Below are 57671 nucleotides of genomic sequence, written 5' to 3'. Positions count from 1 at the left end.
AATGACAATCCGTTCCAGCTGTGGAGACAGTTCATCATTGTTCAGATAGGCCAGCCAGAGCAAATATTCCAGCCAGACCTGTGCCCGACGTTTTTCTGAGGCCGAAGATGACTGCATGCTGAGCCAGTAACTGCTGTGTGGCACTTGTGGCAAGGTAATATGAATCAGCAGTTCAGGGTTATATTGCCAGGTTTGCTGCGTTACAGGTGTCAGCTCTTTATTCAGCTGCAATAAACGTTCTTTTAGCGATTGCTGTTCCTGCTGACTGCTGAGCCAGGTCGCTTCCTGAGTTTTTCCGACCGGTAAGCGGTCCAACATCAGCTGTGGCTCAATCTCTTGATCCTGTTGTAATAGGAAATCACGGACCTGATACTGTTCCAGTTTATTCAGCAATAAGGGTTCTCGTGAACTTGGCAGATCGGCATATCTCACACTGGAAACACCGATACTTTTCAGGAATAGACGTGCTGGGAAAATCATGTCACGAATCCACTCATCCCCTTTCAGCACCCGGATTTCTTTCTGCATCAAGGCCGGATAATGGGCATTGATCCAGCTGCTGCGCTTGCCCTCTGCACTGCGAATATATTCTGCTACAGCAAACCACTGGGTCTGATAACGTGGAGTATGAGATTCGACGTAACCGATCGGATCGAACGGCTGTAGTGGATGCACATGATAGAGCTGACGGATATGCTTGGCCACGCTCAAACCATTCATCTCAACCGTTTCATCGACTTCAGCATCGGGCTGGTCTGACTGGCAAATCAAGGCAATATGCTGGATCAGTTCCTGCAATGAAGTGGATGGATCACGCGCTTCACCATCATCAACATCAAAGCCATTATAGAACAGCCATAAATTGTCCTGCGCCAATAGCAATGCATCCAGAAAAGCACCTTGGTCATCATCCAGACGGGAACGATCCCCTAGTTGCGGCTTCAGACTGTTCATCAGGTCAAATGGCACCTGCTGATTCCGGCTCGGAAATTTACCGGTATCTAGATTCAGCATCACCACCAGTTTATATGGCAACGGACGGATCTGGCCGATTTGACTAAAGGTAATCTGTCCGGTCGGCTCGGCCTGATCCAGCTGCATCTCCAGTGTATTCTGAATTTCTTCCAGTACATAAGGCAAAGGAAGGCTTAAGGCGACCAGCTCCTGGCTGGCCTGCGGATCATCCTGATCATGGTAATCGGCCAACGTCAGCATCCGCATCTGCTTGTCAATGATTTCTGCGACCGTCTTTAAGGACTCAACCCCGGCTTCACGGAACTCATTCAAGTCTTCACGCAGATATTCCAGCCAAGTTTTTACCGGGGTACGTTGTCCCTGTTCATGCAAAATCAGCCAGTCACGGCGCTGTACCAGATCCTGATAAATCTGGATCAGAGTCGAAATGAGAGGAAAATCACTACTCAAGACCCGAGCATAGCTTAAGGTATCCTGAAACAGGGCATGTTCCGGAACTGCAAGCCCGAGTGCCAGCCGATCCAGCGCAAACTTAAAACTGAAGCGGTAGTCTTCATCACCGGCAGTCAGGCTTTGCTGTAAATGCTGCTGATCCAGACCGCGTTTAAAGCCCGCTTCGCCCAGTAACTGCAACATGCGCTCAACTTGCGCGTAGTCCAGCGCATATAGTTGCTGGGTCGCATTCAGACTGAGCCAGTCGGCAAAATCTTCGATACTGAAACGTCGATGCACCAGCTGAATCCGGCCCAGTACCGCGCGCCAGGCATTACTGACATCGAGTCGTGACACCCCGGCAATCTGAATCGGTAAATACAGATTATCTTTTTGCAGACGCTGGCTATGGCCTTCCCGTTCTCGCGGTGGTGGTGCAAAGACACTCCGGATCGCTGGTTCCAGCTCTTTCAGGTTCGGGGCCAGCACCAGAATATCACTCGGCTGACGTGGGGCATCTTCCGTGCCTTGGGCCAGCCAGTGAATCATCTGTTCTTTTAAGACTTCCAGCTGGCGCAGTGAGGAATGACAGACATGAATCTGTACCGAATCATCGTCGGGTTTGAGCGGATACTGGTGTTTTTCCGGTTCCAGCAGGTACAAAATATCCGACTGGATTTTGGCCAGTAACTTATCCTGATATTCATCCACGAAAGCATCGGCCCAGAGACCTTCTTCACCTGAAGACAGTTTGGACAATAACGAGAAATGATCACGTGCCTGCTTGCCAAAGCGGGTCAGCAAGGGATGACGCGATTCCCGGTCTTCGGCATTAAAGTTCAACTGAAAGGCTGCAAAGAAATGCTGGATTTCGGTATCAGTCGGCAAACGTCCCTGAGATTTTTCAAATTTCTTGATGAAACGTTCCTGCACGCCAAGGTCATAACGTGCTTTCCAGTCTGGATCGACACTATCGGCCCAGTATTCCTGTGACGGGTTAAAGTGGAAAATATAAATATCGATGTATTGACCGAGACGGCGCAAGAAATCCAGCTGACTCGGTGGCAATTCTAGCAAGGTAAAGACCACGACCTGTTCTGGCAAACGTTTTAAAGCCTGTACCTGAGTATCTTCATTTTCCAGACGTTCCCAGTACATCTGTTCGATGTCCAGAATCTTGGCATAATCATCCTGAAAGACATGCTGCCACAACCAGCGCTGCCAGGCTTCCAGTTCGCGTGCCTGAATCTTGACGAAGTCTGCCACCGGAATTTCATGGCCATTTTCATCTTTAGGAATATAGATCATCTGCTCAACATCGAGCGCAATATCCTGCCCCCAGGACGCCAGCCAGTTAGTGGGACAACGACATTCCTGTGGTGGGCAATTCCGCGCGCAATAACCACGGTAATCCATATAATGGCTAAACAGGCGCGAGACCTGTTCGGATACCCAGTACAGCATGCTTTGTTTTTTCAGCTGCTTCTCTATGCCTTGTTCCAGACGATCTGCGCTGTCATAAATCCGTTTGATAATCGAATACAGTGGATGATCGATCTCTAATGGAATCTGCTCAGGCAAAATGCATTTACGTAATGCCTGAAATACCCGCCATTTAATAATAATTCGGGGAATATTGGCTTCACGAACCTGTTCGACTTCTTTGGGATTATTCAGCACCCACTGATAGGAAGTCCACTGAAAGGCACGGATCCGGTGATGAAACTGGGTATTGGCACTGATGCCCTTTTTCTCGGCAATTTTCTGGGTGAGCCAGGCCTCGACTGCAGGAGACGGTACAATAAAATGCCGTGGCTGTAACACGGCCAAGGGATTTTTTGCGCTCTGGTTGACGATACGCAGCATACTATCCAAAAGCACATCAATGCGTTGACTCTGAATAACATGAATTGCCATCGTTTCCCCTGAAAAATGAGATGGAGCAGTACTACAAAATGATAAAGATTATTTACTATACTTACCGAACTGTCTATGTCACTTTTTAAAACTCATACTTCAGTCAAAAAAGTTCTTTGAAAAAAAGCATCTTATTGATGTTTGAACAGAAAAAAACAACATCTAGCTTTAGGTAATGCCCATGAAATTAGACAAAATTCCGGATCGTATCGATCCAAGTTTAGATTTAGACAGAATTCGCAACGAGTGCTTAGAGCTAACCAAAAAACGTGCCTATTATTCTGCCGGAGCAGCTGTGATTCCGGTGCCATTTCTGGACGTGGTCATTGATGTCGGCATTCTGTCGCAACTGATTCCGGAGATCAATGCCCGCTTTGGTCTAGCCCCTGAACAGATCAGTGTGTTTGATCCTGCAACCAAACAGGTGCACTGGAATGAACTGCGTAAACGCGGAATCGAGTTTTCCGGTCTGGTGGTAGCACGTACAGCAGTCAAAAAATCTTTGAACAATGTTGCAGCGAAAGTGATCACAAAGCAAGTCACAAAATTCATTCCACTCGGTGGTCAACTGGTAGCCGCGAGCCTCGGTTATTTTGTCATGAAAAAAATTGCTGAAGCGCATGTGGAAGATTGCTATCGCACAGCAAAAAATATTCAGCAAAAACAGATTGCTCAAGGCAAATAAATTTCCCGCCCCATTTTTTATCCCCAAACTTTTCAAAACTCAGGCAGATTAATCTGCCTGAAGCTGCTTTAAAATTGTTTTTAAAATTTCGACCCGAGCGGTGTTTTTATCATCAGTGGCGATAATGTGCCATGGTGCCTGTTCTGTCGACGTACGTTCAAACATGTCGGCGGCCGCTTTTAAATAATCATCCCAACGTTCCCGGTTACGCCAGTCCTCATCGGTGATTTTAAAGCGCTTATGTGGGGTATCTTCACGCGCCTTGAAACGGGCCGCCTGCTCTTCCTGGGAAATCGCCAGCCAGAATTTAATAATTACGGTTTGATGGTTAATCAGACTCTGCTCAAAACGGTTAATTTCATCATAGGCCCGTTGCCATTCTGCCGGACTGGCAAAGCCCTCTACCCGTTCTACCAGCACCCGACCATACCAGGAACGGTCAAAAATACAGATATCATCATCAGTTTGCAGCTTGTTCCAGAAACGCCATAAATAAGGTCGATTCAGTTCATATTTTTCCGGCGCCCCGATGGTCTGGATTTCATATTCACGTGGATCCAGCTTTTTCACAATCCGCTTGATTGCTCCGCCCTTGCCTGCTGCATCCATCCCTTCAAACAGCAAAATCACATTACGTGGGTCTGAGCGCAGCGCCTTGGCCACCTGAGGAGACAGTTTTTTCAGTTCCGCTTTATAGTCCTCTGTCTTGGCAAGTTCTTGCGAAGGATGCTGCAATAATTCTGGAATTTTGGCCTGTTTCCATCGTCCTTTGGCCCGAACCGGATGATTGGGACAATGTTTTAGCGCCTGCAAAATATACTGTGCAAACTGCTGGTCACGCTGTTTTTCATCTTCCCCGTCAATGATCAGCCAGTCGTCGTCTTTAGTAAACCGCTCTCGCAAACGTTGCATGGTGTCGTACTTTTTTTTGTCGCGCCAGTCCAGCCCATGCAGTTTGTGCCATTGCATTTCACTCGGATCCATCTGATCCAGGCGTTTTTGTAGCGTTTTCCAAGGTAAGTCGAACCAGACCTTGACCACATCAACATAGTTATTTTTTAGATCCTGCTCAAAGACACGCATATCTTCCAGATAGGCATCAAACTGGGCATCATCAATGGCACCAGTCTGCATGGTGGTTCTGAGCAGATCGCTGTACCAGTTACCAAACAAGACCATGATCTGGCCTTGGGCAGGAATAAACCGTGTATAGGGTTGCCAGAAGGTCTGTTTTTCTCCTAATACTTGCGGCTGATCGGCCTTCACCTGCAAATAACGAGGATCTACCCATTCACGTAACTGTTTGACTGCTTCGCCCTTACCTGCCAGCTCGATTCCATTGACCAGAACAATCAGGCTTTTGCCATTTTTCTGTCCCTGGGTTTTTCTCAGATCATACTGGGCATTGATCAGCGCAAGGGATAACTGGTCTTCATCCATTAACTGGAAACTTTGTTCTTCTGTACGCATGGAGATCCCTCATCTTTTATTCTTGTGGGCAGTATAGCGAGGAGTCTGAACGCAAAAATAGCGTTAGCAACGTTTTTCACACGATTAGATTGTCTGTTTAAACAGCAAATTGACATTCAAATAAGGAATCATTGATCAATTTGTCATAGCGAGATTGCGCCACACCCTCTAAGATTCTGAGATCGAAAAATCATATTTGAAAATACATGTCCAAACTTGCCCGATTAGATGAACTCTTAGAACAGTATTATCAGCTGAAGTATCACACTCAGCCTGAAATTTTAAGCCGTTTACAGGATGTGCAGGCATGGCAAAAGGCACGGATGCAGCGTAGCCATCATCAGCATTTTTCTGAAAAAAACAACCAGCTGATGGCCGAATATTTCCTGAATCGGCTCTATGGCGGCCCAGACTTTGACGCACTGGCCGAACAGATTGCCCGACTGATGAAATATGCGCACAAGGCAGAAAAAATGATTCCGGAAAATGCCCTGAAAACCGGAACCTCAGGTGTCGAACTGGCGATTCTGGCGGTACAGCTGGATGAACAGGTCGCAATCCAGCTTTTAGAGGATTATCCTGCCAACGCACCATTGACCGATGAAATGATGCGTGTGACCTATCTGAAACTGGATCAGGGTGAGGCGCGCTTGAAACAGCTGGCATTGCTGGATCAGCTGGGTGTCAGCCTGGATAAATATATGCGTTCCTTTGTGGTTTATACCGCCTTCAAGATGTGTAAAGGCGCAGCCAATAAATATCATTTTCAGGTGATGTATGAGTTTATGCAGGACGGTTTCCAGGCCATGAAACCGTTAAAGTCGGCAGAAAAATTCGTGCATGACTTTACTGCGATTGAACGTGGCATTATTGATAAGGTGCATTCAGGCGATCCAACACCATTCCAATAATAGATTCCTTTCCCATCCATGATGAGGAAGGCTTGCAGTCCTGCCTGATCCTGATATTTTCAGGTTTTTAGGGCAGGCCATCGCCAGTGATAAATCATATGAATTATTCGATCACTGGCAGTGAAGATTTCCGCCCATATTCCTATTTTTCTGTATATTATTCATAACAATTGCATCATGATTGCTGAATAACATCCAAGAATCTGTCATTATGCAGGCAATGCAAGATTAACCCGATTGATATGTTAGGAGTGACTCCAATGTCGAATGAAAATCAAACGCCTACCCCTACACCCGAGTCGGCACAACAGACAGACAAAGTGAGCCCATTCTTAACCACTCCGCTTCCGCAAGGCGCTCCACAAGGTCAGCAACAATCTCTAGAACAACGCCTGACCGATACGCCTGTGACTGGAACTGTCCCTAAATATAACCTGCCACGCGGTGCCAATACCGGTAACGTCGGTCCAACCACGCACTTCGGCTACAAGACTGTGAGCAGTGACGAAAAAGCCCAGAAAGTGGCTGAAGTATTCCATTCGGTGGCCAGCAAATACGATATCATGAATGACCTGATGTCATTCGGCATTCACCGTCTGTGGAAACGTTTTGCGATTAATATGTCAGGCGTGCGCCGTGGCCAGCATGTGCTGGATATTGCTGGCGGTACAGGCGACCTGGCCAAAGTATTTAGCCGTGAAGTGGGCCCTACCGGTCATGTAGTACTGTCTGATATTAACGAATCCATGCTGAATGTTGGCCGTGATCGTCTGATTGATGCCGGCTGTACCAATGTTGATTTCGTTCTGGCGAATGCAGAAACTCTAGAGCCATTTGCCGACAACAGCTTTGACCTGGTAACGATTTCTTTTGGTCTGCGTAACGTCACCGATAAAGATGCTGCACTGGCTGCGATGTATCGTGTGCTTAAGCCAGGTGGTCGTTTACTGATTCTGGAATTCTCTAAACCAGTTTTTGAGCCATTCTCAAAACTGTATGACCTGTATTCATTCACCGCTTTACCAATCATGGGCAAAATCGTGGCAAATGATTCAGAAAGCTATAAATACCTGGCTGAATCAATCCGTATGCATCCGGACCAGCGTACTTTAAAAGGCATGATGGAAAATGCTGGCTTCCAGAACTGTGATTATCACAATCTGACCGGCGGTATCGTTGCCGTTCACCGTGGCTTCAAGCTTTAAGGGTCGTACCCGATATGTGGTCACTTCTCGCACTCGGTGCTGTTGAACGCCTGATTCATCATATGATTGATCTGGATGCGATTACCCGCATTCAGCTCAATGCTTTGGCTGGAAAAATGCTGCGGGTGGTCATTACTTCACCGCAGCTGTCCGTCGATGTCTTCTTTGATGAAGGCAAGGTTCGTCTGGAGCCAACGCCAACCGGCCATACTGAAGAATCTTCGATTTTTGAACAGCGCCCTTATGAAGCCAATAGTACTCAAATTCCTGAAGCAACGGCGACGCTACAGGTGAATAATGTCGTAGAGCTGCTTAAACTGCTGCTTGCTGATGAAGTCGGTAATATTCCATTGCAAGGTGACTATAAACTTCTGCAAGAAATCCAGCGCATCATGCAGCAGGCAGAACCTGATCTGGCGGCGCATTTGAGTCCTTGGATTGGCCCTGCTCTGGCACATGAAATTGGCAAGTTGCAGCTGGCTCCGAAGCATTTAAAACGCACTTTGCAAAGCCAATTATTTTTCGCTAAAGATGCCCTGAAAGAAGATAGTGGCCTTTTTGCCCCGCGCTGGCAAATGGATGACCTGAATCAGGATACTCGTATCCTGAACCAGAATTTAGATCGCGTCGAAGCCAAAATCCGTCAGCTTCAGGCTCAGATTGAATCTGACGATTCCACTGATCAGCCTTTTACTCCTGCTACACCTCATATTCCTTCTCAATACTAGGTACACCGCTTTATGATTCCGCATGTTTCACGTTTACTCGAACTTTGGCGCATCGCCGCGCACTATAGACTCGACACGTTGTTTCCTGCGGAAGAACTTCCTGAGAAAGCCCGGCATATTTTATCTTTAATTCGTATGCATCCGGCAGCCTGGTCTAGCCGTGAGCGTAAGAATCCACTCAAGCTGAAATTGGCCCTGGAAGAGATGGGACCGCTGGCGATCAAGTTGGGGCAGTTACTTTCGACCCGTCGTGACCTGATTCCACCTGAAGTGCTGCAACAACTGGTTCTGTTACAGGATCAGGTCAAACCCTTTGATAATGATGTCGCCAAGATGCGTATTCAGGAATCCTTAAAAGCGGATGTAAATACCCTGTTCGCCCGATTTGATGTTCAGCCACTGGCAGCCGCCTCGATTGCACAGGTGCATACCGCAGCCCTGCATGATGGCCGTGAAGTGGTCGTCAAAGTGACCCGTCCGAATATTCGACAGCAGATCTTGCAGGATTTTGAAATTCTAAGCTGGCTGGGTGATTTTCTGGAGAAGCGTCTGGAGGCAGCGCGTGCCCTGCATTTGTCTGAAATTATTCAGGACTATCGCCAGATCATTCTGAATGAACTGGACCTGACGCTGGAAGCGGACAATACCCGCCGTATGCGTCATTACTTCACTGGCTCCAGCATGATGTATGTGCCTGAAGTTTATATGGACAGTAAGGACGTGCTGGTGGCAGAACGGATTACCGGTGTTCCGATTTCGGATATTGCCACCTTTGATGAACTGGGTATGGACCGTGCGGATCTGGCACGTAAAGGTCTGACGATTTTCTTTACCCAGGTCTTCCGCGACAACTTCTTCCATGCGGACATGCATCCAGGCAATGTCTTTGTCGAAACCATCAATCCGGCCAATCCGCGCTTTATTGCGCTGGACTGCGCAATTATGGGAGAGCTGTCCAAGCATGACCAGATGACGGTAGCACGTATGCTGCTGGCGGTCATGAACAGTGACTTCATGCAGCTGATTCAGATTGTGCATCAGGCGGGCTGGATTCCACCAGGTACTGATCAAGACGCACTAGCACGCGAAATGCGTCGTACCGTGGGTCCAATGGTCTCCAAGCCAATGCATGAACTGGACTTTGCCGGGATTCTGATTCAGGTCATGGACATCGCCCGTCGTTTCCATCTGGAAATCCCGCCACAGCTAATGTTGCTATTGAAAACACTCGTGCATGTGGAAGGTCTGGGAACAGACTTATATCCTGAGCTGGATATCTGGAGTCTGGCTAAACCGATCCTCACCGATTGGGTCAAAGCCCAGATGAATCCGCAAAAGAATATCAAGGAACTCGGACAAAAAATCCCGGATCTGCTTTTGGGTGCGCAGGATTTACCGACCTTGATGATCGACAGCCTGAACGGTCTGAAAAACCAGTCCGCCTGGCATGCCAAGCAGCTCAATGAATTGCAAAGCATGCGCCTGCAAATGGAACATCAGCAAAAGCGTAGCTGGATTTTTGGCAGCATCATGGCCATTCTGCTTTCAATTGCGATCATTTCACCATGGTTTGTGTCAGTGATTTTGATCGTACTGGCAAGCGTACTCGCAGTCTGGCGGATTGCAAAATAACTGAAATAACCTTCTTAAAAGACCTGACATTGTTCAGGTTTTTTTATTTTTCTCCTTCCCTATGACTGCAAAGTCACCTTAGGGTATATCTTGCCATTGGGCTTTGTGACCAGATGCTTAAAATATGTCCTCATTGGTCAAATATGGGTTGAACCTTTATGCAGATTTTACAAAAACATGCGCCTGCTCTGAAAATCCGCGCTGGGCATCAGGCTCGTGAGCTGATTCTGAAAGAAGGTTTGCAACCCGAACAGGTCGATATTGTGCCGGGTGCTGCAGGTGGCCCCAAGGGTATTGGCATTCAGGGACTGGACCAGGCCATTTTTGGCGAGTTTTTCCCACGTGCTCCTCAGCGTAGAACCTTAGTCGGTTCATCCATTGGTAGCTGGCGTTTTGCCAGTGTCGCGGCGTGGGGAGCCAAAGCAGGCACTGAACGTCTTGCCGACTTGTATACCCATCTGTACTTTCACAAGAAAATGACCCGTAAGGACGTCAGTGACGTTTGTCGTGGCATGCTGCTGGATCTGGTACAAGGCAAAGAAACCGATCTGGTGAATCATCCAGATTATCATCTAACGGTATTGTCGATTAAAGCCCAGCACATTTTCCAAAGTGACAAGGCGCTCCCCCTACTCGCCTCTGTAGCTGGCATTGTGGGAACTACCGCTGTAGCGCGCAAACATAGTCGCCATTTTATGCAACGTGTGATCAGCCAACCGAATGCAGGTGAACAGTTTAAAATTGCCGATGATGGATTTACTACACATTATCACGCCTTGACTGAGCAAAGTGTTTTGTCATGGCTGATGGCCTCTGCTTCTATTCCGGGCGTGATGGCAGCGGTCAATAATATTCCGGATGCACCGCAAGGTTATTATCGCGATGGTGGCTTGATTGACTATCATATTGACCTGCCGTTTCAGAGCAAAGGCATCGTGCTGTATCCGCATTTTACTGATAGCATTACTCCTGGCTGGTTCGATAAACTGTTTAAACGCACGGCAAGCCCGGAAAATCAGGCACGAACTTTGCTAATTTCACCTTCTCAGGAATATTTGCAAAGTTTGCCTTTGGGTCGTTTACCGGATCGTAAGGACTTTACTTTAAAAGGTTTGGATCAAGCCCAGCGGATTCAGCTCTGGAAGCAATGTATTGCTGAAAGTCAGCGCCTGGGAGATGAATTTCTGGAACTGGTCGAGAAGCAGAATTTTGCCGATGTGATGCAAAGCCTGTAATGGGCACAGCCTGTCCGAATTGTTTGTATAATTGCCTTAATTTTTTGAACTGTTGAGATTTATGCAGAAATTTTTAGTGATCCTGCAATATGCATGTATAGCCTTTGGACTTTATCTGATTTATAGCGTTAGCATGTCGCTGTATACCCAGCAATTTGAGCTGATGGAACTGGTGGCAGATATTGGCACCATTCTGATCTGTCTGGATTTGGGTGTATTTTTATATACCAGTAAAGGCAAACAAGGCATCACCATGGAAGAGTATGCTAAACAGCTAGAACAACCACCGTCTAAACTGGTTTATGTGACACGTAAACTGGGACATCTGGGTATTTTATTGATTATTACCAGCTGGATTGTTCCAATCGTGAACTCATAAAGATTCAATAAAAAAACCTCCCAAAAGGGAGGTTTTTCGTTTAGAGCCTAAAGATTATTTCGAACCTTTAATCCCTGCTTGCAATAACAATGCCCCTAAACCACCAATTTTATTTTCTTGTGGTTTAGCCGCTTGAGGTTTCTTGCCATGCGGGCGATCACCTTGCGGACGCGCATGCTGTGGACGTTTGCCTTGTGGCTTGCGCTCACCACGTTGCTCATTGTCACGGCGTGGTTGACGTGGTGCTTTCGCTGGCGCTTCCGAACCTTCAGGACGCATCGACAGATTGACACGGTTACGTTCAACATCGACGTTCAGTACACGAACTTGTACGATTTGACCTGGTTTCACCACTTTATGCGGATCAGCCACAAATTCATTCGCCAATTCAGAAATATGTACCAAACCATCCTGATGTACACCAACATCCACGAAAGCACCGAAGTTAGTCACATTGGTGACTACACCTTCCAGTTGCATGCCTTCAGTCAATTGAGCCACTTCAGTAATATCATCACGGAATTTTGCGGTACGGAATTCTGGACGCGGGTCACGGCCAGGTTTTTCCAGTTCAGCCAAAACGTCCTGAACGGTTGGCAGCCCGAATTTATCATCGACAAACTCTTCTGCATTCACTTGACGAATGATTTCAGTATTACCAATAATATCTTTTACAGTGGTTGCTTTCGCTTCAACAATTTTAGATACCAGTGGATAAGACTCAGGGTGAACTGCAGACGCATCTAGTGGTTCTGAACCTTGCTGGATACGCAAGAAACCCGCTGCCTGTTCAAAAGTACGTTCACCTAGACGTGGCACTTTTTTCAGGTCCTGACGGTTGTCAAAACGGCCATTTTCCTTACGGAAGTCCACGATTTGCTGCGCGATTGATTTGTTCAGACCTGCGATATAACCCAAAATCGCAGCAGATGCAGTATTCACATCCACACCGACCGAGTTCACACAGTCTTCAACGACTGCTTCAAGAGTTTTTGCCAGACCGGTCTGGTTTACATCATGCTGGTACTGACCTACACCAATGGACTTAGGATCGATTTTCACCAGTTCTGCTAATGGATCTTGCAGACGGCGTGCAATTGATACTGCACCACGGATCGATACATCCAGTTCAGGCAATTCCTGAGAAGCCAGTTCAGATGCTGAATAAACAGAAGCACCCGCTTCTGAAACAGAAACACGAGTCAATTTCAGGTCGCTATTTGCAGCCATCATTTCAGCAACCAACGCTTCAGTTTCACGGCTTGCCGTACCATTACCGATTGCAATCAGGTCAACATTGAATTCGCGGCAAAGACGTGCCAATTCAGCCAGTGAACCTTCTTTATCATCTTTCGGTGCAAATGGGTAAATGGTGCTATGTGCCAATACATCACCTGATTCATTCACCACTGCCAGTTTTACGCCAGTACGGATACCAGGATCTACGCCCAGTGTCGTACGTGCGCCTGCAGGCGCAGAAAGCAGTAGATGACGCAGGTTTTCAGCAAAGACCTGCATTGCTTCAGCTTCAGCAGCCAGACGTTTTTCAGTCAATAATGAATGTTCGATCGTTGGACGAACTTTACCAAGCCAGAACAGTTTCGCAGTTTGCTTTAAGAAATCCTGACGAGATTGCGGCTGAATGGTATCCAGGTTGTATTCAGTTTCAATACGTGCCAATGGTGCATCATCTTCACCATCCACTTTTAGGCCCAGTACATTTTCCTGACGGCCACGTAGCATTGCCAATAAGCGATGTGAAGGTACCTTGTTCAGATTTTCAGAGAAATCGAAGTAATCACGGAATTTTTTACCAACTTCTTTTTTCTCTTCGCTAGCGACCAGACTTTTCAGCACAGCAGTTTTAGCAAACATTGCTTTAAGTTCAGTGGTCAACGCAATATTCTGTGCCCAGTCATCAATCAGGATGTGCTGGATCGCATCGAGCTGACTTTCCTGATCTGGATAATCTTCATGGCTAAAGCCCGCCAAAGCTTCTGCTGGATCCACGGCTTCAGTAAAGATTTTCTCTGCAATCGGACCTAAACCGGCTTCTTTGGCTTTAAACGATTTGCTGGTACGTTTTGGACGGTATGGTGCGTAAATTTCTTCTAGGGCATTTTTAGTTTCTGCCGCATTCACCCGTGCCAATAAATCATCAGATAATTTATTTTGTTCTTTTAGTGATTCGATCACCTTTTCACGGCGTTCATACAAATCACGCAAATACGATAAACGTGTATCGAGCTGGCGTAGTTGCGTATCGTCTAAGCCCTGCGTTACTTCTTTACGGTAACGTGCAATGAAAGGAACGCTGGCACCCTCATCAATCAGTTTGATGGCAGCTTCTACTTGATTTGGACGTACGGCAAGTTCTTTTGCCAACTGCTGAACTAAGTCAGTCATCGTGTTTGATCCCACAAGGATAAGTACTAAATGGCATGATTATAAAGACCAGGTCTATAAAATCCACCATTGTTTTTATTAATTTATATAAGCTTCAGATAACCGTATACGATCGTTTTCCAGTTTTTCCACTAAAGTTTGCATGAACTTTGCATTTTATTCTTGTTCCGGGGCGATTTTTTTCGCATATAGATGTATATATTTGGTATCTATGTCTTGATTTTAACTGCAATATTTGATGCTTTAGAGCATAGTCAATTAATAGTAATGAATCGTATACTCAAAGCATATTTCATTTTTTGTTTATGACGACAATAAAGAATAAAGGAGCACCTCATGAGTTTAGTGGTACCTGCTGAAAAACCCGATGCTGTACATACCGAAACCGACCGGGTCGAGCGCATCCTGGTTGTCGATGATGATGTGCGTCTGCGTACCCTGTTACAACGTTTCCTTGAAGATAAAGGCTTCGTCGTTAAAACTGCGCACGATGCTACCCAGATGGATCGACTATTACAGCGGGAACTGTTTTCTCTGATTGTGCTCGATTTTATGTTGCCTGTAGAAGACGGCCTCAGCATCTGTCGTCGCCTACGCCAGTCGAATATTGATATTCCAATCATTATGCTCACCGCACGTGGCAGCGATTCAGATCGTATTGCAGGTCTGGAAGCCGGTGCAGATGATTACCTGCCTAAACCATTTAATCCAAATGAATTGCTGGCACGTATCCGTGCAGTTTTGCGTCGTCAAGTCCGTGAAGTTCCAGGCGCTCCTAGCCAGCAAATGGAAGTGGTATCCTTTGGCCCATGGTCACTGGATCTGTCTACTCGTACCCTGACTCGTGAGGGCCAGGTAGTGACCCTGACCACTGGTGAATTTGCAGTATTAAAAGCGTTGGTACAACATCCACGTGAACCTTTAACTCGTGACAAGCTGATGAATCTGGCGCGTGGTCGTGAATGGGGTGCGATGGAACGTTCAATTGACGTTCAGGTATCACGCTTACGTCGTTTGATTGAAGAAAACCCTGCCCGTGCGCGTTATATTCAAACCGTTTGGGGTGTCGGTTATGTGTTTGTTCCAGATGGTGCTGAATAATTTTCTTATTAGAAGAAAGTAAAATATTCGTCCGTCTATCAATTTAGTTTTTAATTACGTGACAAATTCATTCGCAACTGTTTGAGGCAGGAGGTATTCATCTCTAATGTTTCTGCGATAAATTGATTACTTGCCGCAATTTGACGAGTTTTGCGAATGAAAATGGTTTTGCCTACTTTTGCCGAAACAAAAGTAGGTCGAACCGAAGGTTTTAACCTATATCTAAATTACAGATGGTTTGACTCCGGTGTGATAAGGCCTTTTAATCAACTCATAATAATTTGCTGAAGTCATAGCACAGGATTGCTCAGTGAAACTCGACCCCATCGACCCACAAAAATTTACCGATTTTGTCAGTTATTCAGAAAAAAAACGCACCCCTTGGGAACGATTTCTGGACAAGATCAAGCCGCGCTCCGCAGCAATGCGAACCACTGTACTGGTGGTCTTTGTGGTCTGTTTCAGCCTGTTCATGTCAATCTGGTTTTTCTGGCGTACCCTCTATTTACCTGAAATTCAGCAACACGCGCGTTATCTGGCCATGGAGCTGGAAATTCTCAACAATTCGGACCTGCGTCTTTATCATAAAGAACAGGAAGTCGATATTGATACCTGGCTCAAAAACCGGATCGGAATCGAATATGTCACCAATCCGGCTGAATACCCCAATGTAAAAGACAAGGTTATTGCTGAATTCTTTACTAACCAGATTGAAACCAAACTGGCCAAAGAATTAAGAATCGAACAGGCAACCGTTTATTTCCAGTTCAAGCCAAGTCCACGCATCTGGATTCAAACCCCTGAAATGAATGGCAACTGGGTACGTGAACCTCTTAAAACCTATGCCAACTATAGTCCTGAACTGATTCTAGGCTGGCTGTTGGGTACGCCACTCATTGCTGGCATTATTATCCTGACCCTGGTGCGTCAGCTAAACCGTCCTTTACGCCGCTTGCAGAATGCAGCAAACAGCTATAGTAAAAATGGTTCCGCTCCTTATCTGGATACCAATCATGGTCCGCTGGAAATCCGTCAGGTGAATCATGCCTTTAACCAGATGATTTATACCTTGGATCAAACCGAGCGTGATCGTCGAATCATGCTCGCGGGGATTTCACATGACCTGCGTACACCGTTGACCCGTATCCGTCTTAGCGCAGAAATGATGCCGGATGAAGACTTTCTCAAGGAAGGCCTGATTTATGACGTCGAGGATATGGATGCCATTCTGAACCAGTTCATTTCCTATATGCGGGATGGTTCCGATGAAGAGCTGCAAGAAACCAATGTCAATGTGCTGTTGCAGGAACTGGTCAAGCAGTTTAAGCCACTTGATATTCGCTTTACACCTCAAGAGATACCGCTGGTTGAGGTACGCAGCATGTCGCTGAAACGCCTGATTGGTAACCTGATCAACAACTCAAAACGCTATGGTGCGGAACCGATCGAGCTGGCTGCCTATGTGCAGGACCATAAACTGATGATCAGTGTGGCCGATCATGGTGAAGGGATTCCAGAAGACCAGATTGAAGCACTGATGCAACCCTTTGTTCGTGGAAATTCTGCGCGTACCGTACAAGGCAGTGGTCTGGGTCTGGCAATTGTCAAGCGTATTGTTGATATTCACTCAGGTGAGCTGCATATCCAGAATCGGCCTGAAGGCGGTCTGGAAGCCATTATCGCCTTACCCCTGAAAACAGCAGATTCCGAGGCACCCGCTGCCCCAACCACCTTAGATAAAATTCGTCAAACGCTCACTGATCACTTCTAGTAAGTGATCATAAAAGCAACAAACGACTTTTTAGTATTTCTATACAATTCATTTTAATTTTCAATAATTCAATCATTTAAAAAACATCATTTTTCATTATACCTACATTTAGCTAAAAAATTAGACCTTAGCCTAACACCTATGCAAAATACATTTTTTGATCGGTACAATCCGTATCATTATTTAAGAATTTATGAGAGTTGAAATGTCTTTAGATCGTATCCGTTTAGCCTCCCTACACAACAAAGTCATCAGCCCTGAACAAGCTGCTGAATTCATCGAAGATGGTATGACTGTGGGTATGAGTGGCTTTACTCGCGCTGGTGAAGCGAAGGCGGTTCCTTTAGCTTTGGTACAACGCGCAAAAGCAAATCCACTGAAAATCACGTTGATCACAGGTGCATCACTCGGTAACGATTTGGACAAGCAACTCACTGAAGCAGGCGTATTGGCACGTCGTTTACCATTCCAGGTAGATAGCACTTTACGTAAAGCGATCAACAAAGGTGAAGTGATGTTCATCGATCAGCATTTGTCTGAAACCGTTGAACAGATGCGTAACCAGCAGTTGAAAAAACCTGATGTGGCGGTAATTGAAGCGGTTGCGATCACTGAAGATGGCGGCATCATTCCAACAACTTCTGTAGGTAACTCTGCAAGTTTTGCAATTTTTGCTGAGAAAGTGATTGTTGAAATCAACACGAATTTAAGTCCTGCATTTGAAGGCTTGCACGACATCTACATCCCGACTTACCGTCCAACACGTCAAGCAATTCCATTGACTCAAGTGGATGAGCGTATCGGTACACATGCAATCAATATTGATCCTTCAAAAATCGTGGGTATCGTATTCAACAATGAATTGCATGACTCTCCATCAACTGTAACTGCACCAGATGATGAGACTCAATCAATTGCTAACCACTTGATCGCTTTCTTTGAAAAAGAAGTAGCTGAAGAGCGTTTACCGAAAAACCTTGGCCCTCTTCAAGCAGGGATCGGTTCCATTGCAAACGCCGTATTGACGGGTCTGAAAGATTCAAACTTTGAAGACCTGATCATGTACTCAGAAGTACTACAAGACTGTACGTTTGAATTGATCGATGCCGGTAAAATGAAGTTTGCTTCAGGTTCTTCTATTACACTTTCTGCTAAATATGGCGAAAAAGTATTTAACAACCTTGAGCACTACAAAGACAAACTTGTATTACGCCCTCAAGAAATCTCTAACCACCCTGAACTGGTACGTCGTTTAGGTATTATCGGGATCAACACTGCACTTGAGTTTGATATTTACGGTAACGTGAACTCAACTCACGTATGTGGTACCAAAATGATGAACGGTATTGGTGGTTCAGGTGACTTCGCGCGTAATGCCCACTTGGCGATCTTCGTAACCAAATCAATCGCGAAAGGTGGCGACATCTCTTCTGTAGTGCCGTTTGCTTCACATATCGACCATGCAGAACACGATGTTGATATCCTTGTGACTGAACAAGGTCTTGCAGATCTTCGTGGTTTGGCTCCGCGTGAGCGTGCACGTGCGATCATCGACAACTGTGCCCACCCAATGTACCGTGATGCATTGAATGACTACTTCGACCGTGCATGTGCGAAAGGTGGCCATACCCCTCACCTGCTTCGTGAAGCATTGTCTTGGCACTCTAACTTTGAAGAAAATGGTCATATGCTTGCAGTAGAAGCTGCAGTCAAAACTGCTTAATTGACCGCTTCAGAAAACGCCCTACGGGGCGTTTTTTTATGGGAAAAATAATAAATAAACGAGGACAAATCCATCTATAAAAATCTAATCAGCTTAACTTCCTAAATATTTTGAATGATTAAACTGCACTTAGTCTGGATGCAGGGCTTTAAATTCCAGTTCTTCACCCTCATACTTCTAACAAGACAAAGATTAGAGACATGACATGCGCGTAGATATTTGGTCAGATGTGGTCTGCCCTTTTTGCTATATTGGTAAAAAACGGCTGGAAGCTGCAGCAAAGGAAAGCGAGATTGAACTTGAAGTCCATTGGCATAGTTTTCAGCTAGATCCTGAAGCACCAGTCCGTCAGGAAGTTTCCAACTCTGAACGTTTGGCACAAAAATATGGCCGTTCAGTGGCAGAAGTTGAAGACATGCAGCGCAATATTGCAGCCATGGCTAAACAGGAAGGCATTGAATTTAACTGGGAAGGTGCCAACTCTGGTAATACCTTGAATGCGCATCGCATCATTCACCTGGCACAAAGCAAAGGCTTGGGCAATGAAGCTCAGGAAGCTTTTTTCTACAGCTATATGACGCAAGGCCTGCCAATTGGTGAACGTGAAACGTTGGAAGATGTCGCGGCGCGTATTGGCCTGAACCCGGTTGAAGTAGATGATTTACTCGACTCGGATGAATTTGCGGATTTTGTTAAGTTTGACCAGGAAGTAGCGCATGACCAGCTCAAAGTTACCGGTGTTCCGTTCTTTGTATTTGATCAACGCATTGCTTTGGCGGGTGCTCAGCCGAAGGAAGTTTTCTTGCAAGTTCTTGAAAAAGCTTTAGAGGAACCACAACAACAGCCAGCAGCTGATCAGTGTTCTACAGATGCTTGTGATGTTCCGGCAAAGCCTGAGTAAAAACTAAATCAAAAAATCCCCATTTAAGATGGGGATTTTTTTATGAATGATGTGAATTATTCAACCAGAAAACTGATCTTTAGATTGACACGATATTCGGTAATTTTATTGTCATTAATCACGACTTTCTGTTCATTGATCCAGGCACCTTGAACATTTTTGATCGTCTCTGTGACTTTTGCGATGCCACTTTGAATTGCATCCTCAAAGCTTTTACTACTGCTTGAATTGACTTCTACCACTTTTGCAATTGCCATGATTCAACACTCACTCTGTGAAGATAGAAGCATTCATCTTAGTCGATTTAAATTTCTCTACAGCTCCTAGCAAACAAGTAATAGCAAAAACTTACAGGGAATGAACAAATACTGATCTGCCCTTACTGCTTTAAAAAAAATTTAAATCTGGATCTCTAGTTTTAAATAATCAACAAATAAATGTTTGCTTAAAAGCTTCTAAAACATCTAAAAAATGTATAAAAAACAATCCAAAACCATCTAGAGCAAATATTCTAATATATTGTTTTATAGAGTATTTTATCTAAATTTAGTTGCTTTTCTTGCCGATTTGATCATTTTTTATTAATTGCCATTTGATATTATTTTTCACGTGATTTAAGACTAATTTTTTCCTTGTTCAAGCTCTTGAACATCCAGATATCAAAAGGTCATGTTATGAAAACTGTTAAATTTTTATGCGCAGCAACTGTGATGGCTTTTTCTCTACAAGCTTCAGCACAAATGGCTCAAGTGGTTTATCTTCCAGATTTCCCTGTGAGCAAAGCTCCAGTTAAAACTGTAGCTACAGATACTGCAACTGCAGAAACTGAAAAAGCGGCTTAAGTCTTTAAGCAAAATCTCCCAGCAGGCTGAATTATTCAGCCTGTTTTTATTTCAGGGCTTCGAAAATTTAACTTGTTCTTCTATTTAAAGAGCATTAAAAACCTCATTATTTTTTATTTTATTTTGATTTCGTTCACTTTTTATTCAAAAAAAACCACCAAATTCGCTTAAAAAATACTCAAAATAATCAAGTATTTTTTCAATCAGATGCTTATAATCAGAACCTGATCTTTTATGGATTTCAGACTTTCTTGTTATGAACCAGCTTCAAGCATTAATACAGGGAAAAATTTCTCCGCAGGCAATTTCTGTGGATTTTTTGATTGAAATGGCTGAGCGTTATCCAGATCCCAACTCTACCGAATATAAATTGGTAGAACTTGCGGTCAATATGATCATGGCCAAGTCACTGGATAAAGCACTCAAATATATCTAGAGAGCTAAAATGAATGCTTTAGAAAAAGCAAAGTTAATTAAAGAATTAAATGAATTGGGGCAGCAACTAGAACATAAATCCCTCAGTTTATATGAAGCCGCCCGAACCAAAAAACGGCTCCAGGATATTTTTCATCTCTGTGATGAACCTGTTTTTAAAAATCAGATTTTAAGTTTTAAATCCCGTGTCCAGCCTGAGCTGGCAGCACATCAGTTTGCGGCGAGCACCGAGTTTCATCACTGTTATCGCGGTTATTTTAAGAATCCTGTCCAGCTGCAACAGGCACTCACTGCACATTCAGAAACAGGCTGGGCCTTTTTGCATCAGCCACAACAAGGCTGGCAAATCTGGCTGGGTCCTGTAGAGCAAACTGATTTTTTACATAGTGAATGGGATGAATTAGCAAATTGCCATCACTGGCTTTTGCAGCAACAGCAACAAGACGCATATTTTCCTCTCGATCCCCAACTGGATATTCCGGCTTTATCTGTTCAGGATGCCGAATTCAATACGCTTACCCTAGAAATCGCGCGTTATCATCAGGGCAGTTTGCAGATCCAGACCAAGATCACTGCACCTCAATTGTCTAAAACAATTAAACCTGATTTAGACAGAGCAACTAGCGAAACAGAAGAAGCTAAAACAGCTGAGCTGTCTATAGAAATAGACAACACGGATAGTTCATCCTCTATTTTGATAATAGATGAAAATATTACTTTCCCTGAATCTATACAGCTAGGTGAATTCTCTGCCCTGCTGCATCCATTAGAACATGCTGGAGCGACTATACGGCGCCTCTGTGCCCTAGAATTACAACCAGCTGCTTCCCAACCAGCTGATCTGGAAATGGCGCTATATTATGCTGAGGAAGACCACTGGCAGGCACGTCCTGTTTATCTTGCCATGCAGGCCGATCAGCAAGGGCAAGGTCTGAAATATCTGATGCTCTTGGGCGCACCGAGTCTCTTGCAGGCCAATTCCTGTATCCAGCACTGGGGCATGCAGCGTGGACGGCGTTGTATAGAGATAAAATCCATATCATGGGCAGCTTTGGGTGTCTGCTTTGATCAGATAGATCTTTTCACTGAAATGTATCTGCAACAAGCCGAAACGGTCTGGATGCCTGAGGAAAGCTATGCCTATATTCCGGCTCGGTGTATTCATCAAAAGAAATTTATCAATTTTGAGGAAGCGCCCGCTGATTTTTCTACTCCAATTTTATTGCTACAGGAACATCAGAAAATTCGGGTGATTCATGGAGAACGTCGCCTGGCATTGTCCAATCAGGAAATCGCTTATCCTTATTTAATGCTCAAACGTGATAAGGATTTGAATTGGCAAAAAATTCATCAAATTGTTTTAGGATTGTCACAGCCGGTACGGGTTTTAGATCTTTATATGGCAATTCAGGCACAAATCATTAAATAATTGATGTAGTTATGTAGTTTATCCTTGCTTTTTTTCCTTATTTTTTAGAAAACTAGCGCAGTAAATAAAATACGATAAGAGCAAGAATCAACTCATGCGAATAAACCAAATTACTCGAATCTTATTGCTATCACTTGGCGTGGGATTAAGTAGTAGCCCAGTTTGGGCAGAAGCATCTCCTACAGAACCTGCAGAAACAGAACAGCCTACAGGTACAGGTACAGGTACAGGTACAGGTATTTTAGATCAGATTCCACGCTTGATCGATGCCACGCCTACGATTTTACCTGAACAGTCAGACGAAGCGATGGTGCCCACCACCGAAGAAACAGAAGATAAATCTTGGGCTGACAAAAAGCAGAAAAGAATCCGTGAATGGGCAGACCGCACCGCACATAAGATTGATAACTGGTTTGGCCAGACCAACCCGGATGAGCCAGCAACTGCGACTTTGCGAATCATCCTGGATAATAGCTGGGACAAATATGAAAACTATGAAATCAAGCCGAGGATTCGAGGAAAAATCAAGCTTCCAACCTTGGAACAAAGGTTAAGTCTGGTCTTTGGTGATGACAGTCTGGATAACGAACTGGATAGCAATGTCGCGATTACCAATGAAAATCCTGGCAATGCCCGGGATAAAAATCTGGATATTCGCCGTACCCGCGAAAACAACAGCTCGTTTGCACTCCGCTGGTCAGAATTTTCAAATGGCCTACCTTTCGATAGCGATCTGGATCTGGGGGTACGTTCTGGGGATGATATCTATGTACGGGCCAAAATCAGCAAAGACTGGGCGATGCAGAATGACTTTTCTTTTCATGCCGAACAGATTTATCGTTATGGATTGCAGAGTGAAAATTATTTGCGGACCAACCTGGAACTGATCCATGCTCGTCCCAATGAGGCCTTTTTTTCCAATCAGTTAAGTTTAACCTATGCAGATGAGCAGGAAGACGATTTGACCTGGGACAACTATACCTTCAGACAGCATCAATTTTTCCAGGGCAACCGCTTTAACTATGGCATCTATACGGGCGGCTATCTGGATGATAAAGATTTACGCTTAAATCGCTGGGGACCTTATGTGTCCTGGAGACAGCCTTTCTTACGTGAATGGTTCTTTGTGCAAGGCGACCTGAACTATCTGAATGATGACCGACTGGACCGAAGCCATTATCTGGGTGCGATGGTACGTCTTGAGGCCATTTTCTAAATTTGAACAAATCCGAAACTATAAAAGCCCATAAAATATGGGCTTTTTAATGTCTGAATCCAATAAGTTTTTATTGGCGGTGCTCAACCGTTGTAAAGGTAATACGATCACTACGAATCACACGTTTTTGCTGCAAAGAAGGCTGTTCCATCTGTGGCATATTCCATACCGCGCGGTCGGTACGCTGCATTCGTTTTACTTTTGGCGCTTCTTTTTTCATGGGTGCCTGAAAACTAATACGATCGCTACGAGTCACTTTTTTGGACTCAGTATCGGCCATTGTGGCTGCGCTCATTGACATCAGAATGACTGTACTCAGACTCATCATCAGTGATTTTTTCATGGGAGAATTCTCTAAACTTAATAATCGCTATTATAAATTAATATATAAAATATTATCTATTTTTCAGATTTAAAACTTAAAGGTATTTTTTTATTCTGGCTATCGCTTTTTTAAATCATTAAAGGGGAATCCAAGTTTTAAGCGCTAAATTCAGAACATAAAAAATCCCTCCGTAGAGGGATTTTTGAAATATAAAAATTAACCCAACAATAGACTGTTAATACGTTTTACATACTCAGCCGGATTTTCTGGTAGACCACCTTCTGCAATCATTGCCTGATCAAAGATCACATTGGCCAGATCATCAAACTGGGCAGAACCTTCCAGTTTTTTCACCAGTGGATGTTCCGGGTTAATCTCCAGAATCGGCTTCACATCCGGTACAGGCTGACCTGCATCTTTCAGCATACGGATCAGTTGTGGAGAAAGCTCCCCTTCCCCTGTGACCAGACAGGCTGGTGAATCAACCAGACGAGTCGTTACACGTACTTCTTTGGTTTTGTCTTTCAAAGAATCTGTCAGCTTTTCAACCACAGGTTTGAACTGTTCAGCAGCCGCTTCGAGCGCTTTCTTCTCTTCCGCATCTTGCAGATCACCTAGATCGACTGCACCCTTAGATACGTTTTGCAATGGCGTACCATCAAACTCATGCACGAAGTTCATTGCCCATTCATCGACGCGTTCTGACATCAGCAATACTTCAATGCCTTTTTTCTTGAATACTTCCAGTTGCGGTGAGTTTTTCGCAGCATTCAGGCTTTCAGCGGTAATGTAGTAAATCGCTTTCTGGCCTTCTTTCATGCGTGCTTTATAGTCTGCCAATGAAGTGCTCACCTCATCATTGGTCGAAGTTGCATAGCGCAGCAGTTTCAAGATGCGTTCGCGATTACCGAAATCTTCACCCAGACCTTCTTTCAGCACCGCACCAAATTCGCGGTAGAAAGTTTTGAAGTTTTCCTGATCTTTTTCATCTTCAGATTTTGCCAGATTATCCAAAGTGGTCAGAATACGGCGAGTGTTACCTTCACGGATGGTTTTCACATCACGGCTTTCCTGCAGCAATTCACGGCTCACATTTAATGGCAGATCGGCACTGTCTACCACGCCCTGTACAAAGCGCAGATAGTTTGGAATCAGGTTATCCGCATCATCCATAATGAAGACACGTTTCACATAGAGCTTGATGCCGGCCTTGGCTTCACGAGTGAAAATATCCTGTGGCGCTTTGCTTGGGATATAAAGCAGTTGGGTATATTCAGTACTACCTTCAACACGGTTATGCGCCCAAGCCAATGGTGCAGCAAAATCATGGGTTAGGTTTTTATAGAATTCGGTATATTGCTCTTCAGTAATCTCAGATTTATTCCGAGTCCACAGTGCGCTGGCCGAGTTAATCGCTTCCCACTCATCGGTCTTCACATATTGACCGCCTTTTGGTGTTTCACCTTCAGCAGCTTCTTCTTCCTGCCAGACTTCTTTTTGCATCTGGATTGGCAGGCTAATGTGATCTGAGTATTTATTGATGATCTGTTTGACTTTATAGCTTTGCAGATAATCCAACGCATCTTCACGCAGATGCAGAATAATATCGGTACCACGGCCTTCTTTGGTGATCTGTTCAACTTCGAATTCACCGGTACCGCCACTGATCCAGCGCACCCCTTCTGAGGTATCCGTACCGGCACGGCGTGATTCTACGGTAATCTTGTCAGCCACAATAAAGCCTGAGTAGAAGCCGACACCAAACTGGCCAATCAGCTGAGCATCAGCTTTCTGATCACCCGTCAGTTTTGACATAAAGTCTTTGGTACCCGATTTGGCAATTGTCCCCAAATTTTCAATGGCTTCTTGCTGGCTTAAACCGATCCCGTTATCTGAAATGGTAATAGTTTTATTTTCTGGATCGAGGCTGACACGTACGCGGAGGTCAGGATCATTTTCATAATATTCAGGATGGTTGATCCCTTCAAAACGTAATTTGTCACACGCATCTGAAGCATTAGAGATCAATTCACGCAGGAAAATTTCAGGATTTGAATAAAGCGAATGGGTCACGAGGTGCAGTAACTGCGCTACCTCAGCCTGGAAACTGTGTTTTTGTACGCTTAAATCGCTCATGAATCACTCCTATTATTTTAGATACAGATGTTAACTGCTGCCTATATGAATGGAGTGAGTTCAATAATTTTCAATAGCCTCAAAATAATTTTTTCGCAAAAAATATTTTTATGGCTTTCATTTTTATCAGTTTAATTGATGGGATGGACAAGACTTAATAAGGCCCCATCTTATAGATACGATCAAAATGCAGATCCAGTTGCTGCTGACGCATGTTATAGACCTGACTCAAGCAGGATACGGATTCCTGGCAGCGGTCACGAAATTGCAGCCATTTCACCTGATCGCGTTGAATTACCGAACGTGTTCCCATCGGCACCATACGGCGCAAGATGTTATAGCTGGTACTCATTTTGACATCAGCATCATTCAGCAAACGATGTTCACAAATTGTTTTCTCAGTCGCGGTTGTCGCTTTCTGACAATTAAAACTGGCAGCATAACTCTGTGAAATAAACAGCGTGCTGAAGATCAAAAGACTCTTCGACAAAAAACTCATGCTTTGATCTTCCTTATTATTAAGTCGTATTCAATTAATATTTACTTTATTCGTTTTAATATATTTGAGTATTGCCAATCTGCTCAATTTCAATACGTTATAAATCGTTGTTATTTTGAAAAAAAAGCCTCATTTAAAATGAGGCCTTTGGAAAATCAATCCAGAAATATGAAAGCTTATAATTCTTAGAATTTGTAGCTATAACCTAAAGTGTAGATCATTGGATCAATATCAAGATCAAACTTAGCAGGTACTTCCCCACTCAAAGTAACTTCAGGGCTAATTTGTGCATAACGTGCGTCAAAGAAAACACCCCAGTTTTTGGCATCTGCTGGCTGGAAGTTAAAACCAACCTGACCTGCAAAACCGAAATCTTCTTTAACTTTAACATCAGTATCGCCTAAACCTTTTGTACGCTCATCCCAAGCAACAAATGCTGTACCACCTACACCGATATATGGCGTGAAACCAGTTGAATTTTTAAAATGGTATTTTGCAGTCAATGTAGGCGGTAAATGTTTAATACGCACCACATCTGTACCATTCAATTCAACATCATGATTGATAGGTGCTGCTAAAAGTAATTCAGCTGAGACGTTATCATTAAAGAAATATTCAACAGATGGTGTAAATGCTAATTCATCTGCAGCCTTTAATTCAGCACCAGGGCCAAGTTGGTAATCACCAGTCGGTGATACTACTGAACCACCCACTTTAACTTGCCATTGACCAGCCATTGCCGATGCAGAAAGACCCATTAATGCAACTAGAGTAATTTGCTTTAACATTTTAAAACACCCCACAGGAAGAATAATTCTTAATAAAATAAACCTTAATTAATAATAAACATGGCTTAAATTATTATGCAATAGATATTATAAAACTAAATTTTATTTATTATTTAAGTATATGTAATTATTAAATATTTATTTTAAATTGACCATATTGGTTGGTTTTAAATACCCAGCAATTTAATCAGATTAAAATAATAATATTCAGAGTAAAATAATCAGGTTTATATTAATTTTTTATTTAAAAATATATTTCAAATACATCTTATAATTTATTTTAAATCTAGGCAAATCTGCTCCGATTTATATCAGAGCAGATTATAAAAAGGACTTACAGAACCATGGCTGCAATCCAGCCAAAAATGATAAGCGGAATATTAAAATGAATGAAGGTTGGAACCACACTATCCTTCATATGGTCATGCTGACCATCCATATTCAGACCGGATGTTGGGCCTAAAGTTGAATCTGATGCTGGAGAACCGGCATCGCCCAAAGCAGCCGCAGTCCCAATGATCGCAATAGTTGCTGCAGGACTAAAACCAAATTGAATACAGAGCGGTACATAAATAATCGCCAGAATCGGAATGGTAGAGAATGATGAACCGATACCCAAAGTAATCAGCAGACCAATCAACAACATTAAAAAGGCGGCAAGTGCCTGGCTATTACCAATCCAGTCAACCGACGCTTCAACCAGCGCAGGAACCTGTCCTGTTGCCTCAATCACGGCAGCAAAACCTTGCGCGGCAATCATGATAAAGCCAACCAGGGCCATCATACGCATACCGGTGATGATCACATCATCTGCTTCTTTCCATTTAAAGATTCCGGCACAACTCAAGATTGCGACACCGACCAGACCGGCAAGAATCATGGAATCTGAATAGAGCTGTACCACAAGAGTTGCAATCACCGCGATCGCTGCCATCCAGATGGTCAGTTTGGCAATTTGCGGTTTCGCTGATTTTTGTTCTACACCCAGTTCAGCAGAGATACTTTGCTGCTGTTCCACATGGATATCTTTATAGAGACGCGGCTTACGGTAGCTGATAAACATGGCCACCAGCAAACCCACGAACATACCTGAGACCGGAATCGCCATCGCAGCGGGAATCTGGTCATAAGTAATCTCAAAGCCATAAGGTTTACCAAAGGTATTGATGTTATGGCCCAGAATATCATTCAGGAAGATGGCACCAAAACCGACTGGAACCAGCATATATGTTCCCACCAGACCAAAGGTCAGCAGACAGGCCACCAAACGGCGATCCAGCTTCAGATGGTTAAATACCAGCAATAATGGTGGAATCAGAACCGGAATAAAGGCAATGTGTACCGGAATCACGTTTTGTGAGAAAACGGCAGCCAATGCCACTGTACAGAAGATCAGATATTTAACCTTGTTCTGTGCCTTTTCTGATGCCTCACCTTTTAAGGTGGTAATCATTTTATAGGCCAGCAAGTCAGGCAAACCGGAACGTGCCAAGGCCAAAGCAAAAGCACCCAAGATGCCATAAGCCAAGGCAATTTTAGCGCCGCCGCCCAGACCATTGTTAAATGCATCTAAAGTTCCCTGGAGGCCAAGACCTGCCAGCAAACCACCCGTAACAGCACCAATGACCAGGGCAAAAACCACAGGTACACGTGCCAATGAGAGTCCAAACATGACTCCAATAGCAGCAAGAATTGCGAACATAATGAATTGGGAATGAGAGAAAACGGCTATTTTATCAGAAAATCCGGATAAAAATTCTTCCACTTATCCCTTGCCGAGTCACGTTCCCAATCTCCGTATCAGATGGTCGCTGTTAATTTCTGCTGAATAAAATTATGAATCAGATGAGCCACCTGTTCCGGCTTGCTTAGGATAGCCCAGTGATTGGCATTCAGTTCTACCCGGGAAAAATCTTCCACCCATTTTGGCATTTCATCAATCAGATCCGGGCCAACAAACTGGTCCTTTTTGAGCACAATTGCCTGTACCGGACAGATCGCAAAACGCTGTCTAGGTCGAGATAAACGTGGTAGAAAGTTCGCCCGATACAGATTGACGCCATATTTGCCGTCTTTGACAATATTCTGGTTTAGCGGCAGATTATCCTGCTGTTCCAGCTGACTGATCATTTTGCCCCAACGTTCTGCATTAAAGAAATTCCATGCTGTAGGTGCTATAAAAGGCAGCTGGAATACCGCGATATACCAAGACTTGGTCATCTGTTTAAAAAACTTGGCCTTATACTGTTTAAACTGTTCACGCATCCAGAAAGCAGCATGATCCAGACATGGACCTGACATGGTGCTAAAAGACAAAATCCGGCCTTTAAATTTAGGTTCGGTGACTGCTTCCCAAGCCTGGATTGACCCCCAGTCATGAGCCGCAAGGTGGAAAGCTCGTCCTGGCAAGACCTGATCGACCACTTGCTCTAAATCTGCACACAGACGTTCCAGACGATAATCCCGAATTTTCTTGGGAACGCTGGAGTCTCCTGCTCCGCGCACATCATAGGTCACCACAAAATAATCCTGAACGAGGTGAGAAATTACCGCTTCCCAAACATCCTGATGGTCAGGATAACCATGAACCAGCACCAAAGCCGGTCGCTCAGGCTCACCCCAGGTTTTCACATAGAGACGTTGATGATCGCTGGTATCTACCCACTGGCTATGTCTTTGCATAGATGTATCCTTATTCGCTGATTGACTCTTTTATTGTTGAAATAGGCACGATTTATCAATGCCAGCTTATTTTTGTTGTTCTAGTATGCATACAAGACCAGAAAAAAGAATATCCGCATGAGCCTATTACGAAAAATTCAGCAACTGCCTTTATTATCCAAATTTATCCTGAATCGCTATGCCCCTTATCGTGGAGCAGGCATTGTCATTGATGAAATGGACTTTGCCAATTATCACGTTCGCGTGAAAATGCCACTGACTCGCAAGAATCAGAATATTGTGGGAGTACATTTTGGTGGCAGCCTGTATTCCATGGTCGACCCTTTTTATATGTTATTGCTGATGCATCATCTTGGTCCGAAATACATTGTTTGGGATAAAAGCTCTACCATTCAGTTTCTGGCGCCAGGACGCGGAACAGTCTATGCTGACATCCGGATTTCCAAGCAGGAAGTACAAACAGTAAAAGAACTGGCAGCTAACCATAGTCCGGTTTATCGCCAGTATCAGCTTAATATTTATGATGATTCCGGTGTGCGTATCGCTGAGGTACAAAAAACCGTTTATATCCGCCTTAAACAGAGCAAAGGCAAGCCTCGAGAGGCTAAATAACAAAATATGAATAAACTAAAAGCGCCATGGAGGCGCTTTTAAATCGATCTGGAAGATAGTTCTGTCGATTAACGACGACGGTTATTCTGTTCGATCGCTGCACCAGCACCACCACCGATGGCACCACCAATTGCAGCCCCACCTGTACCGCCAAAGATGCTTTTACCCACTGCAGAACCTACAGCACCACCGACACCACTATAGGTCGCATTACGGTTTGAAGCACCTTGAGCTTTACTACCGACTGCTGCACCGGCACCACCGCCAACTGCTGCACCAACACCACCACCTACTCTGTTACCTACACCACCACCCACTGCACCACCGAGCGCAGCTGCGCCAATACGCTGATCTTTAGCAGACATATTTTCACAGCCTGCCAACATAAAAGTGGAGATAGTTGCAACAGCCATTACGCTCATTAACTTTTTCATGATCTTGGCCTTCCTTCGTGCTTTGACTTAAGATTAACCTGATTTTAAGGAGCGATTCATAACAAGATGTTAAATCTTGAAACCCTCATGATTTATTTTGTAAAGAGCGCATGAAAGATCATGTTTTATTGATGATTTCTCCATATTTAGGACAAGTAACCACCAGATAATCTGATCTTTTCTAGCGATATAAATATGAATAATTTTAGGAAATAAAAAAGCCACCCGAAGGTGGCTTTTTAAAATGATTTAGCGGCTAATTACAGACCGTTAAATTCATCGCTGAATGCTTGGCTCAACGCCTGGTCTACATCAGAGAAGTCATTGTGCAATTCAAATTCTGCAGCTTCTGCTTCCTGACGACGACGCTCTAAGTGGTAAGCCAGGCCTGTACCCGCTGGGATCAGACGACCTACAACTACGTTTTCTTTCAGACCGCGTAAATCATCTTCTTTACCTGTTACAGCCGCTTCAGTTAACACACGAGTGGTTTCCTGGAACGATGCAGCAGAGATGAACGAGTCAGTAGAAAGCGACGCTTTGGTAATACCCATCAATTGACGTTCAAACTTCGCAGGGAACTTGTTCTGCGCAAGAACAGCTTGGTTCTCTTGCATCACACGGATGTAATCCACTTGTTCACCTTTGATAAAGCTTGTATCGCCACCGTCAGTGATGTCCACTTTACGCAGCATTTGACGTACGATCACTTCAATATGCTTGTCGTTGATTTTTACACCTTGCAGACGGTAAACGTCCTGAACTTCGTTCACGATGTAGTTAGTCAACGCCACTTCACCTTTCAAACGTAAGATGTCATGCGGGTTCTGTGGACCATCAGAAATAGTTTCACCACGGTTCACATGTTCGCCTTCGAACACGTTAATGGTACGCCATTTCGGAATCAGCTCTTCGTAGATCTCAGAACCATCATCCGGAGTAATCACCAGACGGTTTTTACCTTTGGTCTCTTTACCGAAACTTACAACACCTGAAACTTCTGCAAGGATTGCATGTTCTTTCGGTTTACGCGCTTCGAACAAGTCAGCAACACGTGGCAGACCACCGGTAATATCACGAGTACGTGAAGATTCTTGTGGTACACGACCAATTACGTCACCCACACCAATTGTTTCGCCATCACGGACAGAAAGAATAGTGTTTTGTGGCAAGAAGTAGAACTGTTCGCCGCCATCTACTGTGTCAAGCACAACAGCTGGACGTAAATCTTTACCAGAAGCAGGACGTGCTGTTACAGGCAAGATTTCAACAGTGGTCATACCAGTTGCATCATCAGTTTTCGATGTTGCAGTTACACCATCAGCAATCTGGCTGAAGCGAACTTTACCAGCTACTTCTGTAACCAGTGGATGTGTATGCGGATCCCAAGTCGCTACGATACCGCCTGCTTCTACAGCTTCACCATCTTTCAGCAAGATAGACGCACCATATGGCAGTTTGTAACGTTCACGTTCACGGCCTAAGTCATCTGCAATACCGATTTCACCTGAACGTGAAGTTGATACCAAGTGACCTTTGGCATGTTGTACAGTTTTTACGTTATGGAAACGTACAGTACCTTTATTACGAACTTGTACGCTGTTTGCAGCAGAAGTTCGGCTCGCAGCACCACCTACGTGGAAGGTACGCATGGTTAACTGTGTACCCGGCTCACCAATTGACTGGGCAGCCATAACACCCACAGATTCACCTGGGTTTACCAAGTGACCGCGTGCAAGGTCACGACCGTAACATTTCGCACAAACACCGAAAGTAGATTCACAAGATACGACTGAACGTACTTTAACTTCATCGACACCTTGCTCTTCCAGGTAGTTTGCAAGTTTTTCATCGATCAATGTGTTACGCGGCAGAATAACTTCTTCAGTACCCGCACGTTTCACATCTTCAGCAACTACACGACCCAGTACTCGAGTACCTAGGTTCTCGATCACGTCGCCGCCTTGAATGAACGGAGTCATGACAAGACCAGACAACGTACCACAATCCGGCTCAGTGATAACCAAGTCTTGCGCAACGTCTACCAAACGACGAGTCAGGTAACCAGAGTTCGCTGTTTTCAGTGCTGTATCGGCCAAACCTTTACGCGCACCGTGTGTTGAAATGAAGTACTGAAGTACTGTCAGACCTTCACGGAAGTTCGCTTTAATTGGTGTCTCAATGATCGAACCATCCGGTTTCGCCATCAGACCACGCATACCAGCCAACTGACGAATCTGAGCTGCGGAACCACGGGCACCAGAGTCAGACATCATGTAGATGCTGTTGAATGATTTCTGTTTCTCGTCTTCACCCTGTTTGTTCTTAACAGTCGTGAATGACAAGTTATCCATCATCGCTTTCGCTACCTGGTCGTTTGTACGCGCCCAGATATCGACAACTTTGTTATAACGTTCGCCGGCAGTTACGAAACCTTGTTCGAACTGTTGTTCAATTTCACGAACTTCAGCTTCGGCTTTACCGATAATCGCTTGTTTTTGTGGTGGAATGACCATGTCTTCCATACCAACAGAAACACCAGAACGAGTCGCTTGGCGGAAGCCAAGGTACATCAATTGGTCAGCGAAGATGACAGTGTCTTTCAGACCCAGTTTACGGTAGCAAGAGTTAATTAACTTAGAGATGTTCTTTTTAGTCATCTCAACGTTAATTTGCTGGAAGTCCATACCTTCAGGCACAACTTCCCAAAGCAGACAGCGACCAGGAGTCGTATCTACGATAATCGTTTGCTGTTCACGTTCGCCGTTTTCGTTGATCACGGTTTGGTGTACACGTGCTTTCACGCGAGCGTGCATATCTACCTGACCAGTCGCAAGCGCACGGTTCACTTCGTCAGTATCCGCGAACACCATGCCTTCACCTTTGGCATTTACTGCATCACGAGTGATGTAGTAAAGACCCAAGACAACGTCCTGAGACGGTACGATGATTGGCTCACCGTTCGCTGGAGACAGAATGTTGTTAGTCGACATCATTAACGCACGAGCTTCTAACTGAGCTTCAAGTGTTAATGGTACGTGTACCGCCATTTGGTCACCGTCGAAGTCGGCGTTGAACGCAGCACATACGAGTGGGTGAAGACGGATCGCTTTACCTTCAATCAGAATAGGTTCAAATGCTTGAAGACCTAGACGGTGAAGGGTCGGCGCACGGTTCAACATTACTGGATGCTGACGAATCACAGAGGCAAGAACATCCCAAACTTCTGGAGTTTCACGTTCAACCATTTTCTTCGCAGCTTTAATGGTTGTTGCTTGACCAGATGCTTGCAGCTTCGCAAAGATGAATGGCTTGAACAGTTCAAGCGCCATTTTCTTAGGAAGACCACATTGGTGTAAACGCAGGCTTGGACCTACGGTAATTACCGAACGACCAGAGTAATCGACACGTTTACCCAACAAGTTCTGACGGAAACGACCTTGTTTACCTTTGATCATATCTGCCAAAGATTTAAGCGGACGTTTGTTAGAACCTGTAATTGCACGACCACGACGACCGTTATCCAGCAATGCATCTACAGATTCTTGCAACATACGTTTTTCGTTACGTACGATGATATCTGGAGCCGCAAGGTCAAGAAGACGTTTCAAACGGTTGTTACGGTTGATCACACGACGGTAAAGGTCGTTCAGGTCAGAAGTCGCGAAACGACCACCTTCAAGTGGTACAAGCGGACGAAGATCTGGTGGAAGTACAGGAAGTACGTTCATCACCATCCATTCTGGCTTGTTATTCGAATCGTTGAATGCTTCCATCAATTTCAGACGCTTAGAGGCTTTTTTAAGCTTAGTTTCTGAAGTTGTGTTTGGAATTTCTTCACGAAGACGCGCAATTTCAGCTTCAAGATCGATATCTTTAAGCAAGTCTTGAACCGCTTCTGCACCCATTTTCGCAGTGAATTCATCACCGTGTTCTTCTAACGCATTGAAATATTCTTCATCGTTAAGAAGTTGGTATTTCTCAAATGGAGTCATACCTGGGTCAGTTACAACATAAGATTCGAAATACAATACGCGTTCGATATCACGTAGCGTCATGTCTAAAAGAAGACCAATACGGCTAGGCAGTGATTTCAGGAACCAGATGTGTGCAACTGGAGAAGCTAGTTCGATGTGACCCATACGCTCACGACGAACTTTCGCAGTTGTTACTTCAACGCCACATTTTTCACAAATGACGCCTTTGTATTTCATACGCTTGTATTTACCACACAAGCATTCGTAATCTTTTACTGGACCAAAGATTTTGGCACAGAATAAACCGTCACGTTCTGGTTTGAACGTACGGTAGTTAATGGTTTCTGGCTTTTTAACTTCACCATGAGACCACGACTTAATCATTTCTGGTGACGCAAGACCAATACGGATGCGATCAAACTCTACTGGAGCATGACCGTCGGAATCCGTCTTTTTGCGCATGATATCGAGCAAGTCTTTCAATTTTTTTCTCCGTGTGTCGAGGAGATTTTCACTTCCCGACTGGGTCACAAATATTGTTTTTTACTGAAATTCGGGAATCTCAAAAATCCCCCTAAATCCCCCTTTATAAAGGGGGACTTTCTCCCCTTTTTCTTAAAGAGGGGTCGGGGGAGATTTCTTAGTCACCATTTTTCAGTTCAATGTTGATACCTAAAGAACGGATCTCTTTGGTCAATACGTTGAACGATTCAGGCATACCTGGGTCCATATAATGGTTACCATCTACAATGTTCTTATAGATACGGGTACGGCCTTCAACGTCATCCGACTTCACAGTAAGCATTTCTTGAAGCGTATATGCTGCACCGTATGCTTCCAGTGCCCAAACTTCCATCTCACCGAAACGCTGACCACCGAATTGTGCTTTACCACCAAGCGGCTGTTGCGTTACTAGAGAGTAAGAACCAGTAGAACGCGCATGCATCTTGTCGTCAACCAAGTGGTTCAGTTTCAGCATGTACATGTAACCTACAGTTACAGGACGGTCGAAACGTTCACCAGTACGGCCATCATACAATACAGTTTGACCCGTACGTGACAAGCCAGCAAGCTCAAGTAATTCTTTGATCTGACCTTCTTCAGCACCATCAAATACTGGAGTTGCCAGAGGAACACCTTTACGCAAGTTACCAGACAGTTTCAAGATTTCTTCATCAGTCAGGCTGTCAAGATCTTCTTGCTGACCGCCAACCTTATTATAAATCTTGTCTAGGAAATCACGCAGTTCGAGAACTGTACGCTGTTCTTTCAGCATCTTATCGATTTGATCGCCAAGACCTTTAGCAGCCATACCCAAGTGAGTTTCCAGAATCTGACCGACGTTCATACGTGATGGTACACCGAGCGGGTTCAGTACGATATCTACTGGTACACCATTGGCATCGTGCGGCATGTCTTCAACAGGCAGGATGTTAGAAACTACACCCTTGTTACCGTGACGACCCGCCATCTTATCACCAGGCTGGATACGACGTTTAACGGCCAGGTAAACCTTAACAACTTTCAATACGCCAGTTGTCAGTTCGTCACCTGTAGAAAGTTTGCGTTTTTTCTCAGCAAATTTCTCATCAATTTCAAGGCTCTTCTCTTTTAAGAACACTTGAATTTGAGTTAAACGTTCAGCAATTGCTTCATCACTTGGTTGGATATCAAGCAGATCAACCAGCTCTAAACCAGATAACAATTCTTCAGACAGTTTGTCACCGCGTTTAGTAGTACCGCCACCGTTAGATTCCTGACCTTTCAACAGACGGACAATACGTTCGCGTGCTGCTTCTTCGAAGATTTTGTATTCTTCTTTCAAGTCTTTACGGTAAGCATCCAGCTGAGCTTTTTCAATTGCCTGAGCACGTTCGTCTTTCTCAAGACCGTCACGTGTAAACACTTGAACGTCGATCACAGTACCTTTAGTACCCGATGGAACACGTAAAGAAGAGTCTTTTACGTCAGCCGCTTTTTCACCGAAGATTGCACGAAGCAGTTTTTCTTCAGGAGTTAACTGAGTTTCACCTTTAGGCGTTACTTTACCTACCAGGATGTCACCCGCGGTCACTTCAGCACCGATGTAAACGATACCTGACTCGTCCAGTTTAGAAAGCGCTGCTTCACCCACGTTCGGGATATCGGCAGTAATTTCTTCAGCACCCAGTTTGGTATCACGTGCAACACATGAAAGTTCCTGGATGTGAATAGACGTTAAACGGTCTTCTTGAAGAACACGCTCAGATAACAAGATCGAGTCTTCGTAGTTGTAACCGTTCCAAGTCATGAACGCTACACGCATGTTTTGACCCAATGCTAGCTCACCACCATCAGTTGATGGACCGTCAGCCAGAACGTCGCCACGACCTACTTTATCGCCCAGGTTCACAAGAACTTTCTGGTTGATACAAGTGTTCTGGTTAGAACGTGTGTATTTGATCAGGTTATAGATATCTACACCTGCTTCGCCTGCAACCATTTCGTCTTCGTTGACACGAATCACGACACGCGAAGCGTCAACAAATTCAATACGACCACCACGTTTCGCGATTACACATACACCAGAGTCATGTGCTACGTTCGCTTCCATACCGGTACCAACCAGTGGTTTGTCAGCGATTAACGTAGGAACAGCCTGACGTTGCATGTTCGAACCCATCAATGCACGGTTGGCGTCATCGTGCTCAAGGAACGGAATCAGTGATGCTGCTACAGATACAACCTGTTGAGCAGATACGTCCATATGCGTCACTTTTTCAGGAGGCATACGTACGAATTCACCTTGGTGACGTACAGAAACGAATTCTTCAGACAGGTTGCCGTCTTTATCTACTGCAGAGTCGGCCTGTGCAATCACAGTACCTACTTCTTCAATCGCAGACAGGTATTCAACGTCATCAGTTACGCGGCCATCAACCACTTTACGGTATGGAGTTTCCAGGAAACCGAAGTTGTTACATTTGGCGTAAACAGACAGAGAGTTGATCAAACCAATGTTTGGACCTTCAGGAGTCTCAATTGGACATACACGACCATAGTGAGTTTGATGTACGTCACGTACTTCGAAGCCCGCACGTTCACGAGTCAAACCACCAGGCCCAAGTGCTGATACACGACGTTTGTGTGTAATTTCAGACAACGGATTGTTTTGGTCCATGAACTGAGACAACTGGCTTGAACCAAAGAATTCTTTGATTGCAGCAGCCACTGGCTTCGCATTGATCAGGTCTTGCGGAGACAGATTATCAGTTTCAGCTTGAGACAAACGTTCTTTAACAGCACGTTCTACACGAACCAGACCTACACGGAATTGGTTCTCAGTCATTTCACCCACAGAACGAACACGACGGTTACCCAAGTGGTCGATATCGTCGACTTCACCTTTACCGTTACGGATTTCTACTAATGTTTTTAATACATCAGTGATATCTTCATTCGAGAGAATGCCTTCAACTTCGCGTGACTTCTGATCAGTACCCACTTCGTAAGGACGACCCAAACGACGGTTAAACTTCATACGGCCGACTGGAGACAGATCATAACGCTCAGAAGAGAAGAACAGGTTGTTGAACAGGTTCTCAGCAGCTTCTTTTGTTGGTGGCTCACCTGGACGCATGACTTTGTAGATTTCTACAAGTGCTTCATCACGGCTTACTGTGGTATCAGCACGTAATGTATCCGCAATGAATGGACCACGGTCGATATCGTTAGTGAACAGGATGTTGAACTGTTTCACGCCGCCTTCTGCAATTTTCACCATAATTTCATGGCTTAGAACAGTATTGGCTGCAATCACATCACCATCTTTCAGTGGGATGTCTTCAGCAGTGATACGTTCGTACAGGTATTCATCAGGAACAGAAAGCTTCTCAAGACCAGATGCTTCCATTTGACGTACATGACGTGCGTTAATACGTTTACCTTGTTCAACAATTACTTTGCCGTCTTTGTCAGCAATGTCGAACTGTGCCATTTCGCCGCGCAGGCGCTCTGGAACAAGGTCAATCTGGTAGCTACCCATGTCCAGATACACAGGTACTTTCTCGTAGAACATGTCGAGAATTTGTTCGTTGGCATAACCCAGCGCACGAAGCACCACAGTCGCAAGCAATTTACGACGACGGTCAATACGTACGTAGACCAGGTCTTTGGCATCGAATTCAAAGTCTAACCATGAACCACGGTAAGGAATGATACGAGCTGAATAAAGGACTTTACCGCTTGAGTGAGTTTTGCCTTTATCGTGGTCAAAGAATACGCCCGGTGAACGGTGCAATTGCGATACGATTACACGCTCGGTACCGTTAATGACGAAAGTACCGTTGTCTGTCATAAGCGGCATTTCGCCCATGTAGACTTCTTGTTCACGTACGTCTTTGATTGATTTAGTTTCGCGATCTTTCAGGATCAAACGAATTTTTACGCGCATTGGTGCTGCATAAGTTGAGCCACGAAGGATACATTCGCGTACATCAAACTCAGGCTTACCAAGACTATACTCAACGAATTCTAAAGCAGCATTGCCAGAATAACTTTCAATAGGAAAAACTGAACGAAATGCGGCTTGGAGACCGATATCTTCGCGGTTTTTTGGTGATTTGCCATCTTGTAAGAATGTTCTGTACGAGTCGACTTGAATCGCGAGCAGGTACGGAGCATCCATGACGCTAGGCAATTTACCAAAATTCTTACGGATCCGTTTCTTTTCGGTATATGAGTATGCCATCTGGAGTCCTCGGAAAGTGTAAACCAAGCCCGCCTGCAGAACGGGCTCAGAAGGAATTACGCTGGCCGATATGGCCACCACTCTTTACAAATGCTGCAATTTTTAGTGGTATTAAAACGCTTAACAATATTTTTTTAATGAAAAATATTGGTAAGCGTTTGTTCATTATGTTTATTTTTAATTTGTATGAATTTTATATCATGCAAACAAAAATCGAGCCGATTATTGTAACGCAAAAAGGCTGATGACCCAAGAGCCATCAGCCAATTTTTGGAGCCGATTATAAAAAAACCGGCTCCTTTAAGAAATTACTTAAGAGTAACTGTAGCACCAGCTTCTTCAAGTTTTTTCTTAAGCTCTTCGCCTTCTTCTTTAGAAACGCCTTCTTTAAGAACTGTAGGTGCGCCTTCAACCATGTCTTTAGCTTCTTTCAAGCCAAGACCAGTAGCTTCACGAACTGCTTTAATTACAGCAACTTTGTTACCACCGAAAGAAGTCAACTCAACGTTGAATTCTGATTGTTCTTCAGCAGCAGCAGCAGCGCCAGGAGCAGCAGCAACAGCAACAGCAGCAGCAGATACGTTGAATTTCTCTTCGAAAGCAGAGATTAGTTCAACAAGTTCAAGAACAGTTTTTTCTGCAACTGCGTTTAGGATTTCTTCGTTAGTTAAAGCCATGAGAATAACTCCAAATGGAAATTGAATGGTGTGGAAATAAATTTAAGCTTATGCAGCTTCTGACTCGTTTTTCTCTTTGAGCGCAGTAATAAGGCGACCCAATTTCGAAATAGGAGCTTGAAGAACGTTTGCAAGCATAGTAAGCGCTTTTTCTTGGTTCGGAAGGTTCGCGATTACGCTAACTTCAGCACCTTCGTAAACTTTGCCATCAAATGCAGCAGCTTTAAGTTCGAATGCTTTGTTAGTTTTTGCGAATTCTTCGAACAAGCGTGCAGCTGCACCCATGTCGTCTTCAGAAGTCGAGAAAGCTAAGATTGTTGGGCCAACAAGGCTGTCGTTCAAGATATTGAATTGAGTATCTTGAAGAGCGCGTTTAGCCAGAGTGTTACGCACGATACGTGTTTTAACACCTAGTTTACGAGCTTCAACACGAAGAGCAGTTAATTGCTCAACTGTTAAACCTTGGTAGTCAGCAACAACAGCGGCAAATGCAGTAGAAGCAATTTCACTTACTTCAGCTACGATCTGTTTTTTGCCTTCAATAAGAAGAGCCATTGTAAAACCTCCTAACGGTGATTTATGTGCCTGATCACAAGCACACTCCCAATTCGTGAATTCATCTCTGAAATCACACGCGGAGGATGAACAAATCACACCACCGCGTCTACGCAGGCTGGAGTATTAAGAGGAAAGCATAAAACTCCCCTCGCCTGAGGTCTTTGACGCTGATAAATTTACATTTATCAATTCAAAGTCTGCCTAAGTTCGCAAGTAGTCCGAAACCGGTTTCTTCTTGCGTAAGTTTTAAAGCAGTGCTTTAAAACTTACTCAGGGCTTTAAAATTCTGTATAAGTTTATAACTTATTTAGAAACGTTTGCTACATCAACGATCAGACCAGGACCCATAGTAGAGCTTAGAGTGATCTTTTGAATGTAAACACCTTTAGAAGTAGCAGGTTTTGCTTTCTTAAGGTCAGCTACAAGAGCTTCAACGTTTTGACGAACAGCTTCAGCAGAGAAACCTACTTGACCGATCGCAGCGTGGATAATACCTGCTTTGTCTACACGGTAACGCGCTTGACCAGCTTTTGCATTTTTAACTGCAGTTGCTACGTCAGGAGTTACAGTACCTACTTTAGGGTTTGGCATTAAGCCACGTGGACCAAGAATCGTACCCAGTTTACCAACAACGCGCATTGCATCAGGAGCAGCAATCACTACGTCGAAGTCAAGGTTTCCGCCTTGGATGCTTTCAGCAAGATCATCGAAACCAACAACGTCTGCACCAGCTTCTTTCGCAGCTTCAGCAGCAGCGCCTTGAGCAAATACAGCTACGCGTACAGTTTTACCAGTACCTGCAGGAAGAGTAGTCGCGCCACGAACAACCTGATCAGATTTACGAGGGTCAACACCCAGGTTTACAGCGATGTCCAAAGATTCTTTGAATTTCGCAGCTGGAAGGCTAGTAAGAACTTCTACAGCTTCTTCTAAAGTGTAAACTTTCTGTGCTTCTACAGCAGCAGCAATGGCTTTTTGACGTTTAGTTAACTTTGCCATGTCTTATAGCTCCACTTCCAAGCCCATAGAACGTGCAGAACCAGCGATGGTACGTACACGCGCGTCTAAATCAGCACCAGTTAAGTCTGGTTCTTTAGTAGTCGCGATTTCTTCCAATTGAGCACGAGTCAACTTACCAACTTTAGTTTTGTTAGGTACAGAAGAACCCTTTTGGATACCAGCAGCCTTCTTAAGAAGAACAGCAGCAGGTGGAGTTTTCATGATGAATGTGAACGACTTGTCGTTGTACACAGTGATCACGACTGGAATTGGTAGACCAGCTTCAACTTTTTGTGTAGCAGCATTGAATTCTTTACAGAATGCCATGATGTTAACACCACGTTGACCTAGTGCAGGACCAATCGGTGGAGATGGATTCGCTTTACCAGCTGGAACTTGCAGCTTGATATAGCCGTCAATCTTCTTAGCCATTTCAAATTACCTCTGGGTGCAAACGCCGTTAGGCTCCCCAATGATTTCAAGTAACGATACCGTTACAACAACAATGCCTGATTTGCACGCAAATCAGGCGTTTTCAACCCGAACAAATTAAACTGTTTTTTCGACTTGGCGAAATTCCAGTTCAACCTGAGTTGGTCGGTTAAATACGTTAATCGTCAGCGTTAAGCGTGACTTGTCGTAAAGCACTTCTTCCACCACACCTTTAAAGTCAGTGAATGGACCGTCAATTACGAGTAATTCTTCGCCTGGTTCAAACATGGTTTTAGGACGCGGTGCTTCACCAGTATTGCGTACACGTGCAAGGATTGCATCAGCTTCTTTTTGCGTAATTGGAGCCGGTTTTTCAGCCGTACCACCAATAAAACCAAGCACTTTTGGACACTCTTTCACGATGTGCCAAGTGTCATCGTTCATTTCCATTTCGACTAATACATAGCCAGGAAAGAACTTACGCTCTGATTTACGCTTCTTGCCATCCTTCATTTCTACCACTTCTTCGGTAGGAACAAGGACTTCACCAAAGCTATCGGCAACAGCGCTACGCTGGATTCGATCATTAAGCGAACGCATCACTTGTTTTTCATAACCTGAATAGGCATGAATAATGTACCAACGTTTCATAGCTCTCTTACCCGATAATAAACTTCATTAACCAGCCTAAAACATAGTCAAAGCACCATAGAACAATGGCTGCAATCACTACAACAGCAAGGACTTGCCAAGATGTGGTCACAGTCTCTTGTTTGGTAGGCCAGGTCACTCGACGTAACTCGATTCGTGCATCCTTAAGAAGACGAACAAAGCCTTTGCCTTGATGGGTGGCGTATAATAAACCGAATGCCACAACGATACAAGCCAAAATTACCCCAACGCGCACCCAAATATCATTCGCAGGCGCCCAGTATGCAGGTAAATATTGGTTTACCATCATAGCACCGACCAATAAAATCAAGGCGATAACCCATAGAACAATGTCTAATGGAGAACCAGAACTTACATCTACAGCAGGATTATTTCTTTGAGGAATTGCCGCTTCGCTTAATGCGTCGCGTGATTTATCATTCGACATTTTTGTACTCGTCGTAGGTTTCGCGACTTATTATATGACCAGTTTTGCCGACATCAAGCGTCTTTTGAAAAAACTTGGCAGGCCAGGAGGGACTCGAACCCCCAACATTCGGTTTTGGAGACCGACGCTCTACCAATTGAACTACTGGCCTGTAGATAAACTGGAGCCGAAACTCCAGCTTATTTTCTATTCTATGATTATGCAGTTACTTTAGCAACTACACCAGCACCAACTGTACGACCACCCTCACGGATCGCAAAACGTAGACCTGGGTCCATTGCGATTGGGTGGATCAGTTCTACTGACATTTCTACGTTGTCACCAGGCATAACCATTTCAACGCCTTCTTTCAAAGAAATCGCGCCAGTTACGTCAGTTGTACGGAAGTAGAACTGTGGACGGTAACCATTCAGGAATGGAGTGTGACGACCACCTTCATCTTTAGAAAGTACGTATACTTCTGCATCGAATTTAGTGTGCGGTTTGATAGAACCTGGTTTAGCAAGTACTTGACCACGTTGTACGTCTTCACGTTTAGTACCACGAAGCAAGATACCACAGTTCTCACCAGCACGGCCTTCGTCAAGAAGTTTACGGAACATTTCAACGCCAGTTACAGTAGTTTTAACTGTATCTTTGATACCCACAATTTCAACTTCTTCACCAACTTTGATGACACCAGTTTCAACACGGCCAGTTACAACTGTACCACGACCAGAAATTGAGAATACATCTTCGATTGGCATCAGGAATGCTTGGTCGATTGCACGTTCTGGTTCTGGGATGTAAGAGTCAAGCGCTTCAACAAGAGCTACAACAGCATCTTCACCGTATTGACCAGCCTCACCGTTCAGTGCAGCAAGTGCTGAACCACGGATTACAGGAGTGTCATCACCTGGGAAGTCGTAAGTAGAAAGAAGTTCACGAACTTCCATTTCTACTAATTCAAGAAGTTCTTCGTCGTCTACAAGGTCGCATTTGTTCAAGAATACAACGATGTAAGGTACACCTACCTGACGAGAAAGCAGGATGTGTTCACGAGTTTGTGGCATTGGACCGTCAGTCGCAGCACATACAAGGATCGCGCCGTCCATCTGAGCAGCACCAGTAATCATGTTTTTAACATAATCGGCGTGGCCCGGGCAGTCTACGTGAGCGTAGTGACGAGTTGGAGAATCGTATTCTACGTGTGAAGTATTAATTGTAATACCACGTGCTTTTTCTTCTGGTGCAGAGTCGATTGCAGCGTAGTCTTTCGCTTCACCACCGAATTTTTTCGCACATACAGTTGCAATCGCAGCTGTTAAAGTTGTTTTACCATGGTCAACGTGACCGATTGTGCCCACGTTAACGTGTGGCTTATTACGTTCAAACTTAGCCTTAGCCATGTTAATCTTCCTCGTTTACGTCGAACACAATTCTGAGTAAAACCCAGCTCCGACATATCGTTTAAAAAAAACCAAACACCAAATACTTGAAAAGCAGACTAAATAGCCTGCTTTTGAAATATTTTTGCAACCACGTTGCCAAACTGTAATCTGGAGCTCTTATCGAGATTTGAACTCGAGACCTCTCCCTTACCAAGGGAGTGCTCTACCACTGAGCTATAAGAGCAAATATTAGCACTTCAAACAATGGAGCGGGAGACGAGGATCGAACTCGCGACATGCAGCTTGGAAGGCTGCCGCTCTACCAACTGAGCTACTCCCGCACGATGTTGGTACTTACCACTTTGAAGTCTTAAAATTGGTGGTGAGGGAAGGATTCGAACCTTCGAAACTTTCGTAGCGGAGTTACAGTCCGCCCCCTTTGACCGCTCGGGAACCTCACCATTTTTACACTTACATCAGTGTCGTTCTTTACTTCGCACTCCAAACTCTCTAAGATGGTGCCGGCACACGGATTCGAACTGTGGACCTACTGATTACAAGTCAGTTGCTCTACCAACTGAGCTATGCCGGCGTTTCTTAGTGTTTCGTACGTTTCGTATCGGAACGGTGTGCAGTTTAGCAAAACTCAGAATCCATGCAAGTGTTTTTTTCAAAAAAAACGCCAAAAACTCACAAAATCAATCCGTTTGATGATAATTCAACCGCTTTGATCACTGCACGAGCTTTTATTTGGGTTTCATTCCATTCTGACTCAGGATTTGAGTCGGCAACCAGCCCTGCTCCAGCCTGAACATAGACCTTATTTTCACGAATCACGCAGGTACGAATGGCAATCGACATGTCCATTTCACCATGCCAGCCTAAATAACCAACAGCGCCGCCAAAAATTCCGCGTTTCACTGGCTCAACTTCGTCAATAATTTCCATGGCACGGATTTTTGGTGCACCAGAAAGTGTTCCCGCAGGGAAAGTTGCCTTAAAAACATCCAGTGCATCGACGTCATCACGCACTTCACCTTGTACATTCGACACAATGTGCATCACATGCGAGTAACGTTCGATCACCATTTGATCAGTGACTTGCACTTTACCGATTTTGGATACTCGACCGACATCATTTCGGCCTAAGTCAATCAGCATTAAGTGCTCGGCAATTTCTTTTTCATCAGACAGTAAATCTTTTTCCAGTGCCAGATCTTCTTCCTTGGTCTTGCCACGTGGACGCGTACCCGCCAGTGGACGAACAGTCGCAATGCCATTTTCCAGACGAGAAAGAATTTCCGGTGAAGAACCCACAATATGGAACGGCGTATTGTCTTCTAGGGTCTGCCCTTGCACGAGGAACAGGTAAGGTGATGGATTAAGATGACGTAATGCGCGATAGACCTGTAAAGGCTCACCATCGAAATCAGAAACCATACGATGACCCGGCACGACCTGCATCACATCTCCGGCACGGATGTACTCTTTTACCTTTTCAATAGAGGCAATAAAGTTGTCATGTCCAGTTAAAGACTCAAAATGCGGTGCTGTATGTTTTTCCGCTTTCAGGCTTACCGGTGTCGCCAGAATATTTTCCAGCTCATCCAGCTGCTGCTGCGCTTTATCATAAGCTGCCTGATCCGCTGCATCGGCATGGACAATCAGGAACAGGGTATCTTTCAGATTATCGAATACGATGACGGTTTTGGACAGCATCATCCAGATATCTGGCAAGCCTACCGGATCAGCTTCAGGCACATTTTTTAGCTTAGGTTCGATATAACGTACTGAGTCATAACCAAAGTAACCGACAAGACCACCGGTAAAGCTTGGTAAGGCTGGAAGTTCTGCCTGGGTCGGTACTTTAAACTGTGCCTGAAAGTCACGGATATACTGGAATGGATCGGCACAGTGCTGTTTTTCAATAGAGCCATCTGAATGCTGAACAGTCAGTTCACCCGCATTACAGGAGAATACAGTCGATTCACCCAGGCCGATAATTGAATAGCGCGCCCAGTTTTCTCCCCCTTCCACAGATTCGAACAGATAAGCCTGTTGGTGCTGTTTTAGACGGGCAAAGATAGATAAAGGAGTATCAGTATCAGCCAGACGCTGACGGTATACTGGAATCAGGTTGTAGCCTTGAGATGCAAGTTGCTGGAATTGAGCTGAAGTTGTCATTCGGTTTTTCTCTTTAAATTAGGGTTACTCAGTATGAAAATGGAATTGAACTGAGCGACGCCATCGAAAAACCTTACAACTATTCATCTTATTTCCTTCGTACCCTATTTAAGTAAGCAACTCACGTAGATCATCGACAATTTCTTGAGGATCACAGTCTGCTATATTTTCACCATGATTATAGCCATAGCTGACTACAATACAATCTATACCCGCACGGCGTGCAGCTTCAATGTCATTGACCGAATCACCAATCATCAGTATCTGATCTTTGGTCACGCCATAATGCTCCACACAATGCAACAACTGACGCGGATCTGGCTTACGCTCGGCAAAGCGATCACCACCAATCGTGTCATCAAAGTATTGCGCCATTTCCAGAATATCCAGAATACTGCGTGCCGGTTCTTCTGGTTTATTGGTCACACAGATCAGTTTTTTATCGTTAGCCTTACCCCATTCCAGAAACTCGATAATTCCGTCAAATGGCTTGGTATCCACACAAGGATCGGCATTATAAATTTCCAGGAACGTCGTAAGTAATTCCTGATGTTGAGCAGGTAATACTTCTCCCACCAGATGCTGGAGTACGCTTTCACAAAACTTGGACGTCCCTTTACCAATCCAGACTCGCACCTGCTCCTCAGTCACCAGGGGTAGCTGCAAGACATTCAGGCTCATATTCATGGCCCGATACAGATCATGGGCTGAATCCACCAAGGTGCCGTCCAGATCGAATAAAATCAGCTTACGTTGTTCCAGTTGTGCAATTGACATCCTGACCCTCATTTTCTTTATTTGCAGCCATAAAAAAGGCATGCGTGATGCATGCCTCGATTGTAACCAATCATGGGCTTATTTAAACAACACCCAAGCGATAATCGCCAAAATAATCAGAACGATTAGTGAAATCAGTCCAATAGATGCATTTTTCTGTGCTTCTTTTTCCTGCTCTACACGAGAAACAGGCTGTTCTACCGGAATTGGAGCGGGTTCTGGCTTAACCGAGCTCAGGTCTACACCCTCAGCAATAGGCGCAGGTTTTGGAATACCTACATTGGTCGGCATACCATCACGGGTCAAGTTGACTGAAGCATCACGCTCTTTCAATTCTGGAATGCCCTGCTCATTCATCTGCTGGGCAGGAGTTTTCTCAACCGTTTCGATTTCTTCAACCACTTGCTCTGCTGTTTCTTCAACTTCTGGCGCCACTTCAACAGGCGCTACAGGTTCAAGAACCAGGAATTTCAAGCTGGCAAACTGGACTACATCGTCTTGTTTTAATCGCGTTTCCTGCTCAATACGCAAGTCATTCACGAAAGTGCCATTAGATGAGCCTAGATCCTGTACCCATAGTGCATCGTTTTTCAGCAGAAAAGCAGCATGCTTACGCGAGATTTCCGCAGCCTGCAGCACAATATCAGCCGCCTGATGACGCCCTACCAGCATGTCACGGTCGATTGCTATTTCCTGTCCGGTCAAGTCATCGGTAATTGCCTGTATTTTCCAAGTCATGAAATCTACTTCTCTATTTTCTTTGACATTATCATAACATGCTGTATGCAAATGCGAATGGTCTAGCTTTTGGGTCTAAGTGTGGTTGTTGTAACGGTATTTCTACTTTTTTCAACCTGCTGGACTGGCTGCTGTACCACTTGTCGCTGAATCCCCGGCTCAATTGCCACCGGTGTAGCAACTGCTGTAGCTGACGGCGTTGGTGCTGGGGCACTTGGGACATTCTGGTAGGTCGAATTCGTCAGTGGTGTCTTAGAAACTGGAATACGCTGCTGATACACATCTTCAACACTTTCCGGCAGCTTGGCAAAATTACCGTCTGAATCGAGTGCCAATTGCAGGCTATAGAGTTGACCATAACGTTGTTGGGCTAGTTTACGTACTTCATTTTTATCACCCACAATCGTTGGGTGGATAAAGATCAACAGGTTTCGTTTCTGATTAGATTTACCTTCTGAGCGGAACAAACGTCCCACCCCTGGAATTGCCCCTAGACCGGGTACTGCCTGACGTCCATAACTAGTATTGTCCGAAATCAAGCCACCTAATACGATCGTTTGTCCATGTTCTGCCAGAATCGAGGTTTTGATCGCACGTTTGCTGGTGACCAAATCTTGTGCTTGGCCTTTATTGGCTTTTACATCTGAGACTTCCTGTTCAACTTCCAGACGTACAGTACCATCTTCACCAATGTGCGGTACGACTTTTAAGGTTACACCGACATCTTTACGCTCAATAGTGGTATAAGGATTAGCAACACCTGCGGCTCCCGTAGAAACTGAACCGGTCACAAAGGGTACGTTTTCACCGACAACGATGTAAGCCTCTTCATTGTCCATGGTCACAATGGATGGTGTAGACAACAGATTAGACTTGGTCGTTTCTTTTAAGGCCTGAATCATCGCGCCGTATAAACGGCGTGAACCATCACTGCCTTCACGGTAATCACCAATCACCAGTGAACTGCCTGCACCGACAGTACTCGCCGCACCTGCACCACCGCCAGTCAGATAACCTGCTGCAATATTTTTCAGACTGGTGCCAAAATTATCAAAATTGATCAGACCAATTCCGCTGCTGATATCACCCAAAGCCCATTGCACACCCAGCTGATCTGCATCTGTCCCTTCTACTTCAATAATTGCAGCTTCAATCAAAACCTGTTGACGGCGTACATCTAACTGATCAATGGCAGATTCGATTTCACGCATCAGTTGCGGGTCTGCTTTAACCACCAGAGAATTCTGCGTGTTATCTGCAATAATACTAACGCCATTGGCATTAAAGCTGCTAATTCCACCCTGCTCGGTTTTCATGCCAGTATTGAGCTGTATATTGGATGCACCTAAGCTGTTTGAGCTAGTGGTATTATTGTTATTCAGGTTATTAGTCGAATTATATGAAGACGAACTAGAAGAGGAATTATCCAAACCCGTATTGACTGCTTGCCCTGTCACTAACCCCTGCAAAATTTCCGAAAGATTCTTGGCACTGGCATATTTTAAACGAAAGACTTTTAAGCCACCTAGACGGTCTGCTGCAGGCACATCCAGTGTTTCAATAATCTGACGAATGCGCTTGCGTGTTGCCGGATCACCCTTAATCAAAATCCGGTTGGTACGCACATCTGCCATGACCCGTACCCGTGAACCACGCAGATCTTTAGCTGCACCTGTCGCTGCCATTGAATCAATCAGCTCGATCATTTCTTCGGCCTGACTGGATTGCAGGCTAATGGCTTCAATATCATTCTGGCCCGTGCCATCCAGATTACGGATGATGGTTTCCAGCTGATAGATGTTAGTGGCTCGGTCCGACACAATTAGTGCATTGGTGCCCGGAACGGCAGCCAAATGGGCAAACTGTGGCATTAACGGACGCAGGGCCGGAATCAGGTCATTCGGATTGGTATTTTCCAGCCAGATCACGCGAGTGACAATCTGGTCACCGGTCGCACGATGACGTGCATCATAGGGAATCCCAGAGCTTTTGACATTGCTGTCTGGAACCAGCTTGATGGTATTTCCTGAAGGAATGGCCACTACACCATTGACATTCAAGACCCCTAAAAACAGGTCATAAACTTCGTTTTTATTCAGTGGCTTGTTGGAAATGACCGTGACATTACCTCGAACCCGAGGATCTACCGCAAAATTTTTACCGGTAATATCCGCCACTTCATTAATGAAGGCGGTTAAGTCTGCATCCCGGAGATTGATTTTCCAGGTTTGCGCATAACTTGCCGTACTGACCATAGCAACCAATGGTGCGGCCACACAGAATGCCCATGCTGATCGATTATTATTAAATAAAGCCATAAACTTTTGTGTTTCCTAACCCTATGCGTGATGACACATCACTTCAAATCCTGTTGTATGGTCATCACCTGATCACCACGTTTTATTTCTAGTTTGACCTGACCTTCACGTCGAGCCTGTTCCAGTAATTGTGCTTCGGTTTGTCCCTGTGACAGGGTCTGACCATTCAAAGACAAAATCCGGTCTCCCGGTCTTAATCCCAAGCGATTACGCAGTGCAGCCGGTGTCCGTGAAGTGACTTCATAACCACCCTCTGCTGCACTTACCCCCATATTCTGTAAGTACTGGTCCTTATTTTCCTGCATCTGCTGGATGGCGCGATTGATTTCACTCTGTGGCGAAGGTTGTTCGGGCATACCACTTTCCATATGTATCGGAGGCATCGAATTTGAAGATGCTGCTGAGGTATCCGGCACGATTGGCTGGTTTAAACCATTTTCCAGCCCTTTAAACAGGATTTCTTGGGTCGCACCGCTTGATTTACGCAGAATCACCCGGTCCCAATACACTTCAGCCAGCGTAAAACCGCTATTCCCCAATACCTCTCCGACCCGATAACGGTCAGACTGGTCATTAATTTTCAAGACTGCTGAAGAGTTATAGCTTGGGCTCGCCACCACCACCCCCTGCAAGACAATATTGGCAGTTTCAGCAGTGTTCGCTGCGTAAGTATTTTCCTGAAATAGTGAAAAGGCACTAATGTTCGGCACTTGAGCCTGTTGTGATCCCAGTTCTACCTGATCAATCTGCATCGCTTGTGGCGGAGCCACCAGAAGCCAGAATAAGGCGGCCAATTTCCAGCATAAATACAGAATCAGCAGGAATAATAAAATCGGAGTAACACGCTCCGTCTGTTTCAGATCAATATTTTTAAAATAATCGAGTGGGCTTGCCATCAGTTGAAGCCCCCCATCAAAGGCTGACGGGTACTAATCACATAAGTATCCAGTCCAGCTTTACCGGTATAAGAAGGAGCATTGAGTAAAAAGCGCTGTGTCAGCTGAATATCCAGCATCAGGCTTGGATCCAGTTTAATATTCAACATACGTTGATCACGATTGTCGCGTACGTCCAACAGCAGCTGCCCATTCTCATCAGATAACTGACCACTTAGAACCGGTACATTCATACGCTCCTGACGCTGGGCAAACGTGTAAATCAGTTCACCACCACTCCATTGCATCTGACCGTCTACATGACTAAAGCCTTGCTCTTTTTTATATTTAAAATCGAGTTCTTTAAACTGAATCGGGTTGGTAGGCCATTGCCAGTCGGCAATCTTCTTTAAAGTTTCAGGTGCAAGCTGTCCCTCAAGGTTTTTGACGGTTAAAGTTTTATTCAGACCATAGCCCATCACACCCGAAAACTGGGTATTACCGCTATGCAGATCAATATTTGCCCCTAATCTCAGCAACAACAGGTCCAAAGGACGAACCTGCCAGTTCAGACTTCCCCGAAGATTACCTTTTTTCCAGTCCGCACTTCCCTGCCAGATATTCCCGCTTACATTATGTAAAACCTGATTATTTTTATAAAATTTTGAAATTAACCAAGCCGCAGGAACTTGCAGAATCACAAAGACAAGAAAGGCTAGAATTGCAAATATCAACCATTTTAATGTTTTCGGCTTATTGCTCATCCCGCCACGACCAACCTATCCAATCGAAACCCCTAAATTTATAGTCTTGTCATTTTATAATCACATTATGCACACTTTTTCTCTGACGCCAATTCATAGGCATAAAAAAAACCAAGCAGGATGTGCTTGGCTGATCAATCACCGGCCGTATGCATAACAGCCTGATGATGAATAATGAGGCAGAAGGATTAGATCACGAAATCTTCCAGTTTTGCGCCTTTCTCTAATTCAGCAACTAACCAGCGTGGCTGTTTACCGCGACCAGTCCAGGTGTCTTCCGGATTGCTTTTACTGCGATAACGTGGCTCTACAGACTTACGTGCAGTTTTTTTACGTTTAGAAGCACCAAATTCAAGAAGCTGTTCAATTGTTAAGCCTACTCTGTCGGCAATATCCAATACCTGATGATAAGCATCTTCAATTTCCTGATCTTTTTTCAAAGCAATTAAAGACTCAGCTTCTGCTTGTAATCGTTTTAACTCTTCAACTGATAAATTTGTAATATCTGGCATCATATTCTCCAATAAATAGCATTATTTCTTTTAATAAATAACGAACCCATCATATTTATATTAAGTGTAATATTCAATATAAAATTTTAAATGTATAACAATAAACTTAAGGGTCATTACAAAATTAATCATTAAATTAGAGATGAAACTCTATATTAAATTTCATGTTGTACAGTTAATTCCAGCGATTTTATTTTTTCTCGAATATGTTCAGGTATTTCAGTTTTCTGCATATTTTTATTTAAACATACAATTACTGCTTCTGAAGTGGCTACGATACTTTGCTGCTGTTCACTCCATAATAAATAATGCATTCTGACTGCACTATTCCGAATTTCATCAATTCGTGTCGCCACTTTTAATTGATCTGGATAAACCACAGGTTTTAAATAACGGCATTGATTTGAAGCCACCACTGTTAAAATATCTTCATCAAAAATATTTAATTTACCCAAATAAGCCAAACGGGCACTTTCTATATAACGGTAATACATGGCATTATTAACATGCCCAAACGCATCCATGTCTCCCCATGCGACAGTTTGCGAATAAATCACCGGATATTGTTGTAATTCTGACATTATTTCCTCAAATTCTGATTTCGATAAAATTAACATTCGATTCAAATACGGCATTTAACTGCTGTATTAAATCCTCTCTTCCCTGTAATACAGATTTAATTCTCAAATAGCTCATGCGAATGTCATCTGGATAGAGATCCAGCAATTGCTGAGCTTCTTCTACCCGGCCAGTCGCCTGTAGAATATGCCATTTGGCAAAACTTAATATTGGCAGTGCAGTATATTTTGCATCCCAAACTGAGATCTGCTGCTCAATATCTGCATAATCTGGAAACTGCTTTAATAACTGCTGCTGGAACCATAAATAGAATACATCCTGATTAAATTGGAGTTCCAGTAAGTGTTTAGCAAGGCTTTCATGCTCAACGCTCATTTCCGGCATTCTAAATAACAGTTTCAACCATAATAGCTTGACTTCATAGTCACGATTAAATATGTCCTGTTTTAAATCCAGATAACGTTGTTTTAAATATTCCAAATCATCTTCAGTAGCTTGATCATAAGCTATTAATAATTGCTGCAGCCATATTTTTTTTACTTCTTGGTCTAAATGCCCATATTTGGTTGAACGTAAATATAACCAGGGAAACTGTAAGGCAAATTGCCCCCATAAAGCATTTAAACGCTGCTCATAAGCGGTTTTGACTCGTCTTAACCAGGGAGATAACTCATGTTGATTTAAAAATTCTAAATGCGTTAATGCCTGCTGACCATCCTGCTGCGATAAATAGATTTCAATCCGCTGTAATTCTGCCAGTTCAAATGCCATAGGATTAGACTGATTTAAACTACTCAATGCTTCGCTATATTGTTGCTGTCCCCAGGATAATCGGGCATCAATAATATGCTTGAGCAATCCTGACTGATTAAAAGACTGCTGGATAAAATCCCGTTGATCCTGTGCAGCATTTAATAACCAAACCACAGCTAACTGCTCATAAGGATGCAGGCGGGCAAAGCTGAATACCGTTTCATGTTTACGCCGTTTAAAGCTGAGATAACGCTTGGTCGCATACCACAGCATATGCATCATGAAGCTGATTACGATAAGCAAGCCCACCAGAAACCAGAAAGTGGTCTGGATCTGTAGTTCGCGCCAATACAGATAGACATAGCCCGCACCATAACCATAGCTCAGTACACTCAAGATCGCTAAGCCCAGCAAACCAACCAGTAAATAAGCAAGTAAGATCTGTTTCATAAGCAATTAACCGATCAGGGTACGCGTATTGAGCTGAGGAGTAGGCGTTTGAGGTGCTGCCTTAATTTGCTCCAGTCGTTGAATCCATTGTTTGCTTTGCGTATCCGGAAGTTGAGCCAATACCTCGATCACACTTTTCAGGGCTTGCTGGAAAGCTACCTGCTGTCCTTGTTGCGCACTATTTTCTGCAATCAGTAAACGCAGCTGAGCTTCTTTTAAGACCAGATTACGCTGCATTAAGACTGCACTCGGTTTCTCGACTGATTCAATCTGAATCCAGCGCTGCCAAAATGAGCTTTGGGCTGTAGCGCGGTGCTGATGCTGGACCTGGATTTCCTTTTCCATCTCAATATCAATCTGTTGCAGTAATTCTTTTAATTTATTCTGTTGTACTAAACGATTGTTGATGAACCGCTTAAGGACTTCCCGATCCTTGTCAATCGCCTGATTCAGGCTACCCAGAAGAGCAGGTGCCAGTTCTAGATGTGCAAGCTGATTGGATAATTGATTCAACTTTTCCATCGCCATTGCATATTGTTGCTGCTGCAAGGCAAACTCAACCAGATCCAGATATTGCTCGACCAAAGGCAGATCATCCTGCAAATCAGCCCTAGGAGTATCCTGAACTGTCCCCTTGTTCGGTGTTTCAGGGCTTAACGCTTGGCCCGTAGCAACTTGACGTTTTAAGGCCACCATCTGATCATTCAGATTGGCATTCTGCTGTTGCAGTTGCTTCAAATTCTGGGTTAATTCAGTCTGTGCTGAATTTAAGCCAAACAGGTCATAGCTCAGCTTGGCAATCCACGCCAAGCTCAAGATGAAAAAAACAATGAATAATTTTTTCATGCGTTTCCTAGTACATCAGTAGCTGCTGCAAAATCGTCGATCCGCTTAAGTCCTCTAACTGAGCGAATTGAAAACCAGCCTGATGTTGCTGTTGATATTCCCCAAGCATGGCAGCCAAACGCGGCCCCAAAACCAAATACAATGCCCGATTAATGAGATGCGGATACGGCTGCATCAAGGCTAGCCAGTTAAGCCAGCTCGCTTCACTGCTGACCAAGACTGCATAACGGGGATTAGCTTCAAGGCTCGTCAAATGTTTAGCTAATATCTCGGAAGTCACTGGCGGACACTGACGATCATATAAAATGAAATTCAATATATGAATTTGCTGATCCTTTAAATGCTGCATCATAAATTGACGCCCACCTTCACCTCGCCAAAAGGCGACAGTTGATCCGGTAGCTAATTGCTGTAGCACAGGCAATTGCAGCATCCCTTCCGAAGTCTCCACATCAGGCACATAACTCTGGATACCGTAGCTTGCTAAAGCCCGCTCGGTAGCTTTACCCACAGCGACCCACTGGACACTTCCAAGATCATGCAATGATAGGCCTGCCTGCTGCAAATATTGTATGCCAATTTGGGCAGCGGTCGGACTCACTACGACAATCAGTTTTGCTTGGGGTAGCTGCCTAAATAAACTGGCCAGCTCATCCGTATAAGGCTGCTGTACCAGTTCTAGCAAGGGCAACTCTATCACCGGAATCTGCGCTGTCTGTAGGGCTTGCGTTAAATTTGCAGCACGATCACTCGGACGGGTATTAATGAACAACATTATTTTGAATAAAGGGCTTTCAGTAACTCGCCTGCGCCCTGATCTAGCAGATCTTTAGCCAGCTGCACGCCCAATTGTTCTGCATCTACCATGGTTCCACTTTGCTGTGCGCGTAGCAAAGTTGCGCCATCTACGCTACCGACCCGGCCTTCAATCGAAATGACACCTTCATTTAAAGTGGCATAGCCTGCGATTGGCACCTGACAGCCACCTTCCAGATAGGCATTAAAGGCACGTTCGGCACGGACACAGGCATCAGTTTCTACATGTAACAGAGGCTGGATTAAATCTAATACCGCTTGATCTCCACTCCGGCATTCCAGGCCCAGTGCACCCTGTCCTACTGCGGGTAAACTTACTTCAGGCACAATACTATGACGAATACGATCTGCAAGGCCCAAGCGTTTTAAACCGGCACTGGCCAGGATGATTGCATCATACTGACCTGCATCCAGTTTGGATAAGCGTGTACCAACATTACCGCGTAAATCGATAATCTCAAGGTCCGGACGCTGTTTTAAAATCTGGGTTTTACGGCGCAAGCTGGAAGTTCCAACTTTGGCACCTTGAGGCAATTCGTCAAAACTGGCATAAGTATTTGAAACAAAAGCATCCAGTGGATCTTCACGTTCACAGATGACTGCCAAAGATAAGCCTTCAGGCAAAGCCATTGGCACATCTTTCATTGAATGGACTGCCAGATCAGCACGACCATCTAGTAAGGCTGCTTCTAATTCTTTTACAAATAAGCCCTTACCGCCAATTTTAGCCAATGGCGTATCAAGAATTTTATCACCCTGTGTAACAAAAGTGACTAACTCGACCTGAAGTCCAGCATGCAGGTCCTGTAAGCGTGCACGGATATGTTCCGCCTGCCAGAGCGCAAGTGGACTTTGTCGAGTAGCAATTTTTAGGGTCTTCATAAATTTCAATAAACAGTCAATGAGAACAATAGTCTAAACTTAACCTGCTCACTTGAAAATGCAAGCGAATTTATACAAGTTTCAATACTGGTCCAGACGAACTCATTGATCCGTTTAGAGTTTCTGAATCCGTTCCCGCAAGAATGGCAAATGACGCCGACTGACCGCCAGACGCTCTTCCAGTTCACGACAACGCACCTGATACTGGCCGGAACTCACCACTTCCAAGCCTTCCAGATAGTGAACCGAAACCAGTGCATTACGGTGAATCCTGATGAACTGATGTCCAAACTCCTGTTCCAACTCCTTCAGGGTTTCATCAATCAGGACACTGCCGTTTTTATGGCGTACGGTCACATATTTTTGATCCGCCAGAAAATAATAGATATTTTCAACTGGCACCAATTCGACCCCGCGATAGGTCTTTGCCGCAATTTGATGGCGGCTGATATTGATTTCTTCCATAT

The 57671-nt window shown here is 44.5% G+C and carries 50 protein-coding genes and 5 tRNA genes (2 of these 55 cut by a window edge); 17 read left to right on the top strand and 38 right to left on the bottom strand.

Features of this window, described 5'->3' with window-relative positions; translation table 11 throughout:
• Positions 1 to 3324: the 5' portion of an exodeoxyribonuclease V subunit gamma gene (locus FTU01_RS00550; RefSeq protein ID WP_180011861.1), read on the bottom strand. 390 nt of this gene lie to the left of the window's left edge; the window shows 3324 of its 3714 coding nt (coding positions 1-3324); its start codon is at positions 3322 to 3324; the stop codon falls past the left edge of the window.
• A 181-nt stretch (positions 3325 to 3505) separates the two neighbouring features.
• On the opposite strand from FTU01_RS00550, the gene FTU01_RS00545 reads away from it, so the two are divergent.
• Positions 3506 to 4009, top strand: a complete 504-nt coding sequence (locus tag FTU01_RS00545; protein WP_159123426.1) for a hypothetical protein — start codon at positions 3506 to 3508, stop codon at positions 4007 to 4009.
• A 48-nt stretch (positions 4010 to 4057) separates the two neighbouring features.
• Here FTU01_RS00545 and FTU01_RS00540 read toward each other — a convergent pair whose 3' ends face one another.
• Positions 4058 to 5479, bottom strand: coding sequence for a phosphate--AMP phosphotransferase (locus tag FTU01_RS00540; protein WP_159123427.1), 1422 nt, complete (start codon positions 5477 to 5479; stop codon positions 4058 to 4060).
• 206 nt (positions 5480 to 5685) lie between these two features.
• Here FTU01_RS00540 and FTU01_RS00535 point away from each other — a divergent pair, with 206 nt between their 5' ends.
• The 6 genes from FTU01_RS00535 to FTU01_RS00510 all read left to right on the top strand — a co-directional run bounded on the left by FTU01_RS00535 (position 5686) and on the right by FTU01_RS00510 (position 11569).
• Positions 5686 to 6390, top strand: a complete 705-nt coding sequence (locus FTU01_RS00535; RefSeq protein WP_104426682.1) for a hypothetical protein — start codon at positions 5686 to 5688, stop codon at positions 6388 to 6390.
• A gap of 260 nt (positions 6391 to 6650) precedes the next feature.
• A complete protein-coding gene (gene ubiE, locus FTU01_RS00530) occupies positions 6651 to 7595 on the top strand; it encodes a bifunctional demethylmenaquinone methyltransferase/2-methoxy-6-polyprenyl-1,4-benzoquinol methylase UbiE (RefSeq protein WP_005232491.1) in 945 nt (314 codons plus the stop codon).
• A gap of 14 nt (positions 7596 to 7609) precedes the next feature.
• Positions 7610 to 8323 (top strand): SCP2 domain-containing protein, encoded by a 714-nt coding sequence (locus tag FTU01_RS00525; RefSeq protein ID WP_159123428.1) that lies wholly within the window; start codon positions 7610 to 7612, stop codon positions 8321 to 8323.
• Between the two features lie 12 nt (positions 8324 to 8335).
• Positions 8336 to 9955, top strand: coding sequence for an AarF/ABC1/UbiB kinase family protein (locus FTU01_RS00520; protein ID WP_159123429.1), 1620 nt, complete (start codon positions 8336 to 8338; stop codon positions 9953 to 9955).
• 158 nt (positions 9956 to 10113) lie between these two features.
• Complete coding sequence (locus FTU01_RS00515; RefSeq protein WP_159123430.1) at positions 10114 to 11190, top strand: patatin-like phospholipase family protein; 1077 nt, start codon at positions 10114 to 10116, stop codon at positions 11188 to 11190.
• A gap of 61 nt (positions 11191 to 11251) precedes the next feature.
• Positions 11252 to 11569 carry a hypothetical protein gene (locus FTU01_RS00510; RefSeq protein ID WP_159123431.1) on the top strand — a complete coding sequence of 106 codons (318 nt, stop codon included), beginning with the start codon at positions 11252 to 11254 and terminating at the stop codon, positions 11567 to 11569.
• A 54-nt stretch (positions 11570 to 11623) separates the two neighbouring features.
• Here FTU01_RS00510 and FTU01_RS00505 read toward each other — a convergent pair whose 3' ends face one another.
• Entirely contained in the window at positions 11624 to 13975 is a 2352-nt protein-coding gene (locus FTU01_RS00505) for a Tex family protein (protein ID WP_159123432.1), read from the bottom strand.
• A 336-nt stretch (positions 13976 to 14311) separates the two neighbouring features.
• Between FTU01_RS00505 and ompR the strand changes: the two genes are divergently transcribed.
• The 4 genes from ompR (at position 14312) to FTU01_RS00485 (ending at position 19471) form a co-directional block, all read left to right on the top strand.
• Positions 14312 to 15076 carry a two-component system response regulator OmpR gene (gene ompR, locus FTU01_RS00500; protein ID WP_004781707.1) on the top strand — a complete coding sequence of 255 codons (765 nt, stop codon included), beginning with the start codon at positions 14312 to 14314 and terminating at the stop codon, positions 15074 to 15076.
• Between the two features lie 310 nt (positions 15077 to 15386).
• Positions 15387 to 16847 (top strand): ATP-binding protein, encoded by a 1461-nt coding sequence (locus tag FTU01_RS00495; protein WP_180011859.1) that lies wholly within the window; start codon positions 15387 to 15389, stop codon positions 16845 to 16847.
• A gap of 205 nt (positions 16848 to 17052) precedes the next feature.
• Positions 17053 to 18570 carry an acetyl-CoA hydrolase/transferase family protein gene (locus tag FTU01_RS00490; RefSeq protein WP_159123434.1) on the top strand — a complete coding sequence of 506 codons (1518 nt, stop codon included), beginning with the start codon at positions 17053 to 17055 and terminating at the stop codon, positions 18568 to 18570.
• 205 nt (positions 18571 to 18775) lie between these two features.
• Entirely contained in the window at positions 18776 to 19471 is a 696-nt protein-coding gene (locus FTU01_RS00485) for a DsbA family oxidoreductase (protein WP_180137774.1), read from the top strand.
• Positions 19472 to 19527: 56 nt separating this feature from the next.
• Here FTU01_RS00485 and FTU01_RS00480 read toward each other — a convergent pair whose 3' ends face one another.
• The gene (locus tag FTU01_RS00480; protein ID WP_179991974.1) at positions 19528 to 19728 is read right to left on the bottom strand and encodes a dodecin family protein; all 201 of its coding nucleotides are present in this window, start codon (positions 19726 to 19728) and stop codon (positions 19528 to 19530) included.
• Between the two features lie 417 nt (positions 19729 to 20145).
• On the opposite strand from FTU01_RS00480, the gene FTU01_RS00475 reads away from it, so the two are divergent.
• From FTU01_RS00475 to FTU01_RS00460, 4 genes are all read left to right on the top strand, one after another.
• The gene (locus tag FTU01_RS00475) at positions 20146 to 20313 is read left to right on the top strand and encodes a hypothetical protein (protein ID WP_166134776.1); all 168 of its coding nucleotides are present in this window, start codon (positions 20146 to 20148) and stop codon (positions 20311 to 20313) included.
• Between the two features lie 256 nt (positions 20314 to 20569).
• A complete protein-coding gene (locus FTU01_RS00470) occupies positions 20570 to 20749 on the top strand; it encodes a hypothetical protein (protein WP_004781696.1) in 180 nt (59 codons plus the stop codon).
• Positions 20750 to 20758: 9 nt separating this feature from the next.
• Positions 20759 to 22177, top strand: a complete 1419-nt coding sequence (locus FTU01_RS00465) for a hypothetical protein (RefSeq protein ID WP_180137772.1) — start codon at positions 20759 to 20761, stop codon at positions 22175 to 22177.
• Positions 22178 to 22271: 94 nt separating this feature from the next.
• The gene (locus FTU01_RS00460; protein ID WP_180137770.1) at positions 22272 to 23393 is read left to right on the top strand and encodes a hypothetical protein; all 1122 of its coding nucleotides are present in this window, start codon (positions 22272 to 22274) and stop codon (positions 23391 to 23393) included.
• A 70-nt stretch (positions 23394 to 23463) separates the two neighbouring features.
• Here FTU01_RS00460 and FTU01_RS00455 read toward each other — a convergent pair whose 3' ends face one another.
• From FTU01_RS00455 to FTU01_RS00430, 6 genes are all read right to left on the bottom strand, one after another.
• Positions 23464 to 23736: a hypothetical protein gene (locus FTU01_RS00455; protein ID WP_180137768.1), complete on the bottom strand. Its 273-nt coding sequence runs from the start codon at positions 23734 to 23736 to the stop codon at positions 23464 to 23466.
• Between the two features lie 198 nt (positions 23737 to 23934).
• The gene (gene htpG / locus FTU01_RS00450; RefSeq protein WP_005232515.1) at positions 23935 to 25854 is read right to left on the bottom strand and encodes a molecular chaperone HtpG; all 1920 of its coding nucleotides are present in this window, start codon (positions 25852 to 25854) and stop codon (positions 23935 to 23937) included.
• A 154-nt stretch (positions 25855 to 26008) separates the two neighbouring features.
• Positions 26009 to 26353, bottom strand: coding sequence for a lysozyme inhibitor LprI family protein (locus FTU01_RS00445; protein WP_034170983.1), 345 nt, complete (start codon positions 26351 to 26353; stop codon positions 26009 to 26011).
• A gap of 185 nt (positions 26354 to 26538) precedes the next feature.
• Complete coding sequence (locus FTU01_RS00440) at positions 26539 to 27141, bottom strand: OmpW family protein (protein ID WP_180137766.1); 603 nt, start codon at positions 27139 to 27141, stop codon at positions 26539 to 26541.
• Positions 27142 to 27475: 334 nt separating this feature from the next.
• The gene (locus FTU01_RS00435) at positions 27476 to 28843 is read right to left on the bottom strand and encodes a Na+/H+ antiporter family protein (RefSeq protein WP_159123440.1); all 1368 of its coding nucleotides are present in this window, start codon (positions 28841 to 28843) and stop codon (positions 27476 to 27478) included.
• Positions 28844 to 28941: 98 nt separating this feature from the next.
• Positions 28942 to 29823, bottom strand: a complete 882-nt coding sequence (locus tag FTU01_RS00430) for an alpha/beta fold hydrolase (protein WP_179991969.1) — start codon at positions 29821 to 29823, stop codon at positions 28942 to 28944.
• Positions 29824 to 29940: 117 nt separating this feature from the next.
• Here FTU01_RS00430 and FTU01_RS00425 point away from each other — a divergent pair, with 117 nt between their 5' ends.
• Complete coding sequence (locus tag FTU01_RS00425) at positions 29941 to 30435, top strand: DUF4442 domain-containing protein (protein ID WP_159123442.1); 495 nt, start codon at positions 29941 to 29943, stop codon at positions 30433 to 30435.
• Between the two features lie 68 nt (positions 30436 to 30503).
• On the opposite strand, the gene FTU01_RS00420 is transcribed toward FTU01_RS00425, so the two are convergent.
• From FTU01_RS00420 to rpoB, 3 genes are all read right to left on the bottom strand, one after another.
• Positions 30504 to 30869: a DNA transfer protein p32 gene (locus tag FTU01_RS00420; protein WP_180137764.1), complete on the bottom strand. Its 366-nt coding sequence runs from the start codon at positions 30867 to 30869 to the stop codon at positions 30504 to 30506.
• Between the two features lie 260 nt (positions 30870 to 31129).
• The gene (rpoC, locus tag FTU01_RS00415) at positions 31130 to 35329 is read right to left on the bottom strand and encodes a DNA-directed RNA polymerase subunit beta' (RefSeq protein WP_004781676.1); all 4200 of its coding nucleotides are present in this window, start codon (positions 35327 to 35329) and stop codon (positions 31130 to 31132) included.
• Between the two features lie 157 nt (positions 35330 to 35486).
• Positions 35487 to 39575, bottom strand: a complete 4089-nt coding sequence (gene rpoB, locus FTU01_RS00410; RefSeq protein ID WP_004781674.1) for a DNA-directed RNA polymerase subunit beta — start codon at positions 39573 to 39575, stop codon at positions 35487 to 35489.
• Here rpoB and FTU01_RS00405 point away from each other — a divergent pair.
• Positions 39569 to 39820 carry a hypothetical protein gene (locus tag FTU01_RS00405; RefSeq protein WP_034170979.1) on the top strand — a complete coding sequence of 84 codons (252 nt, stop codon included), beginning with the start codon at positions 39569 to 39571 and terminating at the stop codon, positions 39818 to 39820. The two genes, rpoB and FTU01_RS00405, sit on opposite strands and share 7 nt — an antisense overlap.
• Positions 39821 to 39883: 63 nt before the next feature.
• Here the strand turns inward: FTU01_RS00405 and rplL are convergent, their stop codons facing one another.
• The 25 genes from rplL to FTU01_RS00280 form a co-directional block, all read right to left on the bottom strand.
• Positions 39884 to 40252: a 50S ribosomal protein L7/L12 gene (gene rplL / locus FTU01_RS00400; protein WP_159123444.1), complete on the bottom strand. Its 369-nt coding sequence runs from the start codon at positions 40250 to 40252 to the stop codon at positions 39884 to 39886.
• A gap of 48 nt (positions 40253 to 40300) precedes the next feature.
• On the bottom strand, positions 40301 to 40807 hold the full coding sequence (gene rplJ / locus FTU01_RS00395; protein WP_004781671.1) for a 50S ribosomal protein L10: 507 nt from the start codon (positions 40805 to 40807) through the stop codon (positions 40301 to 40303).
• Between the two features lie 306 nt (positions 40808 to 41113).
• A complete protein-coding gene (gene rplA, locus FTU01_RS00390) occupies positions 41114 to 41809 on the bottom strand; it encodes a 50S ribosomal protein L1 (protein WP_004781669.1) in 696 nt (231 codons plus the stop codon).
• A 3-nt stretch (positions 41810 to 41812) separates the two neighbouring features.
• On the bottom strand, positions 41813 to 42241 hold the full coding sequence (gene rplK, locus FTU01_RS00385; RefSeq protein WP_004781668.1) for a 50S ribosomal protein L11: 429 nt from the start codon (positions 42239 to 42241) through the stop codon (positions 41813 to 41815).
• A gap of 117 nt (positions 42242 to 42358) precedes the next feature.
• Positions 42359 to 42892 carry a transcription termination/antitermination protein NusG gene (gene nusG, locus FTU01_RS00380; RefSeq protein ID WP_005232530.1) on the bottom strand — a complete coding sequence of 178 codons (534 nt, stop codon included), beginning with the start codon at positions 42890 to 42892 and terminating at the stop codon, positions 42359 to 42361.
• 7 nt (positions 42893 to 42899) lie between these two features.
• Positions 42900 to 43340 (bottom strand): preprotein translocase subunit SecE, encoded by a 441-nt coding sequence (gene secE, locus FTU01_RS00375; RefSeq protein ID WP_179991968.1) that lies wholly within the window; start codon positions 43338 to 43340, stop codon positions 42900 to 42902.
• 75 nt (positions 43341 to 43415) lie between these two features.
• Positions 43416 to 43491, bottom strand: a tRNA-Trp gene (locus FTU01_RS00370).
• A gap of 46 nt (positions 43492 to 43537) precedes the next feature.
• Positions 43538 to 44728: an elongation factor Tu gene (gene tuf, locus FTU01_RS00365; RefSeq protein WP_179991967.1), complete on the bottom strand. Its 1191-nt coding sequence runs from the start codon at positions 44726 to 44728 to the stop codon at positions 43538 to 43540.
• 151 nt (positions 44729 to 44879) lie between these two features.
• Positions 44880 to 44954, bottom strand: a tRNA-Thr gene (locus FTU01_RS00360).
• Positions 44955 to 44975: 21 nt separating this feature from the next.
• Positions 44976 to 45051, bottom strand: a tRNA-Gly gene (locus FTU01_RS00355).
• A 36-nt stretch (positions 45052 to 45087) separates the two neighbouring features.
• Positions 45088 to 45171, bottom strand: a tRNA-Tyr gene (locus FTU01_RS00350).
• A gap of 55 nt (positions 45172 to 45226) precedes the next feature.
• A tRNA-Thr gene (locus FTU01_RS00345) sits at positions 45227 to 45302 on the bottom strand.
• Between the two features lie 98 nt (positions 45303 to 45400).
• Positions 45401 to 46894, bottom strand: coding sequence for an anthranilate synthase component I (gene trpE / locus FTU01_RS00340; protein WP_180137762.1), 1494 nt, complete (start codon positions 46892 to 46894; stop codon positions 45401 to 45403).
• Positions 46895 to 47002: 108 nt separating this feature from the next.
• Positions 47003 to 47671: a phosphoglycolate phosphatase gene (gene gph / locus FTU01_RS00335; RefSeq protein WP_180137760.1), complete on the bottom strand. Its 669-nt coding sequence runs from the start codon at positions 47669 to 47671 to the stop codon at positions 47003 to 47005.
• A 78-nt stretch (positions 47672 to 47749) separates the two neighbouring features.
• Positions 47750 to 48409: an FHA domain-containing protein gene (locus FTU01_RS00330; protein ID WP_034171564.1), complete on the bottom strand. Its 660-nt coding sequence runs from the start codon at positions 48407 to 48409 to the stop codon at positions 47750 to 47752.
• Between the two features lie 62 nt (positions 48410 to 48471).
• Positions 48472 to 50727: a type II secretion system secretin GspD gene (gspD, locus tag FTU01_RS00325; protein ID WP_180137757.1), complete on the bottom strand. Its 2256-nt coding sequence runs from the start codon at positions 50725 to 50727 to the stop codon at positions 48472 to 48474.
• Positions 50728 to 50765: 38 nt separating this feature from the next.
• Positions 50766 to 51623, bottom strand: a complete 858-nt coding sequence (locus FTU01_RS00320; RefSeq protein WP_180137755.1) for a type II secretion system protein N — start codon at positions 51621 to 51623, stop codon at positions 50766 to 50768.
• Complete coding sequence (gspN, locus tag FTU01_RS00315; protein WP_180137754.1) at positions 51623 to 52366, bottom strand: type II secretion system protein N; 744 nt, start codon at positions 52364 to 52366, stop codon at positions 51623 to 51625. Before gspN ends, FTU01_RS00320 begins: the two co-directional genes overlap by 1 nt.
• 188 nt (positions 52367 to 52554) lie before the next feature.
• Entirely contained in the window at positions 52555 to 52881 is a 327-nt protein-coding gene (locus tag FTU01_RS00310) for an H-NS family nucleoid-associated regulatory protein (protein ID WP_159123736.1), read from the bottom strand.
• Positions 52882 to 53033: 152 nt separating this feature from the next.
• Entirely contained in the window at positions 53034 to 53459 is a 426-nt protein-coding gene (locus tag FTU01_RS00305; RefSeq protein WP_180137752.1) for a thioesterase family protein, read from the bottom strand.
• A 7-nt stretch (positions 53460 to 53466) separates the two neighbouring features.
• Positions 53467 to 54660, bottom strand: a complete 1194-nt coding sequence (locus FTU01_RS00300; protein WP_180137750.1) for a heme biosynthesis protein HemY — start codon at positions 54658 to 54660, stop codon at positions 53467 to 53469.
• A 6-nt stretch (positions 54661 to 54666) separates the two neighbouring features.
• A complete protein-coding gene (locus tag FTU01_RS00295; RefSeq protein WP_180137748.1) occupies positions 54667 to 55506 on the bottom strand; it encodes a hypothetical protein in 840 nt (279 codons plus the stop codon).
• Positions 55507 to 55513: 7 nt separating this feature from the next.
• Positions 55514 to 56281, bottom strand: coding sequence for a uroporphyrinogen-III synthase (locus tag FTU01_RS00290; RefSeq protein WP_180137746.1), 768 nt, complete (start codon positions 56279 to 56281; stop codon positions 55514 to 55516).
• On the bottom strand, positions 56281 to 57204 hold the full coding sequence (hemC, locus tag FTU01_RS00285) for a hydroxymethylbilane synthase (protein ID WP_180137745.1): 924 nt from the start codon (positions 57202 to 57204) through the stop codon (positions 56281 to 56283). Before hemC ends, FTU01_RS00290 begins: the two co-directional genes overlap by 1 nt.
• A 114-nt stretch (positions 57205 to 57318) precedes the next feature.
• Positions 57319 to 57671, bottom strand: the 3' end of a protein-coding gene (locus tag FTU01_RS00280; protein WP_005232557.1) for a LytTR family DNA-binding domain-containing protein. 388 nt of this gene lie beyond the right edge of the window; 353 of the gene's 741 nt are visible here — the last part of the coding sequence; its start codon lies beyond the right edge, outside the window — the gene reads right to left on this strand; it ends in the stop codon at positions 57319 to 57321.

The organism is Acinetobacter sp. YH12043 (assembly GCF_013419915.1).
In the GTDB taxonomy this organism is placed as follows: Bacteria; Pseudomonadota; Gammaproteobacteria; order Pseudomonadales; family Moraxellaceae; genus Acinetobacter.
Note: the sequence above shows the minus strand (reverse complement) of the source record. Positions and strands in the feature narration are given on the sequence as shown.

Excerpts from the sequence above, each read along its gene's own strand:
- FTU01_RS00545 (WP_159123426.1), top strand. The coding sequence starts at position 3,506 with ATGAAATTAGACAAAATTCCGGATCGTATCGATCCAAGTTTAGATTTA.
- FTU01_RS00540 (WP_159123427.1), bottom strand. The coding sequence starts at position 5,479 with ATGCGTACAGAAGAACAAAGTTTCCAGTTAATGGATGAAGACCAGTTA.
- FTU01_RS00535 (WP_104426682.1), top strand. The coding sequence starts at position 5,686 with ATGTCCAAACTTGCCCGATTAGATGAACTCTTAGAACAGTATTATCAG.
- ubiE (WP_005232491.1), top strand. The coding sequence starts at position 6,651 with ATGTCGAATGAAAATCAAACGCCTACCCCTACACCCGAGTCGGCACAA.
- FTU01_RS00525 (WP_159123428.1), top strand. The coding sequence starts at position 7,610 with ATGTGGTCACTTCTCGCACTCGGTGCTGTTGAACGCCTGATTCATCAT.
- FTU01_RS00520 (WP_159123429.1), top strand. The coding sequence starts at position 8,336 with ATGATTCCGCATGTTTCACGTTTACTCGAACTTTGGCGCATCGCCGCG.
- FTU01_RS00515 (WP_159123430.1), top strand. The coding sequence starts at position 10,114 with ATGCAGATTTTACAAAAACATGCGCCTGCTCTGAAAATCCGCGCTGGG.
- FTU01_RS00510 (WP_159123431.1), top strand. The coding sequence starts at position 11,252 with ATGCAGAAATTTTTAGTGATCCTGCAATATGCATGTATAGCCTTTGGA.
- FTU01_RS00505 (WP_159123432.1), bottom strand. The coding sequence starts at position 13,975 with ATGACTGACTTAGTTCAGCAGTTGGCAAAAGAACTTGCCGTACGTCCA.
- ompR (WP_004781707.1), top strand. The coding sequence starts at position 14,312 with ATGAGTTTAGTGGTACCTGCTGAAAAACCCGATGCTGTACATACCGAA.
- FTU01_RS00490 (WP_159123434.1), top strand. The coding sequence starts at position 17,053 with ATGTCTTTAGATCGTATCCGTTTAGCCTCCCTACACAACAAAGTCATC.
- FTU01_RS00485 (WP_180137774.1), top strand. The coding sequence starts at position 18,776 with ATGCGCGTAGATATTTGGTCAGATGTGGTCTGCCCTTTTTGCTATATT.
- FTU01_RS00480 (WP_179991974.1), bottom strand. The coding sequence starts at position 19,728 with ATGGCAATTGCAAAAGTGGTAGAAGTCAATTCAAGCAGTAGTAAAAGC.
- FTU01_RS00475 (WP_166134776.1), top strand. The coding sequence starts at position 20,146 with ATGAAAACTGTTAAATTTTTATGCGCAGCAACTGTGATGGCTTTTTCT.
- FTU01_RS00470 (WP_004781696.1), top strand. The coding sequence starts at position 20,570 with ATGAACCAGCTTCAAGCATTAATACAGGGAAAAATTTCTCCGCAGGCA.
- FTU01_RS00465 (WP_180137772.1), top strand. The coding sequence starts at position 20,759 with ATGAATGCTTTAGAAAAAGCAAAGTTAATTAAAGAATTAAATGAATTG.
- FTU01_RS00460 (WP_180137770.1), top strand. The coding sequence starts at position 22,272 with ATGCGAATAAACCAAATTACTCGAATCTTATTGCTATCACTTGGCGTG.
- FTU01_RS00455 (WP_180137768.1), bottom strand. The coding sequence starts at position 23,736 with ATGAAAAAATCACTGATGATGAGTCTGAGTACAGTCATTCTGATGTCA.
- htpG (WP_005232515.1), bottom strand. The coding sequence starts at position 25,854 with ATGAGCGATTTAAGCGTACAAAAACACAGTTTCCAGGCTGAGGTAGCG.
- FTU01_RS00445 (WP_034170983.1), bottom strand. The coding sequence starts at position 26,353 with ATGAGTTTTTTGTCGAAGAGTCTTTTGATCTTCAGCACGCTGTTTATT.
- FTU01_RS00440 (WP_180137766.1), bottom strand. The coding sequence starts at position 27,141 with ATGTTAAAGCAAATTACTCTAGTTGCATTAATGGGTCTTTCTGCATCG.
- FTU01_RS00435 (WP_159123440.1), bottom strand. The coding sequence starts at position 28,843 with ATGTTCGCAATTCTTGCTGCTATTGGAGTCATGTTTGGACTCTCATTG.
- FTU01_RS00430 (WP_179991969.1), bottom strand. The coding sequence starts at position 29,823 with ATGCAAAGACATAGCCAGTGGGTAGATACCAGCGATCATCAACGTCTC.
- FTU01_RS00425 (WP_159123442.1), top strand. The coding sequence starts at position 29,941 with ATGAGCCTATTACGAAAAATTCAGCAACTGCCTTTATTATCCAAATTT.
- FTU01_RS00420 (WP_180137764.1), bottom strand. The coding sequence starts at position 30,869 with ATGAAAAAGTTAATGAGCGTAATGGCTGTTGCAACTATCTCCACTTTT.
- FTU01_RS00405 (WP_034170979.1), top strand. The coding sequence starts at position 39,569 with ATGCCATCTGGAGTCCTCGGAAAGTGTAAACCAAGCCCGCCTGCAGAA.
- rpoB (WP_004781674.1), bottom strand. The coding sequence starts at position 39,575 with ATGGCATACTCATATACCGAAAAGAAACGGATCCGTAAGAATTTTGGT.
- rplL (WP_159123444.1), bottom strand. The coding sequence starts at position 40,252 with ATGGCTTTAACTAACGAAGAAATCCTAAACGCAGTTGCAGAAAAAACT.
- rplJ (WP_004781671.1), bottom strand. The coding sequence starts at position 40,807 with ATGGCTCTTCTTATTGAAGGCAAAAAACAGATCGTAGCTGAAGTAAGT.
- rplA (WP_004781669.1), bottom strand. The coding sequence starts at position 41,809 with ATGGCAAAGTTAACTAAACGTCAAAAAGCCATTGCTGCTGCTGTAGAA.
- rplK (WP_004781668.1), bottom strand. The coding sequence starts at position 42,241 with ATGGCTAAGAAGATTGACGGCTATATCAAGCTGCAAGTTCCAGCTGGT.
- nusG (WP_005232530.1), bottom strand. The coding sequence starts at position 42,892 with ATGAAACGTTGGTACATTATTCATGCCTATTCAGGTTATGAAAAACAA.
- secE (WP_179991968.1), bottom strand. The coding sequence starts at position 43,340 with ATGTCGAATGATAAATCACGCGACGCATTAAGCGAAGCGGCAATTCCT.
- tuf (WP_179991967.1), bottom strand. The coding sequence starts at position 44,728 with ATGGCTAAGGCTAAGTTTGAACGTAATAAGCCACACGTTAACGTGGGC.
- trpE (WP_180137762.1), bottom strand. The coding sequence starts at position 46,894 with ATGACAACTTCAGCTCAATTCCAGCAACTTGCATCTCAAGGCTACAAC.
- gph (WP_180137760.1), bottom strand. The coding sequence starts at position 47,671 with ATGTCAATTGCACAACTGGAACAACGTAAGCTGATTTTATTCGATCTG.
- FTU01_RS00330 (WP_034171564.1), bottom strand. The coding sequence starts at position 48,409 with ATGACTTGGAAAATACAGGCAATTACCGATGACTTGACCGGACAGGAA.
- gspD (WP_180137757.1), bottom strand. The coding sequence starts at position 50,727 with ATGGCTTTATTTAATAATAATCGATCAGCATGGGCATTCTGTGTGGCC.
- FTU01_RS00320 (WP_180137755.1), bottom strand. The coding sequence starts at position 51,623 with ATGGCAAGCCCACTCGATTATTTTAAAAATATTGATCTGAAACAGACG.
- gspN (WP_180137754.1), bottom strand. The coding sequence starts at position 52,366 with ATGAGCAATAAGCCGAAAACATTAAAATGGTTGATATTTGCAATTCTA.
- FTU01_RS00310 (WP_159123736.1), bottom strand. The coding sequence starts at position 52,881 with ATGATGCCAGATATTACAAATTTATCAGTTGAAGAGTTAAAACGATTA.
- FTU01_RS00305 (WP_180137752.1), bottom strand. The coding sequence starts at position 53,459 with ATGTCAGAATTACAACAATATCCGGTGATTTATTCGCAAACTGTCGCA.
- FTU01_RS00300 (WP_180137750.1), bottom strand. The coding sequence starts at position 54,660 with ATGAAACAGATCTTACTTGCTTATTTACTGGTTGGTTTGCTGGGCTTA.
- FTU01_RS00295 (WP_180137748.1), bottom strand. The coding sequence starts at position 55,506 with ATGAAAAAATTATTCATTGTTTTTTTCATCTTGAGCTTGGCGTGGATT.
- FTU01_RS00290 (WP_180137746.1), bottom strand. The coding sequence starts at position 56,281 with ATGTTGTTCATTAATACCCGTCCGAGTGATCGTGCTGCAAATTTAACG.
- hemC (WP_180137745.1), bottom strand. The coding sequence starts at position 57,204 with ATGAAGACCCTAAAAATTGCTACTCGACAAAGTCCACTTGCGCTCTGG.